This window comes from Flavobacterium sp. (assembly GCF_044339515.1).
Classification (GTDB): Bacteria; Bacteroidota; Bacteroidia; order Flavobacteriales; family Flavobacteriaceae; genus Flavobacterium.
Map to the genome: position 1 here is coordinate 1 of NZ_JBIIVK010000010.1, position 57671 is coordinate 57671.

A 57671-nucleotide genomic window follows, 5' to 3' on the forward strand; every position below is an offset into this window, starting at 1 on the left:
AAAATGAAGTCTACAAGCTTCTTCACTTCCAAAATTTGCCGTAAAACTGAATAAATTCATCGCTTTTTTTTATCAAATATAAGGCTTTTTATTTAATTATGGGTAATTGCGGACAATCAAAAAGTTTTTTTTTCATAATTAATAAATTAGTTGATTTGGGCAGATAAATTTTGATAGACTTCTACAGTTTACTCATTTATCGGACGGCTAAACTATAGACTATATGATTTTTTTGTACATTTCTTCTGTAACTAACCAAAAAACTCGATAAGTAGCACTTAAAATGCTGTTTGTGGAGTTTTTTGTCGATGAATAACCACTCTTTTTTCTTATATTTATACATCTTTCTGCGTTAATTTATTCTTAAATTCTTGTCGAATGCATAAAGTTGTTTTCATAAAAAAAATATTTTATCGATAAAATGCATAAAAATGACGATAAAAGGTGTTAAAATAAAATATAAGTAGGAAAATACATAATTAAAACTTTATTAATACCTATTGTTAATAAGTTAATTTGAATTCAAGTACTTCGATTAAATTAAAAATAGATTTATCACAGAAACGTAAATAATTGTTATTTTAATTCCAAATGTTATCAATTACATTGAATTGTAAAATTTTGTATTTAAATTACTTTAATAAAAAAATAATCTTAAATTGTATTGAAATTTTAACTCATTTTAAGAAGTTATCCTACTATGAAAAATTTAATATTAATCAGGCATGCAAAATCCAGTTGGGATGCACCTGTTCAAGATAAAGATAGAGTACTCGCCCAACGTGGTATTCGCGATGCTCATTTGGTTGCTAAAAATAGTACCGATTTGATCCCAAAGGTAAACCTGATTTGGAGTAGCACAGCTAAGAGAGCATCAGAGACAGCAATTATTTTTGCTCAGATTCAAATGTGGCCGTTGGAATGTATCGTTTTCAAGGATGAATTATATACGTTTGATGGTTATAAACTCGAAAAAATAATAAAATCATGCAATAATAGTTATGAAAATGTTATTCTTTTCGGTCATAATGAGGCAATCACAGAATTTGTTAATAAATTTGGAGATGTTTTTATTGATAATGTGCCCACTGCCGGATTTGTTTCTCTTTCGTTCGATGTAGACAGTTGGTCAACTATCCATAAAGGCAAAACCAATAAAGTACTTTTTCCAAGAGATTTAAAAGATGATTAAAGCGATAGAATACCGTTATGTTGACAGAGAGAAAAGTTGGTTATGTTTCAATGCCAGAGTGCTTCAAGAAGCCGCAGATCCAACAGTTCCATTATTAGATAGATTACGATTTTTAGGCATTTTTTCCAATAATTTAGATGAGTTTTTTCGGGTTCGCTTTGCGGCCATCAGAAGACTTTCTCTCTCCGGACAATCCGGAGAAAAAGTTTTGGGTGGAATTACGTCCCAACAGTTACTCAAAGACATCACCGACATTGTCATCAAACAGCAATCAGAAAGTTTGCGAATTCTCAATATCATTGAAAAAGAACTCGAAAAAGAAGGCGTTTTTATTATCAATGAAAAAGAAATTTCGAAAGAACAGGAAAATTATATCCATGATTTTTTTATTCAAAAAGTTAGTCCGGCTTTAGTCACCATCATCTTGAATGATTTGGCAGAATTCCCCCTTCTTAAAGATACATCCGGTTATTTAGCAGTAAAACTTGTCATGAAAAACGAATCGATTGAAAAATCATCTTTTTTAGGGTTCAAGAAAACTAAAAAAGACATTCGTTATGCGGTGATAGAAATCCCAAAAACAATCAATCGATTTGTTGTCTTGCCCTCTAACGGTGAAAAACAATTCATTATTCTTTTGGATGATGTGATTCGTTATAACCTGCAAAGTATTTTCAATATTTTTGAATATGAGAGTATTTCAGCTCACATGATTAAAATTACCCGCGATGCTCAGTTGGAAATTGACAGCGACATTAGTAAAAGTTTTGCCGAAAAAATTTCGGAAAGTGTTCGCGACAGAAGAATTGGAGAACCCGTTCGATTTGTCTATGATCAGTCGATTGATAAAGATACACTGAAGTTTTTTCTAGAAAAGATGAATATCGATTCAACCGATAGCATCATTCCGGGAGGACGTTACCACAATCGTCGCGACTATATGGATTTTCCAAATTTAGGGCGATACGATTTATTATACCAACCTAAAACGCCACTACCTGTTGATGGTTTAGGATTAGAGGGAAGCATCATTAAAAAGATTAGCGAAAAAGATTATTTGGTCAATGCACCCTATCAATCGTTTTCCTATTTAATCAAATTTCTTCGTGAAGCCGCTCTTGATCCAAAAGTCATCAGCATTAAAATCACACTTTATCGTTTGGCTAAGAATTCACAAATTATTAGTTCGTTGATAAATGCCGCAAAAAATGGTAAAAAAGTAACCGTTCAAATTGAACTACAAGCTCGTTTTGACGAAGCCAGTAATATTTCCTATGCCGAACAAATGCAAACTGAAGGAATTAATTTGATTTTTGGTGTAAAAGGATTAAAAGTACACAGCAAAATCTGTGTCATCGACCGATTTGAAGACAAAAAAATCAAACGTTACGGGTTCATTTCTACCGGAAATTTCAATGAATCTACAGCTAAAGTGTATACCGATGTGACATTGTTTACTAGTCATCAACAAATTTTAAAGGATGCCGACAAAGTATTCGATTTCTTTGAAGTCAATTACCGTGTGCATCGCTACAAGCATTTGGTTGTTTCGCCGCATTATACCCGAAATAAAATGTATAAACTCATTGATCGAGAAATTATGCATGCTCTTTCAGGAAAAGAAACGTATATTAAGTTAAAGATGAACAGTTTATCCGATACGCGAATGATTGATAAATTGTATGATGCGAGTCGTGCCGGTGTAAAAATTCAATTGATTATTCGCGGAATTTGTTGTTTGATTCCGGGTGTAAAGGGAATGAGCGAAAACATTGAAGCCATCAGTATTGTTGATAATTTCCTTGAGCATTCAAGGATTTTTATCTTTGGAAATCAAGGCAAACCGGAAGTATTTATTTCTTCTGCCGATTTTATGACCCGAAACATCGATGCCAGAGTAGAAGTAACTTGTCCGATTTACGACGAAAGCATCAAATTAGAACTCATTGAAAGTTTTGATGTAGGCTGGAAAGGAAATGTAAAAGCCCGCTACCATTCCGAAAAATTAGACAATAAATACCGTGTTCGAAAAGAAAGTGACCGTGTTTTCAGAGCACAAATTGAAACCTATAATTACTATCGAAACCAATTAGAAGTAATTACTGAAAAAATATAACCCCAAATTAAAAAGCATAAATGATTACAATAAAAAGATACGCTGCCATTGATATTGGCTCCAATGCCATGCGGTTGTTGGTGTCTAACATCGTTGAGCAAGAAGGAAAAGATACACAATTTAACAAAAGTTCGTTGGTTCGTGTGCCTATTCGTTTAGGGCAAGATGTTTTTACAGTTGGAGAAATATCCGATGAAAATATCGAACGAATGATTGATGCGATGAAAGCCTTTAAACTATTGATGAAAGTGCACAAAGTGGAACGGTACAAAGCCTGTGCAACTTCGGCCATGCGTGAAGCTGATAATAATAGTGATGTGGTTGAAATTATTCAGCGAGAAGCCGATATTCAAATTGATATTATTGATGGTAAAAAAGAAGCAGTCATAATTGCTTCTTCCGATTTAAAAGAATATATCGCTACCGACAAAACCTATTTATATGTAGATGTAGGTGGTGGAAGTACCGAATTCTCTTTATTTTCTAACGGAAAAATCATCGCTTCCAAATCATTCAAAAACGGAACTGTGCGAATGTTGAATAATATGGTCAATGAAGTTGTTTGGGTGGAAATCGAAAAATGGATAAAATTAAATACAGCACCCTTTGACGATGTTACGATGATTGGCTCAGGTGGAAACATCAACAAACTTTTTAAAATGACCGGAAAACAGCAAGATAAACCGCTTACTTATTTGGGTTTAAATGCTCAATACTCGATGTTGAACAAAATGACCTATGACGAACGTATTTCTGAATTAGCCTTAAACCCCGACCGTGCCGACGTAATCATCCCCGCCACAAAAATCTACTTAAACGCAATGAAGTGGAGTGGAGCCCGCCATCTATACGTTCCCAAAATCGGACTTTCTGATGGAATTGTAAAGGCGATGTATTATGGGAGGATTTAAAAATAAATAAATTTATTACTTTTGCTTTATGGAAACTAAAGGAATTTTTGAAATTAGAGTTTCAGGAACTAAAGGAAATGAATCTTTAAGTCCTGAAAATACTGATGTAAAAGAAATAAAAGCTATGTTAGATAACATAGAGGATATTCTTTATCCAAATCAAAAAGATCGACCAACTATTAGTTATGCAATTGAAGAGGGTTCTGTTAAACATGTTTTCAAAGTCGCAACACAAGCTTTAATTGGCTTGTCGGCTAATTTGGAAGTAGTAGAAACTAACCAAAGTATTGATTTTTTAGAGTTAAAGACAGCACAAGCTATAGAAAGGATTCAAAATATTGCTTACAGTAAACAATATTCTTTTGAAATAAAAACCATCCTTTCTAATAAAGAGCATCTGTTTGAGGTCAATCCCAAAACTAACTATAAAAGAACATTAGACTTGTGGGTAGATTCAGAATTGTATTTTTATGGAGAAATCACCAATGCTGGAGGTAAGCAAAAATCAAATGTCCACTTAAATACTGAGGAATTTGGAACTGTAATTATTGATACTCCGAAAGAGTTTTTTGAAAAAGAAGAAAAAAATTTAATTTACAGAAGATATGGTTTTAGAGTAACTGCCAAACAAAATATTGAAAGTGGTGAATTTGACAAAACCTCACTAAAATATTTAGAAATGTTCCCATATTCACCAAAGTTTGATGAAGATTATCTAAACAAATTAATTAAGAAATCTACATCTAAATGGAAAGGAATTGATGCTGATAATTGGTTACGAGATATGAGAGGAGGATATGATGCATAGTGGGGTATTATTAGATACAAGTTTTTTTATAAGATTACTTAATGGAGAGGATGTTCTTCATGAGAATGCTAAAGCTTATTTTAAGTATTTTGTTGAAAATGATATTGTTATGAAATTTTCCACTGTTTCAATTGCCGAATTTTGTGTAAAAGATGAATTAGAAAGTTTGCCATTAAGAAACATACAAATTATACCTTTCAATTTAGATCATGCCAAAACAGCTGGATTATTCACTAAAGCAATTTATGATCAAAAAGGTATAAATTCAACTGAAATAAGACCCAGAGCTATTATTCCAAATGATTCAAAGTTGTTTGCACAAGCTCATTTAGATAAATCAATTCAATTCTATGTTACTTCCGATATTGAATCAGGAAAAACAATAAATCTTTTGAGAAAAGAAATTGAAGTGAGTTTTACTTTTGTAGACATTTCAAAACCTTTCAATGAAGTATTTGGAATCTTGTTTTAATTCCCCACTAAACATCCAAATCAAACGTCTTCCGCAACAACTCCAAATTCGGATTAATTTCATTCAATCGATTAAATTTATCTTGCGGAGTAAACGCCCGTTTGTTCTCCATTTTTTCATTCACAACCAACTCAATTTCAATATCGTGGTTATGAAGCATTCCACGCAAATAGCCTAACAATTCATTCTTAGTTCGCTCAAATTCCAAACGTGTTCCTTCGTTGGGCAATTCGTGTGTGATTTTAGCTCCGTCTAGTTTTGGATCGTTAATCAGCATCAGCGAATGCATAATCATTTGCCCTTTTTCCTCTAACTTCATCGCAAATTTGTTCCATTGCAACAACATATCCGTTTCAGTAAAAGACTCGGTTGGGTATTGAATTGCTTCTTTCGTAACTAGTTTTTGAGCTTCCGCCAGTTCTTTTTTCTGTTTGATACTCGCCAATGAAAAAGCAGAAACCTTTGGTTCACCATTAGTAATAGTCGGAATAGCAATGTTGGGTTTGGTAGTTTCTTCCACAACAGTTTCGTTGAAAGAAGGAGTTTCCACTTTCAGAATTTCTTTCGGCACATTCGGAACCACTTCCACCGAAGCAGTTGCCACTTCAATAGCACCTAATTTTCCCAGAAAATGAAAAGGGGGAATTATATAGCCGTCAACTTTTTTTTTTCTCCATCAAAAGTGATAGAGCCCAATTGCATCAAACAAAGTTCGATAAGTAAACGTTGGTTCTGACTCACTTTGTATTTTAAATCAGTATCATTCGCAAGTTCAATTGCTTTCAATAAAAACTCCTGACTGCATTTTTGAGCCTGAATACCATACAACTTCTGAGCTTGTTCGCCAGCTTCCAACAACACTAACGTGGCAGGATTTTTACAAACCAATAAATCCCTAAAGTGAGAAGCTAAACCTTGAATAAAATGATGAGCATCAAAACCGCGAGCCAAAATATCATTAAATGCCATCAACAATTCCGGTAATTTATTTTCCAGAAGTAAATCGGTTACATTAATATAGGATTCATAATCCAACACATTCAAATTTTCTGTAACCGCCTGACGAGTCAGATTATTTCCGCAATACGAAACCACTCTGTCAAAAATCGATAACGCATCCCGCATCGCTCCATCTGCTTTTTGAGCAATAATGTGTAACGCATCGTCTTCAAATTGAATGCCTTGGTTTTCGGCTACATAGGCCAAATGTTCTTTAGCATCTTTTACCGTAATTCGTTTAAAATCAAAAATCTGACAACGTGACAAGATGGTCGGAATGATTTTATGTTTTTCGGTCGTAGCCAAAATAAAGATGGCGTGTTTTGGTGGTTCTTCCAACGTTTTCAAAAAAGCATTGAAAGCAGCAGACGAAAGCATGTGCACCTCGTCAATGATATACACTTTATATTGTCCGGTTTGTGGCGGTATGCGAACTTGGTCAATCAAATTCCGAATATCGTCCACCGAATTGTTTGAAGCCGCATCCAATTCAAATACATTAAACGCAAAATCTTCATTCGGATCATCATAACCGGGTTGGTTAATCTTACGAGCCAAAATTCTCGCACAAGTTGTTTTTCCCACTCCACGAGGTCCGGTAAAAAGCAAAGCTTGAGCTAAATGATTGTTTTCGATGGCATTAAGCAAAGTGTTGGTAATAGCCTGCTGACCCACCACGTCAATAAACGTCTGGGGTCTGTATTTTCGGGCTGATACTACAAATTGTTCCATCAAAAAAGTTTGGATGACAAATATAAAATTTAATTATCGATTGGCAAGGGAAGTAGGGAAATAAGTTAAAATGTGAATTAGTCAATGTGATTATTGATTAACGAATGAAGAATAGCGATTGTTGATTTTTGAACTTAGTTGAAATTTATCTCTGAAATCTGAGCACTGCGACTGCAAACTGAACACTACATTACGCTAACGTTAAATCTCTCAATGTTTTACCCAAAAGTTTTTTATGTAGAAATAAAGTGTACCTTTGCACCCTGAAAAAAACACAGATGGAATCAATTAGAAACATTGCAATTATTGCCCACGTTGACCACGGTAAAACCACTTTGGTTGACAAAATTATGTATCACTGTCAACTTTTTCGTGAAAACGAAAACACCGGTGATTTAATCTTAGACAACAATGACTTAGAACGTGAACGTGGAATTACCATTACCTCTAAAAATGTTTCTGTAGTATATAAAGGTACAAAAATTAACATTATTGACACACCTGGTCACGCTGATTTTGGTGGAGAAGTTGAACGCGTATTGAACATGGCTGATGGAGTATGTTTGTTAGTTGATGCTTTTGAAGGACCTATGCCGCAAACACGTTTCGTTTTGCAAAAAGCCATCGATTTAGGCCTGAAACCATGTGTTGTTATCAATAAAGTGGATAAAGAAAATTGTACTCCGGAAGAAGTACACGAAAAAGTATTCGACTTGATGTTTGAATTAGGAGCAGAAGAATGGCAATTGGATTTCCCAACGGTTTATGGTTCTGCCAAAAACAATTGGATGTCTGAAGACTGGAAAAACATAACGACCAACATCGAACCTTTGTTAGATATGGTAGTACAACACGTTCCAGCTCCAAGAATTTCTGAAGGAACACCACAAATGTTGATTACTTCCTTAGACTTTTCCTCCTTCACGGGTCGTATCGCGATTGGACGTTTAGAAAGAGGTGTTTTAAAAGAAGGAATGCCTATTTCTTTAGTTAAAAGAGATGGTAAAATCATTAAATCCAGAATCAAAGAGTTACATACCTTTGAAGGTCTTGGACGTAAAAAAGTAACCGAAGTAATTGCGGGCGACATCTGTGCGATTGTAGGAATCGAAGGTTTTGAAATTGGTGATACAGTGGCTGATTTTGAAAATCCGGAAGCCTTACAAACCATTGCTATTGATGAGCCTACAATGAGCATGTTGTTTACCATCAACGATTCGCCTTTCTTTGGAAAAGAAGGAAAATTTGTTACATCAAGACACGTAAAAGATCGTTTAGCAAAAGAATTAGAGAAAAACTTAGCTCTTCGTGTATCGGATACAGATTCGGCTGATAAATTTATGGTATTTGGCCGTGGCGTATTGCACTTATCGGTTTTAATTGAAACCATGCGTCGAGAAGGATATGAGCTGCAAATTGGTCAGCCACAAGTAATCATTAAAGAAATTGATGGTCAAAAATGTGAGCCAATTGAAGAATTAACCATTGACTTACCTGAGCATGTTTCAGGAAGAGCGGTTGAGTTTGTTTCAGTCAGAAAAGGAGAAATGTTAAGTATGGAAGGTAAAGGAGAACGAATGATAATCAAATTTAATATTCCGTCTCGCGGAATCATTGGATTGAGAAACCAATTGTTAACCGCCACTGCCGGAGAAGCGATTATGGCTCATCGTTTTATTGGTTATGAACCATTCAAAGGAGAAATTGCAGGTCGTATCAACGGTTCTTTAATTTCGATGGAAAATGGTAAAGCGATTCCTTATTCTATCAATAAACTACAAGACCGTGGTAAATTCTTTGTGGATCCAAATGAAGATATTTATGAAGGTCAAGTGGTGGGTGAAAACTCTAGAGGTGATGATATGACGATAAACATTACCAAAACAAAACAGTTAACCAACTTCCGTTCTGCGGGAGCTGATGATAAAACAAAAATTATTCCGGCGATTAAATTCTCTTTAGAAGAAGCGTTAGAATACATTCAAAAAGATGAGTACGTGGAGGTAACGCCAAAATCGATACGTTTGCGTAAGATTTACCTGAATGAAAACGACAGAAAACGTTATAAAATATAAAGTATTAAAATCCCGTTTAAGCGGGATTTTTTTATTTTTTTAGTCAAGGATTACGGCATTTTAAACAAATCGTTTTTAAGAGAATTGTTGTAATTCTTGGCTTCACTAAAATTTTTACTGCAACCCAACGTTATTTAAAAACTTTCGAAAGAAATGTTAAAGCAATACGATTGAAAAATGTATTTTTGTAGCAATGGAATTTTCTTCAAAATTGTTGGAAAAAGCAGTGAACGAAATGGCACAATTACCAGGAATTGGTAAGCGTACTGCTCTTCGTTTGGTTTTGCATTTGTTGAAACAACCCAAAGAGCAAACACAATTTTTGACCGAATCATTGCAAACCATGCGTTATGAGGTGAAGTATTGTAAAAGTTGCCATAATATTTCCGATGTAGAACTTTGCGAAATTTGTTCAAACGAAAAAAGAAATCATCAAATGATTTGTGTGGTGGAAGATATTCGTGATGTAATGGCCATTGAAAACACGGGTCAGTTTAAAGGAGTTTATCATGTATTGGGCGGAAAGATTTCTCCGATTGATGGAGTAGGACCAAGTCAATTAAACATCGCTACATTGGTTGAAAAAGTGAGTGCAGGAAAGGTGTCTGAAGTTATCTTTGCGTTAAGTTCTACGATGGAGGGTGACACGACCAATTTTTATATTTTCAGACAAATTCAACACTATGAAATTAAAACTTCGACTATTGCAAGAGGGATTTCGGTGGGTGACGAATTGGAGTATGCTGATGAAATTACATTAGGAAGAAGTATTTTAAATCGAATTCCATTTGAAAACACCATGAAAAGCAATTAATAATAAGTAAACTTGTTTTTATATTCTGATGGAAAAACTATATTTGTCAGCTAAAATTTTTAAAATGAACAAAAACCATATATTTCTTTTACTTTTTCTAGTTCTTTTGACGGTGTCTTGTGTACCCACTAAAGATTTAAAGTATCTTCAAAATCAAAATGATAGCAATGATACATTAGTCATGAGTGAGATTGTGAAGAAGCCCTATCGAATACAAAGTAATGATATTTTGGTTATTAATATTAAGACAATAGACCCAGATTTAACAGAAATGTTTAAGGTCTCTGATGGGAATAGAAATATAGTGAGTGAGCAAGTTATGTTTTTTGAAGGTTTTAATGTTGATGATCATGGTAACATAAGAATCCCCATATTAAATGAAGTGAAAGTGTTGGGGCTTACCACAGAAGAGGTTAGAAAAAACATCGAACGGCGTTTGTTAGATGAATATTTTAATGCTGAGGCAAGTTTATTTGTTACAGTAAAATTGGCGGGTATTCGCTATACCATTAATGGAGAAATTAAAAGCCCTGGAACGAATATAATTTATAATGAGCGTGCAACAATCATGGATGCTATTTCCAATTCGGGTGATATTACAATGACCGGTGACAGGAAAAATGTACTTATTATTCGGCAATATCCCCACGGGGTTGAAATGCATACAATTAATCTTCTAGATAAAAAAGCATTAGAATCACCTTATTATTATATTCAACCCAATGATTTTATTTTAATTAATCCATTAAAGCAAAAATCATGGGGAACCGGAACCACCGGAATTCAAACCTTAACTACAATTATTTCAGCATTGTCGTTAGTTACCTCTATTATTGTTCTATCACGTTTATAATATAAAAAAATGCTTGATTCTAAAGATTTTACACTTTTTGAAAACCAAATTAAGTTTGATTTAAAAGGCTTTATTATAAAATTAGCGGGCTATTGGAAATGGTTTGTTATTAGTTGGATAGTTGCTTTTTTGATTGCTTATAATGTTAATATTCGAAAAGAAAAAATCTATGAATTAGATACAACAATTGCTATTAAAGAGGAGAGTAACCCATTTTTTACTTCTAATACGAGTTTGGTTTTTAATTGGGGAGGAACTTCTGATCAAGTACAAAGTTTGGCTTCAACTTTAAAATCAAGATCCCATAATGAGGTGGTAGTAGATAAATTAGACTTTTATCTAGATTATTTAAAAAGAGGAAAGTACTACATGCGGGATGTTTATGGTTCAGTTCCTTTTAAAGTTGAAATTGACAAAAGTAAGCCACAATTATTAAGAACTTTAATAGGAATTAAGTTTGTTTCTGAAACAAAATATGAAGTTCGTATTATTTTTGAAAATGATCAAGCAGAAACATTCGTTTATAATACCAATACTTCTACAAAAAATGGAGTTACTAGCGGTACATTTACTAAAAGGTTTAATCTAAATCAAGCAACTAATTTGTCATTTTTGAATATAACTCTAAAAAGAGATGATTTTTTAGGGAACTATGTTGGACAAGAATATTTTATTAAATTCAATCGATTTGATGATATTGTTACGAGATACAGAGGTATAAAAACTACAATTGATAAAAATGCACAGTCGATTGTAAAATTAAGCTTGGAGGGAACAAATAAGAATCGTTTAGTAGATTATTTAAATGAAACTGTTAAAACAATCGTAAAAGCTCAATTGGATCGGAAAAATCAATTTGCTACCAATACCATTGCATTTATTGATAGTACTTTGTTGGCTATGGAGGATAAATTGAAAGACAATGAAGATGAATTAAAAAACTTTACTAAAAATAAAAACTATTATCAAATTAATACCGGAGGTAGTCAGATTTCAGCTAAGATTTTAGCTTTTGAAGTTGAAAAAGACGGTATAAACCGCAAAATTGCCTACTACAATTCCTTAAGAAATTATTTGGTAAATAGTGTTGATTTTTCCAAACTTCCAGCTCCTTCAGTGGCGGGTGTTGACGATCCTAATATTGCACAAAACGTTTCTAAAATTATTGACTTATCTACCGAGAGGGCACAAAAGCCTTATTTGGTTAAAAATAAGAAAATGTTCAAAGATTTTGATGTTCAAATGGACGCATTAAAAAGTGTTTTGTTAGAGAATATTAAATCTGCAAAAGCTTCTTTAGAGTATGATTTATCCGTTGTTAATTCCAAATTAAATCAAGCTGAATCAGAAATTAGCCAATTACCTGCTGATGAACAAGAGATTTTGAAAATTTCTAGAAAGTATGATTTAAATAATACAATTTTTACCAGCTTTTTGAGTAAGCGAAATGAGGCAAATATTGTTAAAGCTGCCAATTTAGCTGATATTCACTTCATCGACCCTGCGAAAGATATTGGAGGTGGACTAATTGGGCCAAATACAAAAGTAAATTATGTTTTAGCGTTCTTTCTTGGTTTGTTTATTCCTTTAATTGCCGTTTTTATTATTTTCTTTTTAGAAAATACAATTTTGAATGCTGAGGATATAAGTAAGTTGACCTCTATTCCTATCATTGGAATTATTGGAATGAAACAAACAAAATCTAATTTAGCTGTCTTCGAAAAACAAAAGTCATCTTTATCTGAGTCTTTTAGAGCAATTCGTTCTTCTCTTCAATTCATGTATAAAAAACAAAAGATTAATGGTTCAAAAACTTTAATGCTCACCTCATCTATAAGTGGAGAGGGTAAAACGTTTTGTTCGATTAATATTGCCACGGTTTTTGCTTTAAGTGAGAAAAAAACAGTGATTGTAGGTCTTGATTTACGCAAGCCTAAAATTTTTGACGATTTTAAAATTAAGAATGATATTGGTGTAGTTAATCACCTGATCGGTCAAAAAACATTAGAAGAAGTTATTCAACATACGCATATACCTTATTTAGACGTTATTACTTCCGGTCCGGTGCCACCTAACCCATCTGAATTATTAATAGGTGAATCTATGGATTTATTTATGAATAATCTTAGAGAGCGATATGACTATATTATTTTGGATACACCGCCGGTTGGTCTAGTTGCCGATGCTATTGAGTTAGCTCCTTATGCCGACGCAACTTTATATATTATTCGTCAAAACTATACTAAAAAGGAGATGATTAACTTGCTAAATAATAGAATGCAGCGAGAGGAATTAAAAAATGTAAGTATTGTTTTTAATGGTTTTGAAAACAGAGCAAAATACGGTACAGGTTATGGATACGGTTATGGATATGGATATGGATATAGTTATATTTATGGTAACTATACCAATGCTTATGGAGAGGAAGAGAAACCAAAAACCTTCCTAGATAAAATTAAGAGAGCAATCAAAAAAATATAATGGAAATTACAAATCAAAAGTTTACTATTATAGTTACCGGCGGTGCCGGTTTTATAGGTTCTAACCTTTGTAATTATTTTTTAGAAAAGGGCCACCAAGTTTGTTGTTTAGATAATTTTGCGACAGGACATCGTCATAATATTGAACCGTTTTTAAAAAACCCTCATTTTAAACTTATCGAAGGAGATATAAGGAATTTGGATACTTGCCGTTTGGCGGTTAATGGAGTAGATTATGTTTTACATCAAGCAGCGTTAGGGTCTGTGCCAAGGTCTATTAATGATCCTATTACTTCTAATGAGGTTAATGTTTCGGGTTTTTTGAATATGTTGGTTGCTGCGAGAGATGCCCAAGTGAAGCGATTTATCTATGCAGCCAGTTCATCTACTTATGGGGATTCTGAATCGCTGCCGAAGGTTGAGGAAATTATTGGAAAACCGCTTTCACCTTATGCAATTACTAAATATGTAAATGAATTGTATGCTGAAATATTCAGTAAAACATATGGATTGGAAACCATTGGTTTGCGTTATTTTAATGTATTTGGAAGAAGGCAAGATCCGGATGGAGCTTACGCTGCTGTGATTCCAAAATTTGTAAAATCTTTGATTAAGCATGAAAGTCCAGTTATTAATGGAGATGGTTTGTTTTCAAGGGATTTTACATATATTGATAATGTGATACAAATGAATGAATTAGCTATGTTGACTGAAAATCCGGAGGCAGTGAACACGGTGTATAATACTGCCTATGGCGATAGGGTTACTTTGAATCAAATGGTAGCGTTGTTGAAAGAGTATTTATCTGTATATGATTCTGAGATTAGTCATGTAGAAGTTATTTATGGTCCTCAGCGAGCGGGAGATATACCCCATTCTTTGGCCAGTGTTGAAAAAGCAAAACGATTACTCCACTATCAACCACAATTTTCTTTTAGTCAAGGACTAAAGGAAGCAGTAGATTGGTATTGGAACAACTTATAATGATAAAAATACAAGCATGAAAATTACAAAAATTTGTTGTATTGGAGCCGGTTATGTAGGAGGTCCTACTATGGCTGTAATTGCTCAAAAGTGCCCTCACATACAAGTAACAGTAGTTGATTTAAACGAGCAACGAATTAATTTATGGAATGATCCTAATGTAGAAAATATTCCTATTTATGAACCGGGTTTAAGTTCGGTTGTTGCTCAGGCTCGTGGTAGAAATCTATTTTTTTCTACTGACGTTGATCAAGCTATAGACGAAGCTGAAATGATTTTTATTTCGGTTAACACACCAACCAAAACTTATGGTTCCGGTAAAGGTTTGGCGGCTGATTTAAAATATATTGAGTTATGTGCTCGTCAAATTGCCCGTGTTTCAAAAACGGATAAAATTGTAGTTGAAAAATCTACTTTACCTGTTAGAACTGCTGAAGCGATTAAAAGCATTTTGCATAATACAGGTAATGGTGTTAAATATCAAATACTTTCTAATCCTGAATTTTTGGCAGAAGGTACAGCGGTCGAAGACTTATTTAGTCCTGATAGGGTTTTAATTGGAGGTGAAGTGACACCGGAAGGTGAAAAAGCCATTCAGTCTTTGGTGGAGGTGTATGCCAATTGGGTTCCTAAAGACCGAATCTTAACCACTAATGTTTGGTCTTCTGAATTATCAAAATTGGTTGCTAATGCCTTTTTAGCTCAACGGGTATCGTCTATCAATGCTATTTCTGAACTGTGTGAAAAAACGGGTGCTGATGTGAATGAAGTTTCAAAGGCTATTGGTATGGATAGTAGAATTGGTTCTAAGTTTCTGAAAGCCTCTGTTGGTTTTGGTGGTTCTTGTTTTCAAAAAGATATTTTAAATTTGGTTTACATTGCTAAATCGTACGGATTAAACGAAGTGGCTGATTATTGGGAGCAGGTTATCATTATGAACGATCACCAGAAAAACCGATTTTCAAAAAAAATTGTTACGACGCTCTACAATACTGTTGCCGGAAAAAAAATTACTTTTTTGGGCTGGGCTTTCAAAAAGGATACTAATGATACACGCGAGTCGGCCGCTATTTATGTGGCTGATAATTTATTGTTTGAACAAGCCAATATTGTTGTTTTTGACCCTAAAGTGAGTTATAAACAAGTTTTATCGGATTTAAATTATTTAAACTCCAGGACAGAAAATGAAAATGCGGATCAAATTTCTGCAATTTCAGATCCTTATGAAGCTTGTCAAGGTGCTCACGCTATTGCAGTGCTTACCGAATGGGATGAATTTAAAAACTATGATTGGCAGCGTATTTATGACAATATGAATAAGCCTGCTTTTGTTTTTGACGGTAGAAATTTATTAGACAGAGAAAAATTAACCCGTATAGGTTTTAAATACCAAGCGATTGGTTCTTAAATTAACAGAAAGATGAATATAAAAATAGCTGTAATCGGTTTAGGATATGTTGGATTGCCCTTGGCGAGGCTTTTTGCAACAAAATATCCAGTGGTAGGTTTTGATATTAACCAAAAACGAATTGATGAACTTAATCAGGGTTTGGATACGACGTTGGAGGTGGATGAAGCGTTATTGAAATCTGTTTTAATTGAGCAACCCTTGGTTCAGGATGGACTTTATTGTTCCTCCCGTTTGGAAGATATTGCTGAATGTACTTATTATATTGTAACGGTTCCTACACCGGTTGATAAAAACAATCGACCTGATTTAACTCCTTTATATAAATCGAGTGAGACGGTTGGAAAAGTTTTGAAAAAGGGTGACATAGTAGTTTATGAATCGACTGTTTATCCGGGAGTCACTGAAGAGGAATGTGTACCGGTTTTAGAAAAAATCAGTGGATTACAGTTTAATGTTGATTTTTATGCCGGTTATTCACCTGAGCGAATTAATCCGGGCGATAAAGAGCATACCGTAGAAAAAATCCTAAAAGTAACAGCAGGTTCTACTCCTGAAATAGGTAAAAAAGTTGACGATTTATATAAATCCGTTATCACCGCCGGAACTCATTTAGCTCCCACCATCAAAGTGGCGGAAGCAGCAAAAGTGATTGAAAATTCGCAACGAGATATTAATATTGCCTTTGTAAATGAATTGGCCAAAATATTTAATATTCTAAACATAGATACGCAAGCTGTATTGAAAGCTGCCGGCACTAAATGGAATTTTCTTCCTTTTAAACCCGGTTTAGTAGGTGGTCATTGCATCGGTGTTGATCCTTATTATTTGGCACAGAAAGCACAAGAGGCCGGTTATCATCCAGAAATAATTTTAGCCGGAAGACGTTTGAATGACAGTATGGGAGAGTATGTAGCCTCGCAGGTAGTCAAGCTAATGATAAAAAAAGGCATTACGATTAACAGTGCCCGAGTATTGATGTTAGGAATAACTTTTAAAGAAAACTGTCCGGATGTTCGCAATACTAAAATTGTTGATGTTATTCATGCGTTATCTGATTATGGAATAGATGTTTCTATTTACGATCCATGGGCTAGTGCAGCGGAAGTGAAACACGAATATGGTTTAACCCTTTCGAATCAATTAACAAACGAGCAATTTGACGGAATTGTTTTGGGGGTTGCACATAAGGAATTTTTAACACTTGATTTTGATTCTATCAAAAAAGAACATGCGGTAGTGTATGATGTGAAAGGTATTTTAACAACACAAGCAGACGGGAGACTATAGTCGGTTGTAGGTTGTAGGTTGTAGGTTGTAGGTTGTGGGTTGTAGGTTGTAGGTTGTAGGTTGTAGGTTGTAGGTTGTGGGTTGTGGGTGTAGGTTTAATGAATAAAAATAGTGTAGTTTTATGAGAAAAATTTTAATTACAGGTGGGGCAGGGTTTATTGGTTCACATGTTGTTAGACGATTTGTGAACAACTATCCTAACGTTCAAATTTTTAATTTGGATGCCTTGACCTATGCCGGTAATTTAGAAAATATTAAGGATATTGAGCAAGCACCTCATTATACCTTTATCAAAGGTGATATTACCGATGCCCCTTTTATTGATGCTCTTTTTCAACAGCATCAGTTTGACGGTGTCATTCATTTGGCTGCTGAATCGCACGTTGACCGTTCCATCACTGATCCGTTGGCATTTGTAAAGACTAACGTAATCGGGACGATGAATCTGTTGAATGCTTCACGAGCCATTTGGAAAGATAGTACTGAAGGTAAACGTTTTTATCATATTTCAACCGATGAAGTATATGGTACATTAGGAGCTACCGGTTTGTTTACCGAAGCATCTTCTTATGAACCTAATTCGCCTTATTCGGCTTCAAAAGCTGCCTCCGATCATTTTGTACGGGCCTATGGTGAGACTTATGGTTTACCTTATGTAATCACCAATTGTTCAAATAATTACGGACCTAATCATTTTCCTGAAAAGTTAATTCCGTTGTTCATCAATAATATTATTCACAACAAACCATTGCCTGTTTACGGTGATGGCAATTATACCCGTGATTGGTTATTTGTTATCGATCATGCGATTGCCATTGACTTGGTATTTCATCAAGGAAAAAATCACGAAACCTACAACATTGGCGGTTTTAACGAGTGGAAAAATATAGATTTAGTTCATCTTTTGTGTCAAAAGATGGATGTTAAATTAAATCGACCCGTCGGTACCTCTGCACAATTGATTACCTATGTAAAGGACCGCCCCGGTCACGATTTGCGTTATGCTATCGATGCTACCAAAATTAATAAAGACTTGGGTTGGAAACCCTCTGTGACCTTTGAGCAAGGTTTGGAAAAGACAATTGAATGGTTTTTAAGCAATGAAGAATGGCTTTCCAGTGTTACGTCCGGTGAATATCAGCGTTACTACGAAAAGCAATATTTATCCTAAAAGCAAATAGATATGAAAGTATTGGTTACGGGAGCGGCCGGTTTTATTGGGTATCATTTGTCTGAGAAATTACTTTCAGCCGGTTATACCGTGGTTGGATTAGATAATTTGAATGACTATTATGATGTTAATCTGAAATTTGGGCGTTTGGAACAACTCGGAATTACTGCTTCCTCTTTTACTTATAATACGTTGTATTCCGGTTCAAAACACCCTCAACATTTTAGTTTTATAAAACTCAATTTAGAAGATAAGGATGCTGTTGATGCATTATTTGCGAATGAGAAGTTTGATTTGGTTTGTAATTTAGCCGCTCAAGCCGGAGTTCGGTACAGTCTTGAACAGCCTTTTCAATATGTTGACAGTAATGTGAGTGGTTTTTTATCTATTTTGGAAGGTTGCCGGAATCATGGGGTTAAGAAATTAATGTATGCGAGTAGTTCCAGTGTTTACGGCTTGAATGAAAAGATTCCATTTTCCACTGATGATGTTGTAGATCATCCGATTAGTTTGTATGCTGCCACCAAAAAAGCGAATGAATTAATGGCTCATACCTACAGTCATCTTTTCGGTATTCAAACTATTGGGTTGCGTTTTTTTACCGTGTATGGTCCATGGGGAAGGCCTGATATGGCCATGTTTTTGTTTACCGATGCGATTTTAAACAATAAACCAATAAAAGTTTTTAATCACGGCAATTTGTCCAGAGATTTCACCTATGTGGATGATATTGTAGGCGGCATGTTAAAAATTGCTCAGGCATTTCGCGATGATACCATTACAACAACCTATAAATTGTATAATATTGGGAACAGTAAACCAGTTAAGTTAATGGATTTTATTGATGCCATTGAGACAATTACTAATAAAAAAGCAATCAAAGAACTGTTGCCAATGCAACCCGGTGATGTAGAAAAAACATGGGCTGATGTTGAAGATTTAAAGAACGATTTTAACTATAACCCCAACACTGATGTTAACGCAGGTGTTGCTGCTTTTGTTGAATGGTATAAGGATTATTATTCACTTTAATCAGATGATAAAACTATCTGTTGTCATACCGGTTTATAATGCCGAGAAACACCTTAAAGCGTGTATTGAATCGCTTTTAAGTCAAACTCTTGCCGGGTTGGAATTCATTTTTGTAAACGATGGTTCCCAAGACAACAGTCCGCAAATTATTGCCTCTTACCAAGCCACTGATTCACGGATTACACTAATTAATCAATCTAATCAAGGGGTTAGTGTTGCCAGAAATAACGGGATAACAGTAGCTCAAGGCGAATACATCGGTTTTGTAGATGCGGATGATACAATATCAGCTGATTTTTTTGAACATCACTACACGTTGGCAGTTCAACATCAAGTTGACATTGTGGTATCTAACTTTATGCAAGAGCAAGGAGGTTATATTATTCAGGTTAAATCAACATTTTCCTCAGAAAAAGTATTGGATAAGAGCTATATTGATTCTATTTTATTACCAACCTTTATAAAAAATAGTTCTTTAAACACTTGTTGGAATAAAATTTATCGAAAAGACTTTGTTCATCAATTTGATATTAAATTCCCTGTTGGTATTGCTTTAGGCGAAGATGGTATTTTTAATTTAAAAGCATTTAACAAAGCCAACACCGCTTTTTTCACCAATTATAGTGGTTATCTTTACAAAGAAATTGAAGGAAGTGCTACGCATGATTTATCAAAAAAAGACTATTTTAAAAGAGCTTTAGAGGTTTATCATTTTGATTACGAATCACTTTTAAAAAAAAATTATGGTTCAAAACAAATAGAAGAATGGCGATCTATCCGTTTAGTTGAGAGTGTCATGTCATATGTTAATCTTTATCTTGAGCCTAATCCATCGATTTCTTCTTGGTTTGGAATGCGGTATGTTAAAAAAATGATTTCGCATCCTATCATTGAAAATTCTATTCAAAAATATGAAAAACCACTATTTCAAAATAAATCAAAATACCAACAATTTCTATTAAACGCTATTAAAAGTAAAAGTATAACCGCACTATTTTTGGCAGTTCGCTATAGTGCTTTTAGAAATAAAAAATAAAATTAGATATGAAAATTCTATTATTTTTCCATGGAGGAAGTAAAAACAGAGGTTGTGAAGCTATTGTTCGTTCCGGTATTCCCATTATCAAAAAGTATATTCCCCATGCGGAGATTAGTTTACTTTCTCAAGATTTTGAATCAGACAAGAATATGCCCGGTATTACCAATTTGTTTGATGACAGTAGAGTAGAAATTAAAAAGTATAGTTTTGAATGGTTTGTTAGTTTGCTCAATCTGAAATTGTTTGGAAATGAGAATTATGCCATCCGTATTAACTATCAAAAGATTTTTAAACACATTCCTACCCATGATGTATTTTTATCTATTGGAGGTGACAACTATTGTTATGGTGAACAACCTTGGCTTTATGAAGTGGACAGGCAAATAAAAAAAGCCGGTAAAAAATTAATTCTTTGGGGAGCTTCTATTGGAAGTGAAGACTTGTCTCCTGCCAAAGTAACCGATTTAAAATCGTTTGATTTATTACTCGTTAGAGAGACATTGACTTTTCAAAACCTAACTGAAAAAGGAATACAAAATGTGAAATTATGTGCTGATGGTGCTTTTACGATGGAAAAAGAAGAACTTCCTTTGCCGGAGGGTTGGCAAGAAGGCAATACCATTGGGTTTAATTACAGTCCATTAGTATATAAAAGAAATAAAGCGTCTAAAGAAGCTTCTATCCAATTGATTCAGTATATTTTGGATACAACTACTATGACAGTAGCTTTAACCCCTCATGTTATGATTCAAGGGAATAATGATAATGAAATTTTAGAGGAATTTTATCATCACTTTAAATCTAGTAACCGGGTTATTTTGTTGCCGGATACTTTGAACGCTATTCAATACAAAGGCTATATAGCCCGAATGCGTTTTTTTATTGGAGCCCGAACCCATGCCACCATAGCTGCATATTCTAATAATGTTCCAACCATGGTCTTGGGTTATAGTGTTAAGTCAAAAGGAATTGCGAAAGATATTTTTGGTACCGAACGCTTGGTTTTAGGAATTAACGAAATTGCGGATACACAAAAATTGATACAAAAATTTGATGAATTAGTAAGTGATGAAGCAGCACTTCGTGAAATTTTATCTAAACAAATACCGCATATTCAATCCATGTCTTATAAAGCCGGTGAGTATTTAGCAAAAATAGTTTAAGATGAAGAAAAAGCTTCTGTTTGTCATACCGTCTTTGGATGCAGGAGGAGGGGAAAAAAGCCTCGTTAACTTGCTCAATACAGTTGACTATGACCACTATGAAGTTGATTTACTCGCTTTTCAGCCTAAGGGCTTATTCCTTTCCAGTATTCCAAAACAAGTTACTTTGCTTTCCATTCAAGGAAATTATTCCACATTTACGAGTGGTTTGCTTCGTTCGTGCCTAACGTTTTTAAAGACAGGAAATTTAAGTCTGATTTTTCATCGTCTTGTCTATACCCTAAAAAATAAATTTATAACCAACAAAGGATATGCCGAGCAATCTTCATGGAAAAACCTCCGTAAAGCCATTCCGGTTATTGCAAAAAACTATGATTCGGCCATTGGTTTCTTAGAAAAATCATCCAATTATTTTGTGGTTGATAAAGTACGAGCGACTCAAAAAATAGGATGGATTCATACGAATTATTCTAAGTCCGGAATGCAACCTTCTTTTGATTTAGCTTATTTTTCAAAACTGGATTTTGTTGTAACCGTTTCGCAAGAGTGTGCTGCCGATTTAAAAGTAAATTTTCCAGCTTTTCATTCTAAATTTAAGCTTATTCATAATATAGTTTCAGCCGGTTTGGTTCGTCAATTAGCAGAAGAAGAACCTGATGTTGCCTTGGACTGGACTAAGTTTACTATCATCACCGTAGCCCGGTTGAGTTATGAAAAAGGCTGTGATATGGCTGTAGAAGCTTGTCAACTTTTGGTTAATAAAGGCCTTGAACTTCAATGGGTTTTGATTGGAGATGGCAATGAACGCAAAAACTTGGAAGAACAAGTAGCCGCCAATGGTTTACAAAATCAATTTGTATTTTTAGGATTAAAAGCTAATCCTTATTCGTTTGTTAAGCGAGCTCATTTGTATGTGCAACCCTCACGTTATGAAGGTAAGTCGATAGCGATTGATGAAGCGAAGATTCTTCAAAAACCTATTGTAGTAACTGATTTTGATACCGCTAAAGACCAAATTATTCATCAAAAAAATGGTATTATTTCACCAATGGATCCTGCGAATTTGGCAGAAGAAATTTTTAAAATCTATCAAAATACAACCATTCAGAACGATTTAATGTTAAATTTGTCTAGTGAACCAATTGATTCTGAATTAGAAATAGAAAAATTATACGCACTTATTCATGCTTAGTAGTAAAAAGAAAATACTTTTTATCATTAATAATCTTCATTGCGGAGGAGCAGAAAATGCTCTTGTTTCCTTGTTGCAAGTGTTTGATTATGAGCGGTATGATGTAGATTTGCTTTTGATGAAAAACGAAGGTGTTTTTTTAAAAAAATTACCCAATCAAGTTCATTTGTTACCCGCTCCTAAGGAGATTCCTTACTTTGATATGTCGATTAAGGCAGCTGTTTTAAAAAGCTTAACCGGATTTCGATTGGATATTATTTTAGCTCGTTTGGTTTATTTTTTTTATGTGAAAAACGAATCAGTTCCTACGATTAAAGACCAAAAATTGTGGCGTGCTTTGCGGATATGTTTGCCTAAGCTTCCTCAAAAGTATGATGTAGCCATCAGTTACCTTGAGAATATTCCGAATTGTTATAATGTGGATAAAGTGAGTGCCACCAAAAAAATAGCTTTTATTCGGAATGATTATGCTAAGTTGGGCATGGATCCCGCCTTAGATCGACCCTATTTTAAACAATTAACGGCTTTGTTGACTGTTTCTCAATCTTGTGAAGCTATTCTACATAAACTTTTTTCCGATTTACCTATTCAAATTGGGACGATGCAAAGTGTTTTTTCTTTAGACACGATTAAAGTGATGGCAGAAGAACCAATTCAAGAGGATTTTTCAGGAATCACTATTGTATCTGTCGGGCGATTGTATCCACAAAAAGGTTTTGATTTAGCCATAGCCGCTTGTTCTATTTTGGTTCAAAAAGGATATGCTATTAAGTGGTATGTGTTGGGTGAAGGGAATTTGCGAAACGAATTGCAACAACAAATCAATCGTTTGCATATTACTGAAAATTTTTTTCTACTTGGTCAAAAGGAAAACCCCTATCCTTATTTGCAAAAAGCAACCCTTTATGCACAAACTTCTCGATTTGAAGGGAAATCTCGTGCGTCTGAAGAAGCAAAAATTTTGCAAAAAATTATTTTAGCCACCAATTTTCCAACCGTTTCTGACCAGCTTACGCATCTTGAAAATGGCTATATTGTTGATTTGAATGCTGAAGCCATTGCTGAAGGAATTATACAATTGATTGAAAATAACAAAATTGGAGAACAACTTAGGCAGAATTTAAGTACTTCCCAAATTAATAACGAACAAGAATTAAAAATTCTTTATGATTTAATTGAAAAATAAAAGATATGCTATTCAATTCCATTGATTTCGCCATTTTTTTGCCAATCGTTTTTGTACTGTATTGGTTTGTGACCAACCGCAACCTGAAATTGCAAAATCTCTTGATTGTTGTTGCCAGTTATGTTTTTTACGGCTGGTGGGACACTCAATTTCTTTCGTTAATTCTTTTTAGTACAGTGGTTGACTACCTTGTTGGGGTTGGATTATTAAAACAGGAGAATCAAACCAAACGAAAAATTTTACTTTGGATAAGTATTATTGTCAACCTCGGGTTTCTTGGTTTTTTTAAATATTATAATTTCTTTTTAGACAATTTTGTTACAGCCTTTACTTTTTTAGGGATGCCAATCAAAGCAGGTATGTTAGAAATCATTCTTCCGGTTGGAATTAGTTTCTATACTTTTCAAACCATGAGTTATTCCATTGATGTGTACCGTCGAAAATTAGTGCCTACTACAGATTTTGTTGCTTTTTCGGCCTTTGTGAGTTTCTTTCCTCAATTAGTAGCAGGACCCATTGAACGAGCTACCCATTTACTTCCTCAATTTTATAAAAAAAGAGAATTTAATTATACACTAGCTATTGATGGTTTACGCCAAATTTTATGGGGATTATTCAAGAAAATTGTCATAGCCGACAATTGTGCCGAGTATGCCAATATGATTTTTAATAACTCAGATTCACATTCCGGAAGCACTTTGGTGTTGGGAGCGTTGTTTTTTACGTTTCAAATCTATGGTGATTTTTCAGGATATTCAGATATTGCTATTGGTACTTCACGGTTGTTTGGTTTTGATTTGATGCGAAATTTTGCCTTTCCCTATTTTTCAAGAGACATTGCTGAATTTTGGCGGCGTTGGCACATTTCGCTCTCCACGTGGTTTAGAGATTATCTTTATATCCCGTTGGGCGGAAGTCAGGGGGGTATGAACATGAAAATCAGAAATACATTTATTATTTTCATTGTCAGCGGTTTTTGGCACGGAGCCAATTGGACTTTTATCGTTTGGGGATTTTTGAATGCATTGTATTTTTTACCTTTATTACTTGCCAATAAAAACAGGAATAACCTTGAAGTGGTTGCTATGGGTAAATTATTACCTTCGGCCAGGGATTTCTTTGCTATTTTAACCACCTTTAGCTTAACTGTTTTTGCTTGGATTTTCTTTCGAGCCGACAATATAACGCATGCCTTTAGTTATATTAAAGGAATATTTACGTCAAGTTTATTGAGTGTTCCAACGATTCTTCCCTTTTCCCTTTTTGGCTTATTGGCTTTTTTTATGACTGTAGAATGGGTGGGAAGAGGCGAAGCCTATGCCCTTGAAGCCCTTGGTTCAAGATGGAAAAGGCCTTTGCGATGGGGGTTTTATTATGTGATTATCTTTTTGATATTCTTTTTTATGGGAAAAGAACAAGAATTTATTTATTTTCAATTTTAAACAAATGAAAGTATTCTCATTAAAACTTATTATATTTTTTATACCCATTGTAGTTCTTGCAGTTGGGTTGGAAATTTATTTTAGAAATGTAGAAAACGCTTTTAAAATTAAAGCTGATTTTCAACAACAAAATATAGACAAAATTGAGACGCTAGTTTTAGTAACTTCTCATAGTCAAAATGGTATAAATCCAAAATATTTTGACAACTTAACATCAAACTTGTCATTTGGATCTCAGGATATTCAATTAGATTCAGCCCTTTTATTTCATTATGTGGACAAAATGAAAAATTTAAAAAACATTATAATAGAACTGGATTATCATCGGTTGGATATAGAAAATGATAAAACTTATTTTCGACTACCTTGGTATTATATATATCATCAAGTAGAAATTTATCCCATAAAACCTTTGAATAGGGTATCCTTGTATTCGTCAAATACTGATTTTTTTAACCTGAATTTAATGAATAGCTTAAAAGGTGCTACTAAAAAGCAAAAGATTAATAAATTTGGTTTTGTTGAAGAAAATTACACAAATGATTTTTTACCATTAAATTATGATTCTGTTCATATTTTTAAAACAGCAAGTGAAAGATTAAAAAATAGACATCAAGAGGATTCAGAACAATCAAGAATTAAAAATAAAAAAAGACTTGATGCTATGATTAACTATTCAATTAAAAAAGGTTTGTCTGTCTATATTGTTTCCACTCCTTTGTATGAAACCTATCGTAATCATAAATCAGTTTTAAAAGATAGTTATCGAAAAAAATACATTGACAGTTTGGTAACTTATTCAAAGATAAAGTATTTGGATCTTGAAGATTCGTCACTTTTTATTCTAAAAGATTTTAGTAATGATGATCATCTAAATGCAACCGGAGCAAAAAAATATACCTTGTTGTTAAACGAAGCTATTAATTCTAATTAAATGAAAATTTTTTTACTAAAATGTACAGCTTTCATTGTTCTTCTACTTTTAGTTATAGTAGTAATTCGTGCTTTTATTGTTCAGCAAAAGAAAAATCCGGAACGGTATAGACTTGATGCTTCTATTGAAAACATAGTATTAGGGCATTCGCAACCGGAGTGTGGTTTAAACGACAGTTTAATCGCTAATACCAAGAACTTAAGTCAAGGAGGAGAAGCCTATTTTTACACTTTTACCAAACTCAAAAAACTGATTGAAGTAAATCCAAATTTAAAAACGGTTTATTTGTCGTTTTCTAACAATCAATTGGAGAAAAAAATGGATGAATGGACGTTTGATGCCGTGTTTATAAACGATAAGTATCCTGCCTATTTCTTTGCTATGGATTTTGAAGAAAAAAAAATACTTTGGAAAGCAAATCCAAAAGCAGTTCTGCAATCGGAACAATTACTTTTGAAAAATAACATGGTCGATTTGGTTAAGTACAAAGGTAAAATTAGACCGGAGACCTATTGGGGTGACTACCTTTATTTGGAGCGTGAAAAAACAGATTCGTTGATTCGAGTGAATTATATTCAAACTATAGTGAAAGAAAGAGGGAATGGTATTTCTGAAATTAATCTTACCTATTTAAAAAAAATTGTGCAATGGTGTAAAGATCAAAATATTCAATTGATATTCTACCGAACGCCTGTGCATACTGTTTTAAGAGAAACGTATGATAAAAAAGCATTTGATTCTATTCGGAAAAAGCATTTTAGCACGATACCATATTTGGATTGTATTGATTTTCCGTTATCCAATCAAGAGTTTGGCGATTTTGATCATTTGAATTACAAAGGTGCGAGAAAATTTTCCATCTTCTTTAATCAATTAGTACAGCAAAAAGTTACTTCTGAATTTGAAATAAAAGAAAAAATACTATCTGAAAGTCAACCAGAGAAAATTGTTTCTGAGTAGTAGATTATCAAACCAAAAAAGAAAGCTATGATTATCATTCTCCTCCTTATTGCTCTTGTTGTTTTAGTATTGCTTATCGATTGGATTCCACAATTCAATACATGGCAGAGTCGTATCAAAATTGGTCGGGTTACTGATAAAAGGCAATGGCAATCAGTAGTTACTCAAAAATCACTGCAATGGTTAAAAAACACACCAACTATCAAATTGACTGATAACAATCGATTGATTATCATTGATATCTTACGTGGGAACTACAAACGGGATTCTATTCAGCATTGGCAAGAAGCGGCATTGGTTTTGGGGCTTACCGCAGAATTTTCGCAAACTAAAAAAGAAAATACCAAGATACAGATTGAAAACTATATAAAACGAAAAATTAAATCTGATGGTAACTGGGTAAATCCCATTACTGAAAGTGATGGCGTAATTTTAGGCTATGCTTTTATTCAAACTCCTTGGTTAAATCATGAAAAACTAAAACCGGCATATGACAGTTTGTGGAATTTGATTAAAGAATTGAAAGGTAATCATTCCTCAGTCACTTACAAAAGACATACTCAAAAATTCCGTTATGTGGATACGATTGGGTTTATTTGTCCTTTTTTAATTGAATACGGGCAAAAGTTTCAGGTGCCAGAAGCAGTTGAGTTAGCTATTGCTCAATTGGAAGAATTTAATGCTTACGGAATGTATCCTAATCAATTTATACCGTGTCATACGTATGCTACGCAAACTAAACTACCAGTAGGTTTGTTTGGATGGGGAAGAGGATTGGGTTGGTATGCCATTGGTTTGATTGATGCATGGCGAGCGTTAGACAATGAACACCCCAGAAAGAAAGAAATGACCCAATGGGTGGAACAATTTGCCCGTATGGCGTTGCGTTTTCAGCGAGAGAATGGTTCTTGGGGATGGTTAATTATGCAAGATAATTCCAATTCAGATTCTTCAACAACTGCTACATTGAGTTGGTTTTTAACGAATGCTTCTTCTATCACTTCTATAGAAAACGAATGTATACAAGCCACTGATAAAGCCCTTCAATACCTTATGAAAGTCACCCGCCGAGACGGTGCTATCGATTTTTCGCAAGGTGATACGAAAGCGATTGGGATACATTCGCAAGAATTTGACATTTTACCGTTTACTCAAGGGTTTGCTTTGCGGAGTGTTTCAACTTTACCATAGTATGACGTTTTTTTAACTTTAATCTTTTTTTTCTGACAAAATTTTTCTTAACTTAGTGCAGAAATTAATTTCTGCCACATGAAAAGAAAATTACTTTACCTTTTTTTATTTGTTTACAGCTTTAGCCAGGCTCAATGTTTTGGTTCTTTACGCTACCCCGGTTATACCGTTTTACCGGATGGCACTTTGTGGTATTGGGGATACGCAGGATTTTATACCGGTTTTGGTTTTCCAGTAGGTAGCCCTTTAGTTTTTATGCCTTTTAATCAAATTGGGACTGATTCCGATTGGTCACAAAAATACAGTGCAATCGGTCACCAGTTGTTTATTAAAACGAATGGTGAATTGTGGGCTTGGGGTTTTGGTACAAATGGTCAGATAGGTAATGGAACAATTGGCTCTCAAAACTTTTACACATCACCAATATTAGTAAGTACCGAACATTGGATAGAAGTGGCTGGGTATCAAGCTCATTCTTTAGGAATCAAAGCTGATGGAACACTCTGGGCATGGGGAAGAAACGATGTTCATCAATTGGGTTTAAACAGTACCGCCGGACATATTCTTGTTCCAACGCAGGTAGGTGTTGATAGTAATTGGTCAAAAATATTTTGTTCCAGTAGTGCTAGTTTAGCCATTAAAACCGATGGAACATTATGGGCATGGGGAAGGGCTGCTTGGTATTCTTTTGCTATTAATTCGAATGGAGCACTGCCTCAACAAGTAGGCACAGATACTGATTGGATAGATGTTTTTGCTGAAAACGGACCCTATTTTGCTATAAAAAGTAATGGTACCTTATGGACTTGGGGCCCAAATCCCAATTCTTTATATACAGGGTTTTATGGAAATGGTTTTCCGGATACAAATGATTATGAACACGGCCCTGTTCAAGTAGGGACAGATTCCGATTGGATAAAAGTTAGATCTACTGAAAGGGATATTATTGGTTTAAAATTGGATGGAACAGTTTGGCTTTGGGGACAAAATTTTTCAGGGCTTTTGGGTTTAGGTTTAAGTGGAAGTCAATTCACTCCTCAGCAATTGGGTAGTCAAACTAACTGGGTTGACATTGGAATGAGAGGATTATTCTATGCTTATAACAGTGATGGACAACTCTATAATTGGGGGACTACTATTGACTATGACACCTATCAAACAGTTTATATAACTTCTCCTACACCCTATGGGGAGCCGTGCCTTTTATCGATAAAAGAGGATAGTAAAAGTGACCTACTTATTTATCCGAATCCTGTTGTAGATCAACTCACGATTTCATTACAAAATACCACCACAGAAGTAAACAAACTATTTATTTACAACAGTTTAGGACAGTTAGTACTCGAAAATCAATTTACTCAAAATGAAATTTCCATTCCGGTCAGTCATTTGGCTAATGGGGTTTACTTTTTACGTGTTGATCATGGTGACGGTGTTGAGCAAGTAAAGTTTGTGAAGCGGTAATAATTATTTTTAGTAACCTTAATTCTTAATTTATGAAAAAAAGTAGCATTTTGATTTCAATTTGTGTTATGCTCTTCAGTATCAACACCATTAATTCACAGGAATTGGTTCCCGCACCTCCAGGTATGGAACAACAAGAATCTAGAACTACAGTTTGGAACGGTACGTGGAGTAAAGGATTTCCAAATAAGGAAAAAACCGCCATTATTAAAGCGGATTTAATTATCACAAATTATTTAGAAGCAAAAGAATTGATTATTGATAATGGGTTTTCAATAATTATTAAAAATGGAGCTTTAGTGAAAGTAAACAATTTACTTGATGAAGATATAAAGCAAAAAATCACATTAGAAGATGGCGGATCATTTTATTATAAAGAAAATGGTGTTCAAGATAATAATTCAATTTTGGGTGGGGAAAATATTACAAGAACTACTTTTCATGTAAAACAATATGCAAGTATGTTTATATCATCGCCAGTTTCGGGTCAAGATATAGGTTCTACTCATCCGTCTTCAGCTTACAATCAACATCAATATAATTCTTCTACTTCTTCGTGGCAGTTCATTCCACCAAGCCATATTATGGTTCCAGGAAGAGGTTATGTAGAAACAGTTGTTGGAAATGGTGTTTTTGGAAATCCAATTGAGGTTCTCTTTCCTCCTTTACCTGCTGGTCAATATAATCAAACCTTTACCGGTATAGCTAACTCTGGAACTATTCAAACTCCAATTATAGGAAATGCACCCAATTTAATAGGAAACCCTTATGATGATTTTTTAGATGCCGATGCTTTTTTAATGGATACAGCCAATGCAAATGTAATAGGAGGGCCAATCTTGTTATGGACAAGAAATACGGAAGCTTCCACTGGAGTACCTGGAACTCAGACATTTAATTTTACAGCAAATGATTATTCAACTTATAATTTGTTAGGGGGAGTTTCAGCAGGAAGAAATATTACATTAGATGCTAATCCATCTAATTTAAATCAGAATATTTATGCTATTCCCAATGGTAAAATCCGAATGGGTACTGCTTTTTTTATCAGAGGACTAAACAACGGAAACATAACCTTTACTGAGGACATGAGAACTTCTGATGATGGGGGTAGCGAACAACAATTTAGAAGTGCTGAAAATCAAAATACAATCTTGTCAGCTCCTGAAAGACACAGAATATGGATTAATTTAGTTGAGGGAGATGGAACAAATCCCAATGCTCCGTTCAGACAAACCTTAATTGGTTATGCTGGATGTACAACGACTACATCAGAATGTCCGACAAATGGATCAAATGATAGATTGTTTGATGCTCAACGTAATTCTAATACAAATCCTGCATTTGAAGTTCTTTCGTTGGCTCCCTCTTCAACTGAACAACTTATCATTCAAGGGAGAAATGTAGCAAATTTTAATATTAATGATCAATTTCAATTATATTTAAGAGAAAATACAAATAATCAAATAACAGATTTTACTTTTACTGCAGAGCAAGATGGAATGTTTGATACTCAACCTTATTTTATTTGGGATAATGGTACTATTTATCCATTACCTCATCAAGTCACAATAAATTTTGCCACAGATGCAACTCGGTTTAGAATTGTTTTTAAATCATTATTAACAAAAGTGGTAGATTCTCAATGTGGAAGTACACTTCAAAATATTACTAACAGTATATATGCTGATATAGTAGCTGGGGCTAATAGATATAGATGGGAAATTACTAAAGAAGGTGTTAGTCCAATGGTATTCGAAACTGTAGGTAGAACATTAAGCTTATTGAATTCAAGTTTTATAGGTTTCACAACATTTGATACTGAATACACGATTAGAGTCGCTGCAAGAGTAAATGGTGTTTGGCAACCTTATTGGATTAGCTGTGTTGTAAAAACTCCTCCTTACCCGACTACTCAAGTTCAAGGACAATTCTGTAACATACAAATTGGAGATTCGGACGATATTATACAAGCGATTAAGGTAACTAATTTATCTATTCCAGCAGGTCATAATAATCGTTACAAATTTAGGTTACGTAATCTTGATGGAACATTTCTAGATGATTATGAGAACCCACATGGTTTTTCAAGATGTCAATTAAGGTCATCAAGTTTCGTTGGTATACAAGCAAATACTACTTATTTGATAGATGTATGTTATGGTATAAATGGAGAATTTGGCCCGTATGGTCCTGAATGTGAAATTACCACTCCTGCCACAATTGAATTTCGTCAAAGTGAAACAAATTTTGAAATTAAAGTAAAAAGCATTCCAAACCCATATGCTGAAGATTTCACAATTGAACTAAAAACTGATTCAGAAGAAACCATATTAGTAAGTGTGTATGATATGTTTGGCAGAAATATTGATTACAAAGAAATTAATTTTAATGAACTAAATAAATTTAAATTTGGAAGTTCATATCCAGCCGGAATCTACAATGTTATTGTTACACAAGGTAGAATGAGAGAATCTCTAAAAGTGATAAAAAAATAATTTTGTTTTTTTTAGATTAAAAAAGGATACTGTAATAGTATCCTTTTTTTATGTATAAAACCAATAGCATATATTTGCAGCCTAATTAAAATTGATATAGTTTACTATAATGTAAATTGAACATAATAAATGAACAACAATTCCCGAATAAGTAATTCCGTAAAAAACATCTCTTTTGGTTTACTTACGCAAGTAACTCAGATGATATTGGGCTTTGTTAGTCGAACCATTTTCATACAGTACCTTGCAATTGAGTATTTAGGTGTAAATGGATTGTTTACCAGTATTTTAACCATGTTGTCGTTAGCAGAATTGGGGATTTCAAGTGCCATTCTGTATGCTCTCTACAAACCCCTGGCAGAAAAAAGCGAGGAAAAAATAGCAGCCTTAGTTCGATTCTTTAAAAAAGTTTATTTAGTTATTGCCGGTATAGTAGCTTTTTTGGGCCTATGTGTTTTACCTTTTCTTACCCAAATTGTAGATAATCCACCACCACAATTAGCCAGCGATTTACACGTCATTTACCTGTTGTTTTTGTTTAATACGGTAGCTTCCTATTTTTTTTACTATAAAATCAGTTTGTTTCAGGCCGACCAAAAGGGTTATGTGATTTCCAAACGAAACATTGTTGTTTTTATCATCCAAAACAGTTTACAGATTCTTTCGTTGGTTTTGTTTCAAAACTTTCTACTCTACCTTTCCATTCAGTTGGTATGTCAATTAGGGGGTAATTTATATCTGTCGCAATTGGTTAAAAAGCATTATCCTTTTTTAAGCCAGTATAAAAATTCGGAAGTTGAAAAAGAAGTGAAAGATCAAATTTGGTCCAATCTAAAATCCACTGCGTTGGTTAAAATAGGCGGACTCTTAGTGAACAATACCAGCAACATTGTGCTAAACTATTTTTCCGGTCTAAAATCGGTGGGTTTGTTATCCAATTATACTTTATTAATCGGTTTAGCTTCCGGTTTAATTATGCAGGTATTTGCCAGTTTAACGGGAAGTATTGCCAATGTGAATGTGAAAGAACCTTTAGAGAAAAAAAGAGAAATTTTCAATATTGTGAATTTTGCTAATTTTTGGGTTTATGGACTTGCTTCCATTTGTTTCATTGTGTTAGTGAATGATTTTATTACCGTTTGGATTGGTCATTCATTTACTTTGTCTTTTGATGTAGTTTTAATTTTAGCCCTAAATTTTTACATGGTTGGGATGCAAAATGCTGTATGGACTTTCAAAGGTACTTTCGGATTATTTAAATACGGTCGTTGGTTGGTTATTGGCACGGCCATCATTAACGTAGCGTTGTCTTTTTTGCTAGGTAGTTATTTTGGGCTATTCGGGATATTATTATCGATGGCCATTGCCCGTGCCGTGACCAATTCGTGGTATGATCCCTATATCGTGTTTACCCTAGCGTTGAAGCTCAATGCCAAAGACTATTTTATAAAATACTTCAAATATTTAGTAGTTCTGTTGTTTATTCTAGGAATGCTGTTTGGTATTTCACATTGGATTGCTTTTGAAGGGTTAGGTGGGCTTCTTTTTAAACTATTCCTGTGTTTGGTTATTACGAATCTGGTGATTTACTTGATTTATAAAAACACCGCTGAGATGAAGTATTTGGTGTATGTTGCACAAGGAATTCTTCAAAATGCGAAAGAAAAATTCAAAAAATAATTTTCATTACAAATCGATTATTTGATAGTCAGTTGATTGCATTCTGAGCAAAAATGAATGTAAAAAAAACATTAATTGTTAAAAAAAGTTTAAACTGTCCTGATATAAGTTTAAATTTGCACCTGATTAAAAGCACAAAATGAAAAAAAAGATACTACTTTGTTTTGGTACACGCCCCGAAGCTATAAAAATGTGCTCCTTAGTACATGAACTAAAACAAGAGCCAGCCTTTGATGTAAAAGTGTGTGTTACCGCACAACATAGAGAAATGCTCGATCAGGTGCTTCAATTTTTTGAAATTACGCCGGACTATGATTTGAATATCATGAAGCCCAATCAGTCGCTTAACGAATTAAGTAGCCGAATTTTTATCGCCATCGATCAAGTTTTGGTAGACTATGCTCCCGATATTGTTTTGGTTCATGGTGATACCACTACGTCCAGTATTACGGCATGGGCGGCTTTTCATCGGGGTATAAAAGTAGCTCACGTGGAAGCGGGATTACGCACCTTTGATAAGTTTTCACCCTTTCCAGAAGAAATAAACCGTCAGATTACCGGTAAAATTGCCGATTATCATTTTGCACCTACCGAGTTATCAAAAGAAAATTTATTGGCTGAAAAAGTAGCAGACCATACCATCTTAATTACCGGAAACACCGTTATCGATTCTCTTTTTTGGACTGTAAAAAAATTAGACACTAATTTTGTCAATCCCAAAATTGACGAATTAAAGGCAAATCTTGATTTTTCAAAGAAAGTAATTTTAGTTACTGCACACCGTCGTGAAAATTTTGGAGATGGTTTTGAATCGATTTGCAAAGCCTTGGCTCGCATTGCCCAACATGATGAAGTGGAAATTTTGTTTCCGGTTCATTTGAATCCAAATGTTCAGGAACCTGTTAATAGAATATTATCCAATTATAAAAATATTCATTTGGTTGAACCACTTGATTATCCTTCATTTGTGTGGGCTATGAAAAATGCGTATCTTATCATTTCTGATTCGGGCGGTGTGCAGGAAGAAGCTCCTTCGTTAGGCAAACCGGTTTTGGTTTTACGCAACACCACCGAGCGTCCTGAAGCCGTTGCAGCCAAAACAGTGAAATTAGTGGGTACCGATTTTGAAACGATTACCACCACTGCCTTGGATTTATTGGAAAATGAAGCACACTATCAAGCCATGGCAAAAGCTCATAATCCTTATGGCGACGGATTAGCCAATGAACGAATCTCTAATTTTTTAAAGGAAAGATTATGATACCCAAAATTATTCACTATTGTTGGTTTGGCGGAAATCCTTTACCGGAATTAGCTGTAAAATGTATTGCTTCTTGGAAGAAATACTTACCGGAATATGAAATCATCGAATGGAATGAATCGAATTTTAATTTAGATGAGTACATTTTTGCCAAGCAAGCATTGGAAAACAGAAAATTTGCTTTTGTATCAGATGTTTGTAGATTACACGCGTTAAAATATCACGGAGGTATTTATATGGACACGGATGTGGAAGTATTAAAGCCATTGGATGCTTTTTTACATCACGCTGCTTTTTCCGGATTTGAAAATGACGATTTTGTACCCACTGGTATTATGGCAAGTGAAAAGGAAGCTGTTTGGACAACCGAGATGTTAGCGTATTATCACAATAAACCTTTTGTAAAAGATAACGGAGAATTTGAAATGACTTCTAATACCTCAATCATTACAGATTTAATGCTTCAAAAGGGATTTGTGATGAACAACAAGTTTCAGGAAATAATGGATTATGTTGCTTTTTATCCGAATGATTATTTTTGTCCTAAGAGTTATAAAACGGGTCGTATCGAGTTAACTGAAAATTCTGCGTGCATTCATCATTTTGCTAAATCATGGATTGCTCCGCATAAACGATGGCGAAATATTGCCAAAATGAAAATGATGTCGATTGTGGGTGCGGAAAGAATGCAAAAAATAATTGATTTGTTTAGATAACCAATAGTTTTATTACTGAAAAAAATAATTGAATGAAGTTAGTATATATAACCGATCAAATTTATTTACACGGAGGTGCCGAAAAAATTTTAATCCAAAAATTGAATCATTGGGTTGAAGATTATAATTATGATGTCGTGGTTATTACAACTGCTCAAAAAAATAAACTACCCTTTTTTCCATTAAATTCTAAAGTTAAACTAATTGATTTAGGCATAGACTATAATGAAAGTATAAGTTATTTTACACATGAAAACCGTTCTAAATTTTTTAATCATTATAAAAAACTAAAAAAGATAATTGAGATTGAAAACCCAACGGCAGTTTTTGTTGTTTCATTAGGTTTAGCGAGGTATATTACGCCGTTTATTACAAAAAAAAGTATTTCTTTTTTTGAGTATCATACCTCTTATTACGGTACATTTTTGAGCTATCAGAAAAAGACAGCTTTAAAAAAGTTATTTTATAAAATTAAAAAAATAGGTATTAAATTTATTGAAGATAAATACAATTATGTTGTGTTACTCAATCAGGAAGAGTACGACTTTTTTAAAAGAAAAAACGGAATTATTATTCCCAATTTTTTCAATGAAAGTGACAAACCTTTGGTTGCTGAAAAGGAAAATAAAATAATAGCTTTAGGAAGGCTAACGTATCAAAAAGGATTTGATTTATTACTAGAGGCGTGGAAAATTGACAGTAAAAAAATAAGCGGATGGAGGATTGAAGTGTATGGAAATGGAGAAGACAAGGACCAATTACAGGATTTAATTGTTACAAATAATTTATCCGATTCTTTCTTTTTATTACCGGCTACTAATCAAGTAAATCAATTGATGGCAACGTCTTCAATTTATGTAATGAGTTCAAGATATGAAACCTTTCCAATGGTTTTGTTAGAAGCATTACAAAACGGATTACCTGTTGTTTCGTTTGAATGTCCTTCAGGTGCTCGAGCCATTTTGACAAATAACAGCGACAGCATTATTGTAAAAAATGATGATGTAAACCAATTAGCAGAGGGATTATTGACGTTGATGAATGACGAAAAGCGAAGAAATGAATTGAGCAAGAATGCTATCCAAAATGTTAAACGATTTAGTCCTAAAATCGTGATGGAAACATGGAATCGATTTATAACTAATCCTAAATAAATAATCTATTGGATTCAATAATACCCATACAAAGCTATGTAGCTGTTTACTATAACATTTTGTTATTGGTGGTTTTTATTGTTTATGTCACCTCTTTTCAAACACCAATATACGATTCAGATAATTTGAAAAGAAAAAATACTTTTGGGTTTTTTATTTTTGTCTTTGTGTTGTTCTACATGGGTTTACGTCCGTTGAATTTTCGATTTGGAGATATGGTTGTTTATGCTAAATCGTTCAATGATTATTCACTGGGAATTTACCCCAAAATCATCAAAGATTATGTGTTTAATGAATTTATGAGAATATGCTCTGTTTGGATGAGTTTGTCAACTTTCTTTTTAGTATGTGCATTTCTTTATATATTTCCTTTGTATATTGTTTCCAAGAGATTATTTAAAGAATATTGGTTTTATGCTTTTTTTATGCTGGTTATATCTTTTTCATTTTGGGCTTATGGGACAAATGGAATTAGAAACGGAATAGCCACTTCATTATTTTTATTAGGTATTTCAAGCAATAAAAAAGTTTTTACTGTCATCTTGATATTATTGGCTTTATCTTTTCACAAATCGATGATTATTCCATCAATAGCATATATAATTTCTTTGTTTTATTTAGATACAAGAAAATATATTTATTTTTGGTTGCTTTGTATTCCTATTTCTTTGGCTTTGGGAAGTTTTTTAGAAAACTTTTTTTTAATTCTTTTTGGTGAAGAAGACCAGAGGGTTAGTGTGTATCTGGGTGAGTTTAATGAAAAGAGTGAAGGAGCCATTTTAAAACTCGGATTCCGATGGGATTTTTTAATTTACAGTGCATCGGGCGTTTTTGCAGGATGGTATTTTATTGTGAAGAAAAAATTTGATGATAAATTCTATAAACAACTATTTGCCATTTATTTAATTGTTAATGGGTTTTGGATTTTAATTATCAGAGCCAATTTTAACAACCGATTTGCTTATTTATCTTGGTTCATGTTAGCAATTATAATCCTATATCCGTTACTCAAAAACCATTATTTTGCAAAGCAGCATCAGTTGATTGGAAAAATTATACTTATTTATTTTATGTTAACTTACTTCTTAGATTATATTTCAAACCCGCTGGCATGATAACATTTTTTATACTAACGTATTGCAGAAACGTTTGCTTATCTTAACTTTTTATTTTTAATTAATTTATAATACTACTACTATGACGTTCTCTATAATCATACCTATGTATAATGTTACGCAGTATATTGAGCGATGTTTAGAGTCTGTATTTATTCAAGATTATCCATCTGAAAAATATGAAGTAATTTTAATAAATGATGGTTCGTCAGATAACTCTGAAGAGATAGCACATAATTACTGTGTAGGTAGATCAAATGTCAAAATAATAAGCCAAGAAAATAAAGGATTAGGTGGTGCAAGAAATTCGGGAATTGATAATGCAAGTAATGACTATTTAATTTTTTTGGATTCTGACGATTTATTAGAACAAGACAGTTTAATGCAAGTTTCTACTAAATATGGACAAGTTTTATTTGATGTTATTGAATTAGCTGCCAATAATGTTTCACCAACATTTTCCTTACTAACTTCGTTTAAACCATCTGAACTAACTGATTTTAAATCCGGAATTGATTATTATTTAACTGAAAAAAATATTCCGTCTGTTTGTAACAAAATTTATAACCGAGATTTTTTAAATTCTTATAAGCTAAGGTTTAAAGAAAAAATGTACATAGAGGATTTTGAATTTAATACAAGAGCTTTCTTCTATGCAAAGAAGGTATTATGTACAGGAAATATTAGTTTAGAAAAGTTTGTTCAAACAGAAGGTTCTATTACTAGAAATAAAAATAAATCAGTTAAGCAAAAATTAGTTCATGATTTGTTTCATGTAGCCACATCAGTAAAATTATTCAGTGCAACTGTAAGTAGCAACAAACTAGACGTCGATTATTTTAATGATAGAATGTCAAGAATCAATGTGAACATTGTTTTTCAAGCCTATAAATACGGCTTTAGCAGGGAGGAAATAAATAATTTAATAAGTGAATTAAAAAGTCAAAATCTTTATTACCTTGACAAGAAAATCAAATTAAAAAATAAAGAAGTATTTAGAAAATTGGTTTATAATTTTAAATTTCTGTTTGATATTTTAATTTATTTTAAAAATGAAAGATAAACTATATAAAATATTGCCTAATTTTTTTCAAGGAATTCTAATTTCTATATTTAATTATATGGCATACAAAGAAAGGTATGGTTATACATATAGAACTTACAGAAAACAGTTTTTAGAAAATCATAATTTGAGCTTGGAAGAATTAAAGACAATTCAGAAAAAGAGGTTTGGAGATTTTTTGGAAAGTGCAATTGCTAAATCAAGTTTCTATTCAAAATACCCAAAAGTTACTTTAAATGAAATTTTAAGTTTACCAATTGTAAGTAAAGAAGATCTAAGAAAGGAGATAAAGAATGTATATACATTGTCTAAAAATGAAGGAATTATATCTAAAACAGGAGGTACTACAGGAAAGTCTTTAGTGGTACTTTTTTCAAAAGACAATATGCAAGAACGATTTGCTATGCTAGATGATTTTAGATCTAGATTTGGTTACAAACTCGGAAAAAAAACGGCATGGTTTTCAGGAAAAGATTTAATTACACAAAAAGATATACGTAAAAATCGATTTTGGAAGTATGATTTGTTTTATAAAGTGCGATATTACTCTACTTTTCATGTCAAAGAAAACTATCTAAAATATTATGTAGAAGATTTAATTAGTTTTAAACCTGAATATTTGGTTGGTTTTCCATCAACCATTTTGGAAATAGCAAAATGTGGATTAAAAAACAACTATGATTTTCCTGAGAATACAATCAAAGCAGTATTTCCAACGGCAGAGTCTATTTCAGAAGAAATGCGAGAGAATATTTGTCGATTTTTTAAAACCAAAATGTATGACCAATATGCTTCTTCCGAAGGAGCTCCATTTATCTTTGAATGCGAAAGAGGAAGTCTGCATTTGGAACTTCAGAGTGGTGTTTTTGAGGTTTTAGATGAAAATGATTTGCCTGTAAATTCCGGTCGCTTGGTGGTTACTTCTTTTACAACATCGGGTACGCCATTAATTCGATACGATATTGGAGATTCAATCATCTTGGAAGATGAAGGAAAAGAGTGTGGTTGTAACAATAAAAATCCTTTGGTTAAAGAGATTTTAGGTAGGATTGACGACTATGTTTATTCTCCTGAAAATGGAAAAATTAATCTTGGAAATATTTCTAACACTTTAAAGGATACTTATGGTATTATAAAGTTTCAAGTGCTACAAAATAATTTAAACGAAATAAAGATATTTGTTCAAAAGGATGATGAAATTTTCAATACTAAAATTGAAGAAATTTTCTTAAAAAACTGGGTGGCTAGGGTAGGTAGTAAGATGAAAATCAATATTGAATATGTTACTGATATTCCCTCAGAAAAAAGCGGGAAATATAGGATGGTTAAAAATAATGTAAAACATCTTATATGAAAAAACTCATCCGCATCACCACCATTCCTCTCTCTCTCGATAAGTTATTGCCGGGGCAGTTGCGTTTTATGAAGGATTATTTTGAGGTTATAGCCATTTCTTCTGAAAAAGAATACCTTGAAAAAATTGGAGAACGTGAAGGTGTAACCACACATTCTATCGAGATGACCCGAAAAATCACACCACACAAAGATGTTTGGGCAATGTTTAAATTATGGCTCTATTTCTTAAAAACCAAACCGCACATTGTTCATACGCACACACCTAAAGCCGGAATCGTTGGGATGTTAGCCGCTAAATTGGCAGGTGTTCCTCATCGGTTGCACACCGTAGCTGGATTACCACTGTTAGAAGCTGTTGGTAAAAAGAGAAAATTACTTGATTTCGTTGAAAAATTGACTTATCGATGTGCCACACTTGTTTTACCTAATTCTGAAGGGTTAAAAAAAATTATTTTGGATCTTCACTTTACGAGCCCTCAAAAGATAAAAGTGTTGGCAAATGGTAGTTCAAACGGTATTGATACGTCCTATTTTTCTAAAGCCCATTTTTCTTTTGCACAGAAAGTAGCTTTACGCGAGTCCTTGCAGCTGCTTGACACTGATTTTGTTTTTGTATTTGTGGGTCGTTTGGTTTCCGACAAAGGTATAAACGAAGCGGTAAGTGCTTTTACGAAATTACGTATTACCTATCCGCAGGCAAAATTTCTATTGGTTGGGCCTTTGGAGAGTGATTTGGATCCCTTGGATCATTCTACTTTGGAGGCGATTACGCATTGTTCAGGTATCCTTTCGGTGGGTTATCAATCGGATGTTCGGCCTTATTTGGCTATTTCCGATTGTTTGGTATTTCCGAGTTATCGGGAGGGTTTTCCGAATGTGGTGATGCAGGCGGGTGCGATGGAATTGCCTTCTATTGTTTCGGACATCAATGGTTGTAATGAAATTATAGTTCCGGGTGAGAATGGAATTATTGTTCCTGTTAAGTCGGAACAGGCACTTCTAGAGGCCATGGAGCTAATGCTTTCGGATGAGGCGTTGCGGGAGCGGTTAACGAATAAGGCTCGTTTGATGATTGAGGAGCGTTATGAGCAACGGGTTGTCTGGGAGGCACTTTTGAAAGAGTATCAGATGATGGGATGATTTTTTTACCGCAAATTCGCAAATTATTTGAATAGTATTGTGGCGAGTTTTTTTCTGCGAATTACACTAATTGTTTTGGAGTTATTTTTTTTACCTCTATTTCGCAGATTAAGCGGATACAGCTTATTTTGGGTTGTGTTTTAGGATTTGTTGGATGGTGACGGAATTGAAACTTCGTTTGAGTGGTCTGATTTTCTTTTTGTAGTTTTCTGAAAAGCCAATAAAAACAAATAGAAGGACTAATTGGTTACCTTTTAGTTTCTCAGGTTTCAGTGTAATGTCAATTGTTTTATCTTCTTTGTCGAAAACAACTTCTTCGCTGTAAGCGGTTTCAAAGGTATCGTTTATGTAATCCCAATTGGATTTCGCTACTGCCAAATGTACTTTTGAGGCTGTTTCGGGCCATTCAATATCTTCCAGTAATGAAAGGCTTGAGAGGTTAAACGTTTCTGATTTGGCATCCCATTTTCCGTTTATCTTCAATGTTTTTTCAAGTGGTTTGGTTCTGTTTCCTTCAAAACCTACTAATAGGCTGACCCCTTCTTTGGTGTTTAAACCATTTTCAACGGTTCTTTCTCCTCTTTCATTGAGGAGGTCTTCTTCTAAAATTTCAAAGAGCAATTTGTTTGCTCGTCCGGCAGTGCTTACGTCTTTTGCTCTCATCATGAAACGATTGGCGAGAAAGCGAAAGATTCTACTTTTTTTGGCGGCTTGGCCAAATTCTTTCCCGTGTTTTTTGATAGGGTTGAAAATAGGGTTGGATTTAAATTGTTCTTTGGTAATGCCCGGTTTTCCTTTTGTTTTTACACGGTTTACTTTGTCTTGGTCAACATAGAAGGTAAGGTCTCCTATGGTTCCTGTGATGGTGTAGGGTGCTGAAACGATTGCCACGCTTTTATGGTTTAGATTTTCAAATATCTTAAAATGATTTTGGATTTGCAAGGGGGGGAGATTGTCTGTTATCTGTTGTAGGTTGTAGGTTGTAGGTTGTCTGTAGTGTATGAGGTTTTGTGGGAAGTGCGGGTTTTGTTGTGAAGTTGTAAACTTTTGAGAGTATGGGTTGATTTTAGCCACGGATTTTGCGGATTAGACGGATTGGTTTGGGGTGGTCGTTGTGTTTTTCATTTTTATGGGGTGAAATCTAAAAAATGTTGTAGTTTTGCCGATGGAATGCAATGTGGATGTTGTTCAGTTGTTTTCAATTTCTTTGAAGTTTGGACGATTTACGTTACTTTTTTGTATCAGCTATGTATCAAACGATATTTAAACCTGTTTTCGATTTTCTTGCAGCTTTTTTTGGGTTGCTTTTGCTCTTTCCACTATTTATTATTATTACGATTGGTTTATTTATTGCAAACCAAGGCAAGCCTTTCTTTTTTCAACAACGGCCGGGTAAAAACGGCAAGATCTTCCGGATTGTAAAGTTCAAGACAATGAATGACAGAAAAGACGGCGAAGGTAATTTATTGCCTGATGCTGACCGGTTGACTACCGTAGGTCGATTTGTTCGCAAGACTTCATTGGATGAACTTCCGCAATTGCTTAATGTATTGAAGGGCGATATGAGTTTAATCGGTCCACGCCCTTTGTTGACCCATTATTTACATCTTTATAATGATTTTCAAAACCGCCGGCATGAAGTGAAGCCCGGTATAACAGGTTGGGCTCAAGTGAACGGACGCAATGCCATTTCGTGGGATAAGAAATTTGAATATGATGTTTGGTATGTGGATCATGTTTCGTTTGGGTTGGATATAAAAATATTGATTAAAACGGTACTGAAAGTAGTAAAGAGTGAGGGTATTAACGCCGCAGACGCGGCCACAATAGAGCCTTTTGATGGACAATAAAGTTACTTTGTATGGAGCCAGTGGGCATGGAAAAGTAATCATTGATATACTTGAATCCATGGGTGTTGAAATTGATTGCATTTTGGATGATAATCCGAATTTACACCGAATATTGAATTATTCGATTGCTAAACCAGCTGTAAAGGATGTTGAATATAACCGGCAAGTTATTTTTTCGATTGGAAATAATGCCGTTAGAAAAATGCTTTCCGAAAAAATGAATTGTACTTTTGCAAAAGCAATTCATCAATCGGCTATCATATCCGCCCATTCTGAGGTGAGAGAAGGAACGGTTGTAATGGCCGGGGTTATAATTAACCCTGACACCGTTGTGGGTAAGCATTGCATTATAAATACAGGAGCTGTAGTGGAACATGACTGTGTCATAGCTGATTTTGTCCATCTTTCTCCAAATGTTTCCTTGGCCGGAAATGTGCATGTGATGGAAGGAGCTCATATTGGTATTGGAGCGAGTGTGATTCAGGGTGTACGAATTGGAAAATGGGCCACAATAGGAGCAGGGGCAGTTATTTTGAAAGACGTGCCTGATTATGCTGTAGTGGTTGGGAATCCCGGAAAAATAATAAAATATAACACAAAAAATGAATAAATCAAAAATATGGCTTTCTTCTCCACATATGGGAGGAAATGAGCAACAATTTGTTAATGAAGCTTTTGAAGCCAATTGGGTTGCACCACTTGGTCCTAATGTCACCGGTTTTGAGACGGACTTAGAGCAATATTTGAAAGAGGATGTTTTTGTAGGAGCTTTAAGTTCAGGTACGGCTGCTCTTCATTTGGGACTCATTCTTCTTGGAGTAGAGCCGGGCGATGAGGTTATTTGTCAAAGTATGACTTTTTCAGCCTCTGCTAATCCTATTGCTTATCTTGGTGCAACACCTGTTTTTGTAGACAGTGAACCACAGACTTGGAATATTTGTCCGAATGCGTTGGAAGAGGCTATTAAAGACAGAATACATAAAGGCAAAAAGCCGAAAGCCATTGTTGCAGTTCATTTGTATGGTATGCCATTTCAAGTTGATGCAATTCTTGAGATTGCTCAGCGATATGCTATTCCGATTTTGGAGGATAGTGCCGAAGCTTTAGGAAGCACTTTTAAAGGAAAGAAATGTGGCACCTTTGGAGATTTGGGTGTTTTATCTTTCAATGGTAACAAAATTATTACCACTTCCGGTGGTGGTGCTTTGGTAGCCCGTACAAAAGCTCAAAAAGAGAAGGCCGTTTTTCTTGCAACCCAAGCCAGAGACAATGCTCCACATTATCAACATTCTGAAATAGGTTATAATTATCGATTGAGTAATATTTGTGCAGGAATTGGTAGAGGTCAAATGCAGGTGTTAGACGATCATGTTCTGTTAAGAAGAGAAATGCATTCGTTTTATAGGAATGAATTGGAAGGAGCTTCCGGCATTCGTGTTTTTAGTGAACCCCATTCTGATTTTTATTCCAATCATTGGCTTTCCGCTATTGTTATTGATGCTACAAAAAATAACGGAAAAACGAGAGAAGATTTACGATTAGCTTTTGAAGCAGAAAATATTGAAAGTCGTCCGTTGTGGAAACCGATGCATTTGCAACCTATTTTTGAAAAGTATCCCTATTATGGTGGGACCGTTTCAGAGGAATTGTTTGCCAATGGGTTATGTTTGCCTTCGGGGTCTAACTTAACGGATGATGACCGAAGCCGAATTTCTAATGTTTTAGCACAATTTGTACATTAAGATTTTTTTAAGATTTAATTTTTTTTATATCTTTACTAATCCATATTAAAAAAAATAATTTTGAACGATTCGGAAAAAAAGAATTTTCTTCACGAGTTTTCTCAATTTGCCTCGGGTTTAAGCCTTCGTTTTACCTTTAAAAACATGGGTTATTTACCGCGTTGGATTGTTTTGTTATTGGATACTTTCACGATAGCAGTTTCCAGTGTTTTAACCTATTTTTTATTTAAGGGAGTTAAGTTAGATTATATCCAATCTGAGGAGAAATTCATTTCAGTTTTAGGTTACATCTCCATCAACGTATTTTTCTTTTGGGTATTTAAAACCTATTCCGGGATAATTCGTCACTCATCGTATATTGATGCTTTGAAACTTTTCTTTGCTCAATCTGCCACCTTGGTGCTAATGGTATTTATTAATTTTGTTTTGATTTTATCAAATCAAGATAAGTTGTTCTTGACTACCGGTATATTTATAAATGCCGTTTTATCGTTTTCTTTTTTATTTTTTTATCGGGTTATTGTAAAGCAGTCGTTTGAAAAATTCTTTAGCGGTAAAGAAAAGAAAGATCTTACTCGAGCAATTATTTATGGTTCTGATGCCAACGCCATAGCGGTTGCCAACGCGTTGAAGTCGGAAGTGCCCGGTCGTTTTAAATTGATTGGTTTCATCGATAAGAACAATCAAAATACGACTAAAAGAATTTTGGATTTACCTATTTTGAATTTAAATCGGAAAGTCCCCGTCTTGATGCGTTTTGTTAAAGCAGAAGCCCTGATTATTGCGGATAAAAGTTTAAATAAAGAAGAGCGTTCGACCATTGTTGATGAATGCTTGGAGTTTAATCTAAAGGTTTACACTATTCCCCTAGTTACCGATTGGGACGACCAGAAAGAAATATCTAAAAACATTAAGAGTTTTGAGATACATGATTTATTGGAACGTAAACCTATTGTTTTGGATACTAGATCCATTTCTAACCAATTGCATGGAAAAACGGTATTGATAACGGGAGCAGCCGGATCGATTGGTAGCGAAATTGTTCGGCAGGTTTTAGAATTTAATCCGAAAAAGATCATCATACTTGATCAGGCTGAGACTCCTTTACACAGTTTATCTTTAGAGATTTTGAGCAAAGACAAGGATGTGGTTATTCGGAATGTTATTACCGATATTCGAAACCTTTCTTCTTTGGAAAAAGTTTTTAAAAATTTTCATCCGCAAGTAGTTTATCATGCAGCGGCATATAAGCATGTTCCTTTGATGGAAGAGAATCCGTCTCAAGCTATTTTTACAAATGTAATGGGTACCAAAAATTTGGCTGATTTATCGCAAAAATTTGGTGTTGAGCATTTTGTAATGATTTCAACTGACAAAGCGGTTAATCCATCGAGTGTGATGGGTGCGAGTAAACGTATAGCAGAAATGTATGTACAATCACTTCATTTTGAGAATATTGAAAAAAGATTGTCTCAATCTACCAAGTTTATTACGACTCGTTTTGGCAATGTTTTGGGCTCAAATGGTTCTGTTGTTCCATTGTTTACAAAACAGATTCAGGAGGGTGGACCGATTACGATAACTCATCCTGAGATTATACGTTATTTTATGACTATCCCTGAGGCTTGTCAGTTGGTTTTAGAAGCAGGAGCAATGGGTAATGGTGGAGAAATCTTTATTTTTGATATGGGTAAACCCGTTAAAATTATCGATTTGGCTAAAAAGATGATTCGATTGGCTGGTTATACTCCAGATAAAGAGATAAAGATTAAAATTGTAGGCTTACGACCGGGTGAAAAATTGTATGAGGAGCTTTTGAACAATTCAGCAAAGAATTTGCCAACCCATCATGAAAAAATTATGATTGCAGAAGAAGTCTGCAAAGAATATAAATTACTTTCAGATGAGGTTGAAGACTTATTTATTTTATCTCATTTGAAGACCAATGATAAAATTGTAGCTAAAATGAAGAAAATTGTACCTGAGTTTAAAAGTATGAATTCTGTTTTTCAAGAATTGGACAGTTAATTATTTGAAACGTTAGATTTTTGGCTATTTAAAACCTATCTTTGCAGAGATTTTTTTATATATTTTATGAAATTAAAATTTTTACTCTCTATTGGAGTTGTTCTTTTAATGACCTCTTGTGCGTCTAAAAAGAAAATGATTTATCTACAAGGGATTGAACAAACTTCAACTACTGAAGTTGTGAAGTATGAGCCCAAAATTCAATTGGATGATTTAATTTATATTAATATTTCTTCGGAGTCTATTGAAGCAGCGGCTCCTTTTAACTTGCGAGGAGAAGTTGGACAAGCCGCCGTAGGTAACGCGGTGCAATTCAGTAGTTATTTGGTTGACAATCAAGGAGAAATAAGTCTGCCTATACTTGGCAAGATAAAGGCAGCGGGTTTAACAAAGACTGAATTACACGATTTTTTAAAGATTAAATTAAATGAGTATTTAAAGGATCCGATTTTAGTGGTTCGTGTAATCAATTTTAAAGTAACGGTGATGGGTGAAGTGAAGAGTCCCGGTAATTTTACTTTAAACTCTGACCGCATCACTATCATGGAAGCATTGGCACAAGCGGGGGATTTAACCCCTGTGGCAAACAGACAAAATGTATTGGTTGTGCGTGAAGAGTCCGGTATAAAATCCCATTATCGTGTAGATCTTACCGATTCAGAGTTGTTGAAATCTCCCATTTATTATTTAAAGCAAAACGATTTAATTATAGTTGAACCACGCTTCACTAAACCAGAATCTTCTGTTGTAGGAGCTAATCTCCCATTGACTATATCGGTCATTAGTTTTTTAATAACAATAACAGTATTAGCCACGCGATAATATGCAAAATTCCCCACTACCTACAGGTGATTCAACTCAAAATAGTGTTGATATTAAGGAGCAAGTATTCATTTATTTGTCTTATTGGAAATGGTTTGTTTTGGGAGTTTTGTTGAGCTTCATTGGCGTATATTTCTATTTGCGTTATTCCGTGCCTAAATATGGTGTTAATGCCACTATATTGATTAAGGATGAGAAGAAAGGTGGTTCCAGTGAACTTTCTGCTTTTAGTGATTTGAATATATTTGCCGGAAAGAACAATGTGGATAACGAAATCGCGATTTTAAAATCCAAAACTCTATCACAAGGTGTAGTTTCGGAGTTAGAATTAGATTTGACCTATTATGTTGAGGGTCGTGTTATAAATCCTGAGTTATATAAGGATTTACCACTTAAAATTAATTTTAAAGAAAAGTCAAAACGCTATCATACCATTGATACTTCTTTTGTTGTTTCTCCCGTTTCGAATGAAAAGTTTAAAATTCTCAATTTTAATAAGACAAAAGGGCAAGAGTATACCTATGGACAGTTGATTAAATCGAATCTAGGTGTTTTTAGTGTAGAAAAGGTAGTTGATGTAGAAGATTTTGATAACGATATTTTTGTCATTAAATCAAAATTAGTCAATAAAGCTAATGATTACAGCAATAGGATTCAAATTGTAAATCAAGATAAAACGAATGTCATCCAATTGAGTATCGTTGATAATGTTGAACAAAAGGGTATTGATTACATCGACATGCTTATACAAAAGTATAATGAAGATGCTGTTGCTGACAGAAATCAAATCGCTAAATCAACTGAGAAGTTTATTAATGAACGATTAGAAATCATTACATCTGAGTTAGAAGGTGTTGAAAAAAACGCCGAGACATTTAAAAAAGAGAATCGTTTGACCAATTTGGACGAAGACGCCTCTTTAAACTTAAGCAGTGCAGCAGAATACGAGCGTTCGGTTTTGGAGACCGAAACCGATATAAGTATTGTGAGTGAATTGTTGAAATCAGTTTCCAGGTCTGATTCACAAGAATTGGTTCCTGCAATATATTTGCCAACTAACCCTGCTGCGGGTTTAATTGAACAACACAATAAATTGATTTTAGAAAGACAACGTTTACTCAAAAGCGGTACAACTTCAAACCCTCAGGTAAAAAATATTGACAAGCAGTTAGACGGTATAAAATCAAGTATCATTGATGGTTTAAAGAGTCAGCTCGCTTCTTTACGTATTACAAAAAATAATTTATCTCGTCAAGAGAGTCGTTACAACAGTAAAGTAAATAGGGTACCTACGGTTGACAGAATTTTTAAAGGTATCGCACGTCAACAGCAAATTAAAGAGTCGTTGTATTTGTATTTATTACAGAAGCGTGAGGAAACGGCCATATCCTTGGCTGTTACTTCTCCCAAAGCAAAAGTGATTGATTCCGCATATGCAACAGGTCAAGTAACGCTTAACAGAAATATATTTTATTTAGGGGCAATCGTGATTGGTTTATTGATTCCATTTGGAATTATTTATTTGATGTTTCTATTGGATACTAAAATCAAAACTCGACAAGATATTGAAGGAAAAGTTTCTATTCCCATTTTGGGTGATATTCCTAAATCAGATTCAAGTGATCAGATTATAAAAGCGAATAGTCGTTCAAGTTCAGCCGAGGCGATAAGAATAGTTCGAACCAACTTAGAATTTATTTTATCTCATGTTCCTGAGGATAAATGCAAAACTATTTTTGTAACATCATCGATTCCCAAGGAGGGTAAAACGTTCGTATCGATTAATTTAGCAACCACCATCGCTCTTTCCGGAAAAAGAGTTTTGTTAATTGGGTTAGATATTAGGAATCCTAAATTAGAGCAGTATGTTCAATTGCCTTCTAAAGGATTGACTAACTTTCTAACCAAAAACAATGCTGATATTAATGAGTTTATCGTAAAGTTGGATGGATATGAAAACTTTTACGCTTTGCCATCCGGAGTAATACCACCCAACCCAGTTGAGTTATTGATGAATAACAAACTTAGTGATTTGTTTGAAAAATTAAAACAAGACTATGACTATATTGTAGTTGATACTGCACCTGTCAGTATGGTCACAGATACTTTGCTTGTTGCTAAAAATGCTGATGCTTTTATTTATGTTATGCGTGCTAACTATCTTGATAAACGTATGTTGAAATTTGCTGATGGACTTTACAAAGAGAAGAAGTTGCCTAACATGGCTATTTTGCTGAACGATACCGATTGGAAAAAGACATATGGTTACGGTTATGGTTACGGCTATGGCTACGGCTATGGTTATGGCTACGGAGTTGAAACTGAGGTAAAGCCTTGGTATAAAAGAATATTTAGCTCAAAGAAATAGTTGATTATTTTGTATAGCTTGGATTAAATGGCTTTCTTCTTTGATAATTATTCGGTTTTCAAAACTTTCTACGTGGTTTAGGTGATGAACATCTGAACCTACAAAGTCTATCATGTTGTTTTCGAGAAGTTTTTGTGCAGTTTTCGCAACACTTTCACCATAATATCCTGTAACTGAAAGTAAATTTAATTGAAATAAGCACCCCGCTTTCTTTAGTTTATGGTAGGTATCCAAGTTATTATGATAAAATAAATAACGTTCCGGATGAGCTAAAATAGGTTTGTAACCGGCTACTTGTATTTCGAAGATGATATCAAATAATTGTAAGGGTGGATTTAGGTATGACATTTCCACCAAAATGTAGTAGTCTTTGAGGGTTAATAGTTTTTCTTTTTGTAAAAGTTCCAAAAAATAAGTATCCATCATGTATTCTGCAGCTGCTTTTACATTGCAATTGAATTCCTTTTCTTTTAAAACATCATTTAGGTATTTCTCACCATTTTTGATGGTTTCAGGTGAATTATTCCAAACATTATGGATGATATGTGGCGTGGTGATTGAATGAAGGAAACCTATCTTTTTTAACTGCGAAATGAGTTTTATTGAATCATCAACGGTTTTTGCTCCATCATCAATACCAGGTATCAAATGGGAGTGAATGTCTATAAAGTTATCCGGAATTAAATCTTTTAGAAATGATTTTTTTTTACTGAAGAAAATCAAAATATAATAGTGAATAGTTATAAAAAAACCCCTTTAGTAAGGGGCTTGTATTATTCAGTTTTTTGTGCTCTTTTGTTCAAAATGTAAAACGCGAACAAAATACTTACTAATGCTAACCATATTAGTTTTCCATCTATTGGAGCTGCCGGTGTATCATCACCTTCTAGTCCTCCACCTCCGTCATCGTCACCCGGTTGAGCGAATAGAACGAAGTCAGACAATAATAAAAATGTAAGGATGTAAATTTTGTAAATACTTTTCATAAACCACTTTAATAAGTTGCAAATATATAAATCATTTTTTAAAAAAGAACGAATTAATGTATTTATTGACAATAAATGTTGTAAAATAAATTCTACATTAACATTGACTATCATTCAAAACTACTCCATTTCGGAGGTGAAAAACATTTTTACATTTGGAAATTTACTTTGTGTCATTTGGATTGTAAATTCAGAGTCGGCTAAAAAAACCAATTGTCCGTATTTGTCATGGGCTAAAAATTTTTGTTTGATTCTTCTGAATTCTGCAAATTCTTCACTTTTTGGATCAACGGGTTTTATCCAACACGCTTTGTGAGCCGGAAAATTTTCATAGGAACATTTTGCTCCATACTCATGTTCCAAACGGTACTGAATTACTTCATATTGAAGAGCTCCCACTGTTCCGATGATTTTTCGGTTGTTCATTTCTAGGGTAAACAACTGTGCTACACCCTCGTCCATTAATTGGTCTATCCCTTTCTCCAATTGTTTGGCTTTCATGGGGTCGGCATTGTTGATATAGCGAAAATGTTCCGGCGAGAAACTCGGTACCCCTTTAAAATTCATTTCTTCTCCTTCTGTCAAAGTATCACCGATTTTGAAATTTCCGGTGTCATGTAAACCTACAATATCACCCGGATAGGAGATGTCAACAATTTCTTTTTTCTCAGCAAAAAAAGCATTAGGACTGGAAAATTTTAAACTTTTGTTCAAACGCACATGCGAATAAGGCTTGTTCCGTTCAAAAGTTCCCGAAACAATTTTAATGAATGCTAATCGATCACGGTGTTTGGGGTCCATGTTGGCATGGATTTTAAACACAAATCCTGACATTTTTTGTTCCGTTGGTTCAACTAAACGCGTATCTGAATGTTTTGGTCGGGGAGATGGAGCAATTTCGATGAAACAATCGAGCAATTCGCGAACGCCAAAATTATTTAAAGCCGAACCAAAGAATACGGGTTGTAAATCGCCTTCCAAATATTCTTCTCTTGAAAATGGTGGATATACTTCATCAATCAATTCTAATTCCTCTCTTAATTTGATGGCTGCTTTTTCGCCTACAATTTTATCTAATTCCGGATTATTAATGTCTGAAAATGCTATCGTATCCTCAATATTTTTCCGACTATCGCCACTAAAAAGGTTGATGTTTTTTTCCCAAAGGTTATAAATTCCTTGAAAATCGTAGCCCATACCAATTGGAAAACTCAACGGCGTAACACGCAGTTTGAGTTTTTTTTCTACTTCGTCCATCAAATCAAAGGCATCTTTTCCTTCTCGGTCCAGTTTATTGATAAAAACAATCATTGGAATGTTTCGCATGCGGCATACTTCCACCAACTTTTCCGTTTGTTCCTCCACACCTTTGGCAACATCTATCACCACAATCACACTGTCAACAGCGGTTAAGGTTCTAAACGTATCTTCGGCAAAATCTTTGTGACCCGGTGTATCTAAGATGTTGATTTTTTTATCTTTATAATTAAAAGCAAGTACCGATGTAGCCACGGAAATTCCACGCTGACGTTCAATTTCCATGAAATCGGAAGTTGCTCCTTTTTTAATTTTGTTGTTTTTAACAGCACCTGCTTCTTGAATTGCACCGCCAAAAAGCAACAGTTTTTCGGTCAACGTAGTTTTTCCGGCATCGGGGTGCGAAATAATTCCAAACGTTCTTCTGCGTTTGATTTCTTCTGTAAAACTCATATCTCTTTGTAAAGGTTTGCAAAAGTACTATTTCTTAGTCAAAAAAGTATAAACATTTTTCGTTAATAAATTTTTGTTAATAGTAGTGGCTATTCTTGTTTAATGTATTTGAATTGTTAATTTTGTGGGTTGCAATAGGTAAAGCTATCGCTTATTGATATAAATCTTTAATTAAATTTTTTGAAAATGAATAAAAAACATTTTTGTCTGGGAATTTCAATTCTTTTTTCTGTTTTTGCTTTCGCTCAATCGCCTAAAAAAGTACTTTTTACAGTTGATGAAAATCCATATTATACGGATGAATTTGTTCGTGTTTACAATAAAAATTTAGATTTGGTCAAAGACGAATCGCAAAAGGACCTCGATTATTATTTAGAACTTTTTGTAGGTTATAAATTGAAAATCAACAAGGCCAATAAATTGGGTTTGCAAAATAATTCGAAATACCAAAACGAATTAAAGTCGTATCGTACGCAACTTTCAAAAAATTACTTAACGGACTCTAAAGTTACCAAAGAATTGTTAGAGGAAGGTTATGCCCGATCTTTGAAGGAAATCAGAGCGTCACATATATTACTCACTTTAGATGAAAATGCTAAACCCGAGGATACGCTAGCAGTTTATAAACAGATTTTAGAATTAAAAAAACGAGCAGACAGTGGTGAAGAATTTGCTGCTTTAGCTCAGCAATATTCACAAGATCCAAGTGCTAAGGAGAATCAAGGAGATTTAGGTTATTTTTCAGCTTTCCGAATGGTCTACTCTTTTGAATCGGCTGCTTATCAAACCAAAGTAGGTGCCATTTCAAAGCCTGTTCGTACGCGATTTGGGTATCACTTAATTAAAGTAACCGATGTTCGTGATAACCGAGGTGATGTAACAGTTGCTCACATTATGTTGATGAATCCAACGGAAGAAAATCCGGAGGCTGCTGAAAAAAATAAAACTACAATTAATGAGATTTATGCCAAAATTCAGCAAGGCGAAGAATTTGAAGCGTTGGCTAAACAATTTTCACAAGATAAATCTTCTTCAGGAAAAGGAGGTGTTTTAAACCGATTTGGTTCCGGTCAATTGAGTTCGGAAGAATTTGAAACGGTTGCCTTTTCATTGCAAAAACCCAATGAAATTTCAAAACCATTCCAAACTCAATTTGGATGGCACATTATGAAATTAATTGAAAAGCATCCGGTCAAAACATTTGAAGAAGCCAAAGCAGATATGGAAAGTAAAATCAGCCGCGATGAACGTTCCAGAAAAATTACAGAATCTTTGAACGAAAAATTAAGAGCAAAATATCCGGTTAAACGCAATGAAGCGTTGTATGCTAAAATTAAAAAAGCGGTAACTGAAAAATATTATGAATCGGCCTGGGAATTACCAACAGATACAAAAACATTTGAAAGTGAATTTATTACCTTTTCAAAAGCAAAAATAAATGGGACACAATTTTTGAATTATTTGCTGTCTCAGCAGAAAAATTCTAATCAGCCTAAACCAATTGCTGCATTGGTAGATTTTCATTATTCAAATTTTTTGGATGCTCAATTGAATCAATTTTACAATGAAAATTTAGAAAATGAATTTCCTGAGTTTGCTGCTGTTATGGAAGAATACCGTGATGGTTTGTTGCTTTTTGATTTGATGGAAAAAGAAATCTGGGAAAAATCAAAAACCGATACCTTGGGATTAGAAGCTTTTCATAAAGCCAACTCCGGAAAATACCTTTGGAAAAAACGTTATGATGTTGTCGTTATTTCGTCAACAAAAGCTGATATTGCCAAGAAAGCACATAAATTAATGAAGCAAGGTAAAAAAGCAGATGAAATTAAAGCCGCTTTAAACACGGACGGTGTTATTAATATCATGGCAACAAGTGGGGTTTTTGAAGAAGGAAATGAGGCTTTGCCTAAAACGATAGCTTTTCAAAAAGGTCTTTCTGAGGTTACAAAAGAAGGGAACTATTATTATGTAGTTCAGACGAATGAAATTAAAGAAGCTGGTCCGAAATTATTAGAGGAGTGCAAAGGAAGAGTCATCAATGATTATCAACAATATTTGGAAGAGAATTGGGTAGCTAATTTAAAGCAAGAGTTTAAAGTAGCTATCAACAAAGAAGTTTTTGAAGAAGTAAAAAGTCAAATTAAAAAATAATGAATAAACCAACGGTCATTGTTTTGTTGTATTTTGTTTTTACTTCTTGTTCTTATTTTAAGCCGGAAGAAAAACCACAAGCTGTGGCCAGAGTGGGCGAAAGTTATTTGTTTAAAAGTGATTTAGTGGATTTGGTTTCGGAAGTAACCTCAAAAGAAGACAGTATCACGATTGTTCGCAATTTTATCGATCGTTGGGCGACACAAAAATTGCTGATTAAAGCAGCAGAAATAAACATAGATAAAGAACAACAAGAAGAATTTGATAAGCTGATTCAACAATATAAAGTAGATTTATACACCAAAGCCTATTTGGAGGAAATTGTAAAGCGAGAGGTTGACACCGTCGTTTCGGAAGCTGAAATAAAGGCATATTACAATGAAAATAAAGATAATTTTAAAACAAATGGTTCTTTGATTCGATTGCGATATATCAACTTACCCAAAGACCATCCAAAGTTTGAATTGATAAAAGGCAAGTTTTTTGATACTAAAAAAAGTGATAAAAAGTTTTGGGAAACCTATCAGCTGCAATTTAAAAGTTCGGCTCTAAATGATTCTGTTTGGGTAGAAATGAATCAGGTTTACAAAAAATTACCATTTATTACGCCTGATAACAGAGAGGAATTTATTATTGAAGGAAAATCAATTCAACAACCGGATTCGTTGAATGTTTATTTTGTAAAAATCAGAAACGTTATCGATAAGAATCAAGTTAGTCCGTTTGACTATGTAAAACCAACCATAAAGGAATTAATTATAAACAAAAGAAAACTAGATTTAATTAAAAAATTTGAGAAGGAAATCACCGATGATGCCATTAAAAACAACAAATATGAAATTTATAAATAAAACAGCAATAGCCTTAATTTTACTAGTCTCTTTTGCATTTTCAGGCAAAGCACAAGAAATTATTTCGGAAGATGCTCCGGTAAAAAAGGATACTGTTGAACCTTTTAAAAGAAAGAAAATTGACGGTATCGTTGCCACCGTTGGAGAATATATTATTTTAGATTCCGATATTGATATGGAATATATTGAACTTTCCAGTCAAGGTATTTCGACAGAAAACGTTTCACGTTGTGAATTGTTAGGGAAATTAATGGAAGACCGTTTGTATGCTCACCAAGCCTTGCAAGACAGTACCATTGTGGTAAAAGATTCTGAAATCAACAATATGATGGAAGAGCGTATTGCGTATATGGTTGGCCAGATTGGTTCTGTAGAAAAGATGCTAAAGTTTTATAACAAAAAAAGTGAAGAAGATTTTCGATCGTTCTTTTTTGATGTGTTAAAACAAAATAAACTTTCTACTGAAATGCGAAATAAAGTTGTTGAAGAAGTAGAGATTACTCCGGAAGAAGTACGTAATTTTTTCAAAAAAATACCAAGCGAAGACTTACCCACTTTTGGAGCAGAAATGGAAGTGTCTGAGATTGTTATTGAACCCAAAATTACTCAAGTTGAAAAACAAAAAGTAATTGATAAATTAAATGAAATTAGAAATGATGTGTTGAATAATGGAGCAAGTTTTACAACGAGAGCTGTACTTTATTCCGAAGATCCTGGTTCTAGATCAATTGGTGGTTATATTAAAATGAACCGAAAAAAGCAATTTGTAAAAGAGTTTAAGGAAGTCGCATTTAGTTTAAATGAAGGTGAAATTTCAAAACCTTTTGAAACAGAATATGGTTATCATATTATTTTAGTAGAAAAAATTAGAGGTCAGGAAATTGATTTAAGACATATTTTGCTTACACCTAAAGTATCCGACGATGCTTTAAGAGAAGCTAAAGAGAAGGCTCAATTGGTTCGTCAGCGAATTATGGATGGAGAATTATCTTTTGCAGATGCTGCCAGATCACTATCCGATGAAAAAGAAACCAGAGCAAATGGAGGTATTTTATTGAACCCAAAAACAATGGATTCAAAATTTGAATTGACTAAAATGGATCCAACTTTATATGGATACGTTTCAAATTTAAAAGATAATGAAGTTTCTGTGCCAATTTTAGATGAAGACTATAGAAAAATGAAAAAATACAAATTATTAATGGTAACCAACCGCATCGATTCGCATATTGCGGATTACGCTACGGATTACATTAAAATCAAAGATTT

General features: G+C 34.0%; 47 protein-coding genes (1 of these 47 running past the window's edge). 41 read left to right on the forward strand and 6 right to left on the reverse strand.

Going from position 1 to position 57671, the window contains the following annotated elements; genetic code table 11:
• Positions 1-700: 700 nt before the first annotated feature.
• The 5 genes from ACIQ0M_RS04100 (at position 701) to ACIQ0M_RS04120 (ending at position 5499) form a co-directional block, all read left to right on the forward strand.
• Complete coding sequence (locus ACIQ0M_RS04100; protein ID WP_396149997.1) at positions 701-1192, forward strand: SixA phosphatase family protein; 492 nt, start codon at positions 701-703, stop codon at positions 1190-1192.
• The gene (gene ppk1 / locus ACIQ0M_RS04105; RefSeq protein ID WP_396149999.1) at positions 1185-3308 is read left to right on the forward strand and encodes a polyphosphate kinase 1; all 2124 of its coding nucleotides are present in this window, start codon (positions 1185-1187) and stop codon (positions 3306-3308) included. The genes ACIQ0M_RS04100 and ppk1 overlap by 8 nt, the downstream gene beginning before the upstream one ends.
• A gap of 20 nt (positions 3309-3328) precedes the next feature.
• The gene (locus tag ACIQ0M_RS04110) at positions 3329-4219 is read left to right on the forward strand and encodes a Ppx/GppA phosphatase family protein (protein ID WP_396150001.1); all 891 of its coding nucleotides are present in this window, start codon (positions 3329-3331) and stop codon (positions 4217-4219) included.
• Positions 4220-4247: 28 nt separating this feature from the next.
• Positions 4248-5027 carry a hypothetical protein gene (locus ACIQ0M_RS04115; RefSeq protein WP_396150003.1) on the forward strand — a complete coding sequence of 260 codons (780 nt, stop codon included), beginning with the start codon at positions 4248-4250 and terminating at the stop codon, positions 5025-5027.
• A 109-nt stretch (positions 5028-5136) separates the two neighbouring features.
• Positions 5137-5499, forward strand: a complete 363-nt coding sequence (locus ACIQ0M_RS04120; RefSeq protein ID WP_396150005.1) for a hypothetical protein — start codon at positions 5137-5139, stop codon at positions 5497-5499.
• A gap of 7 nt (positions 5500-5506) precedes the next feature.
• On the opposite strand, the gene ACIQ0M_RS04125 is transcribed toward ACIQ0M_RS04120, so the two are convergent.
• Both ACIQ0M_RS04125 and dnaX read right to left on the reverse strand, forming a co-directional pair.
• Positions 5507-6103, reverse strand: coding sequence for a DNA polymerase III subunit gamma/tau (locus ACIQ0M_RS04125; RefSeq protein ID WP_396150007.1), 597 nt, complete (start codon positions 6101-6103; stop codon positions 5507-5509).
• Positions 6104-6144: 41 nt separating this feature from the next.
• The gene (gene dnaX / locus ACIQ0M_RS04130) at positions 6145-7230 is read right to left on the reverse strand and encodes a DNA polymerase III subunit gamma/tau (protein ID WP_396150009.1); all 1086 of its coding nucleotides are present in this window, start codon (positions 7228-7230) and stop codon (positions 6145-6147) included.
• A 278-nt stretch (positions 7231-7508) separates the two neighbouring features.
• On the opposite strand from dnaX, the gene typA reads away from it, so the two are divergent.
• The 27 genes from typA (at position 7509) to ACIQ0M_RS04265 (ending at position 41891) form a co-directional block, all read left to right on the forward strand.
• Positions 7509-9305, forward strand: a complete 1797-nt coding sequence (gene typA / locus ACIQ0M_RS04135) for a translational GTPase TypA (RefSeq protein WP_396150011.1) — start codon at positions 7509-7511, stop codon at positions 9303-9305.
• A gap of 193 nt (positions 9306-9498) precedes the next feature.
• Positions 9499-10119, forward strand: coding sequence for a recombination mediator RecR (gene recR / locus ACIQ0M_RS04140; protein WP_396150013.1), 621 nt, complete (start codon positions 9499-9501; stop codon positions 10117-10119).
• A 64-nt stretch (positions 10120-10183) separates the two neighbouring features.
• A complete protein-coding gene (locus ACIQ0M_RS04145; RefSeq protein ID WP_396150015.1) occupies positions 10184-10972 on the forward strand; it encodes a polysaccharide biosynthesis/export family protein in 789 nt (262 codons plus the stop codon).
• Between the two features lie 9 nt (positions 10973-10981).
• Complete coding sequence (locus tag ACIQ0M_RS04150; RefSeq protein ID WP_396150017.1) at positions 10982-13453, forward strand: polysaccharide biosynthesis tyrosine autokinase; 2472 nt, start codon at positions 10982-10984, stop codon at positions 13451-13453.
• The gene (locus ACIQ0M_RS04155) at positions 13453-14436 is read left to right on the forward strand and encodes an SDR family oxidoreductase (RefSeq protein ID WP_396150019.1); all 984 of its coding nucleotides are present in this window, start codon (positions 13453-13455) and stop codon (positions 14434-14436) included. Before ACIQ0M_RS04150 ends, ACIQ0M_RS04155 begins: the two co-directional genes overlap by 1 nt.
• A 16-nt stretch (positions 14437-14452) precedes the next feature.
• Positions 14453-15844, forward strand: a complete 1392-nt coding sequence (locus tag ACIQ0M_RS04160) for a UDP-glucose 6-dehydrogenase (protein ID WP_396150021.1) — start codon at positions 14453-14455, stop codon at positions 15842-15844.
• A 12-nt stretch (positions 15845-15856) separates the two neighbouring features.
• The gene (locus ACIQ0M_RS04165) at positions 15857-17134 is read left to right on the forward strand and encodes a nucleotide sugar dehydrogenase (RefSeq protein ID WP_396150023.1); all 1278 of its coding nucleotides are present in this window, start codon (positions 15857-15859) and stop codon (positions 17132-17134) included.
• Positions 17135-17255: 121 nt separating this feature from the next.
• Positions 17256-18305 (forward strand): dTDP-glucose 4,6-dehydratase, encoded by a 1050-nt coding sequence (gene rfbB, locus ACIQ0M_RS04170; protein ID WP_396150025.1) that lies wholly within the window; start codon positions 17256-17258, stop codon positions 18303-18305.
• 12 nt (positions 18306-18317) lie between these two features.
• Positions 18318-19337: an NAD-dependent epimerase gene (locus ACIQ0M_RS04175; protein WP_396150027.1), complete on the forward strand. Its 1020-nt coding sequence runs from the start codon at positions 18318-18320 to the stop codon at positions 19335-19337.
• 4 nt (positions 19338-19341) lie between these two features.
• On the forward strand, positions 19342-20373 hold the full coding sequence (locus ACIQ0M_RS04180) for a glycosyltransferase (RefSeq protein ID WP_396150029.1): 1032 nt from the start codon (positions 19342-19344) through the stop codon (positions 20371-20373).
• Positions 20374-20381: 8 nt separating this feature from the next.
• A complete protein-coding gene (locus ACIQ0M_RS04185; protein ID WP_396150031.1) occupies positions 20382-21539 on the forward strand; it encodes a polysaccharide pyruvyl transferase family protein in 1158 nt (385 codons plus the stop codon).
• 1 nt (position 21540) lies between these two features.
• A complete protein-coding gene (locus tag ACIQ0M_RS04190) occupies positions 21541-22731 on the forward strand; it encodes a glycosyltransferase (RefSeq protein ID WP_396150033.1) in 1191 nt (396 codons plus the stop codon).
• Positions 22724-23917 carry a glycosyltransferase gene (locus ACIQ0M_RS04195; protein ID WP_396150035.1) on the forward strand — a complete coding sequence of 398 codons (1194 nt, stop codon included), beginning with the start codon at positions 22724-22726 and terminating at the stop codon, positions 23915-23917. Before ACIQ0M_RS04190 ends, ACIQ0M_RS04195 begins: the two co-directional genes overlap by 8 nt.
• Positions 23918-23922: 5 nt before the next feature.
• Complete coding sequence (locus ACIQ0M_RS04200; RefSeq protein WP_396150037.1) at positions 23923-25359, forward strand: MBOAT family O-acyltransferase; 1437 nt, start codon at positions 23923-23925, stop codon at positions 25357-25359.
• A 4-nt stretch (positions 25360-25363) separates the two neighbouring features.
• Positions 25364-26293: a hypothetical protein gene (locus ACIQ0M_RS04205; protein ID WP_396150039.1), complete on the forward strand. Its 930-nt coding sequence runs from the start codon at positions 25364-25366 to the stop codon at positions 26291-26293.
• Positions 26294-27253, forward strand: a complete 960-nt coding sequence (locus ACIQ0M_RS04210; RefSeq protein ID WP_396150041.1) for a hypothetical protein — start codon at positions 26294-26296, stop codon at positions 27251-27253.
• Between the two features lie 27 nt (positions 27254-27280).
• Positions 27281-28444, forward strand: coding sequence for a glycoside hydrolase family 88 protein (locus tag ACIQ0M_RS04215; protein ID WP_396150043.1), 1164 nt, complete (start codon positions 27281-27283; stop codon positions 28442-28444).
• Positions 28445-28522: 78 nt separating this feature from the next.
• Positions 28523-29908, forward strand: a complete 1386-nt coding sequence (locus ACIQ0M_RS04220) for a T9SS type A sorting domain-containing protein (RefSeq protein ID WP_396150045.1) — start codon at positions 28523-28525, stop codon at positions 29906-29908.
• A 32-nt stretch (positions 29909-29940) separates the two neighbouring features.
• Positions 29941-32406: a T9SS type A sorting domain-containing protein gene (locus tag ACIQ0M_RS04225; protein WP_396150047.1), complete on the forward strand. Its 2466-nt coding sequence runs from the start codon at positions 29941-29943 to the stop codon at positions 32404-32406.
• A 129-nt stretch (positions 32407-32535) separates the two neighbouring features.
• Positions 32536-34086, forward strand: a complete 1551-nt coding sequence (locus ACIQ0M_RS04230; protein WP_396150049.1) for a lipopolysaccharide biosynthesis protein — start codon at positions 32536-32538, stop codon at positions 34084-34086.
• 139 nt (positions 34087-34225) lie between these two features.
• On the forward strand, positions 34226-35347 hold the full coding sequence (gene wecB, locus ACIQ0M_RS04235; protein WP_396150051.1) for a non-hydrolyzing UDP-N-acetylglucosamine 2-epimerase: 1122 nt from the start codon (positions 34226-34228) through the stop codon (positions 35345-35347).
• The gene (locus ACIQ0M_RS04240) at positions 35344-36063 is read left to right on the forward strand and encodes a glycosyltransferase family 32 protein (protein WP_396150053.1); all 720 of its coding nucleotides are present in this window, start codon (positions 35344-35346) and stop codon (positions 36061-36063) included. The genes wecB and ACIQ0M_RS04240 overlap by 4 nt, the downstream gene beginning before the upstream one ends.
• Before the next feature lie 32 nt (positions 36064-36095).
• Positions 36096-37217 carry a glycosyltransferase family 4 protein gene (locus tag ACIQ0M_RS04245; protein ID WP_396150055.1) on the forward strand — a complete coding sequence of 374 codons (1122 nt, stop codon included), beginning with the start codon at positions 36096-36098 and terminating at the stop codon, positions 37215-37217.
• A gap of 8 nt (positions 37218-37225) precedes the next feature.
• Positions 37226-38332, forward strand: coding sequence for an EpsG family protein (locus ACIQ0M_RS04250; protein ID WP_396150057.1), 1107 nt, complete (start codon positions 37226-37228; stop codon positions 38330-38332).
• An 82-nt stretch (positions 38333-38414) separates the two neighbouring features.
• Complete coding sequence (locus ACIQ0M_RS04255) at positions 38415-39395, forward strand: glycosyltransferase family 2 protein (RefSeq protein ID WP_396150059.1); 981 nt, start codon at positions 38415-38417, stop codon at positions 39393-39395.
• Positions 39385-40749, forward strand: coding sequence for a phenylacetate--CoA ligase family protein (locus ACIQ0M_RS04260; protein WP_396150061.1), 1365 nt, complete (start codon positions 39385-39387; stop codon positions 40747-40749). The genes ACIQ0M_RS04255 and ACIQ0M_RS04260 overlap by 11 nt, the downstream gene beginning before the upstream one ends.
• The gene (locus tag ACIQ0M_RS04265; protein ID WP_396150063.1) at positions 40746-41891 is read left to right on the forward strand and encodes a glycosyltransferase family 4 protein; all 1146 of its coding nucleotides are present in this window, start codon (positions 40746-40748) and stop codon (positions 41889-41891) included. Before ACIQ0M_RS04260 ends, ACIQ0M_RS04265 begins: the two co-directional genes overlap by 4 nt.
• 123 nt (positions 41892-42014) lie before the next feature.
• Here the strand turns inward: ACIQ0M_RS04265 and ACIQ0M_RS04270 are convergent, their stop codons facing one another.
• Positions 42015-42782, reverse strand: coding sequence for a hypothetical protein (locus ACIQ0M_RS04270; RefSeq protein WP_396150066.1), 768 nt, complete (start codon positions 42780-42782; stop codon positions 42015-42017).
• Positions 42783-43138: 356 nt separating this feature from the next.
• On the opposite strand from ACIQ0M_RS04270, the gene ACIQ0M_RS04275 reads away from it, so the two are divergent.
• The 6 genes from ACIQ0M_RS04275 (at position 43139) to ACIQ0M_RS04300 (ending at position 50701) form a co-directional block, all read left to right on the forward strand.
• On the forward strand, positions 43139-43741 hold the full coding sequence (locus ACIQ0M_RS04275) for a sugar transferase (RefSeq protein WP_396150133.1): 603 nt from the start codon (positions 43139-43141) through the stop codon (positions 43739-43741).
• Positions 43731-44351: an acetyltransferase gene (locus ACIQ0M_RS04280; protein ID WP_396150067.1), complete on the forward strand. Its 621-nt coding sequence runs from the start codon at positions 43731-43733 to the stop codon at positions 44349-44351. Before ACIQ0M_RS04275 ends, ACIQ0M_RS04280 begins: the two co-directional genes overlap by 11 nt.
• Positions 44344-45483 (forward strand): DegT/DnrJ/EryC1/StrS family aminotransferase, encoded by a 1140-nt coding sequence (locus ACIQ0M_RS04285; RefSeq protein ID WP_396150069.1) that lies wholly within the window; start codon positions 44344-44346, stop codon positions 45481-45483. Before ACIQ0M_RS04280 ends, ACIQ0M_RS04285 begins: the two co-directional genes overlap by 8 nt.
• Before the next feature lie 60 nt (positions 45484-45543).
• The gene (locus ACIQ0M_RS04290) at positions 45544-47511 is read left to right on the forward strand and encodes a polysaccharide biosynthesis protein (RefSeq protein ID WP_396150071.1); all 1968 of its coding nucleotides are present in this window, start codon (positions 45544-45546) and stop codon (positions 47509-47511) included.
• 66 nt (positions 47512-47577) lie between these two features.
• Positions 47578-48333, forward strand: coding sequence for a polysaccharide biosynthesis/export family protein (locus tag ACIQ0M_RS04295; RefSeq protein WP_396150073.1), 756 nt, complete (start codon positions 47578-47580; stop codon positions 48331-48333).
• 1 nt (position 48334) lies between these two features.
• On the forward strand, positions 48335-50701 hold the full coding sequence (locus tag ACIQ0M_RS04300; RefSeq protein WP_396150075.1) for a GumC family protein: 2367 nt from the start codon (positions 48335-48337) through the stop codon (positions 50699-50701).
• Here ACIQ0M_RS04300 and ACIQ0M_RS04305 read toward each other — a convergent pair.
• The 3 genes from ACIQ0M_RS04305 to ACIQ0M_RS04315 all read right to left on the reverse strand — a co-directional run bounded on the left by ACIQ0M_RS04305 (position 50690) and on the right by ACIQ0M_RS04315 (position 53397).
• On the reverse strand, positions 50690-51424 hold the full coding sequence (locus ACIQ0M_RS04305; protein WP_396150077.1) for a tyrosine-protein phosphatase: 735 nt from the start codon (positions 51422-51424) through the stop codon (positions 50690-50692). The two genes, ACIQ0M_RS04300 and ACIQ0M_RS04305, sit on opposite strands and share 12 nt — an antisense overlap.
• 50 nt (positions 51425-51474) lie before the next feature.
• Positions 51475-51687, reverse strand: a complete 213-nt coding sequence (locus ACIQ0M_RS04310; protein WP_396150080.1) for a signal peptidase — start codon at positions 51685-51687, stop codon at positions 51475-51477.
• A gap of 120 nt (positions 51688-51807) precedes the next feature.
• Positions 51808-53397 (reverse strand): peptide chain release factor 3, encoded by a 1590-nt coding sequence (locus tag ACIQ0M_RS04315; RefSeq protein WP_396150083.1) that lies wholly within the window; start codon positions 53395-53397, stop codon positions 51808-51810.
• Between the two features lie 186 nt (positions 53398-53583).
• Between ACIQ0M_RS04315 and ACIQ0M_RS04320 the strand changes: the two genes are divergently transcribed.
• The 3 genes in view from ACIQ0M_RS04320 to ACIQ0M_RS04330 are tightly spaced (each overlapping or abutting the next) and all read left to right on the forward strand, a layout consistent with a single transcriptional unit that may run on beyond the window.
• Positions 53584-55551 carry a peptidylprolyl isomerase gene (locus ACIQ0M_RS04320; protein ID WP_396150085.1) on the forward strand — a complete coding sequence of 656 codons (1968 nt, stop codon included), beginning with the start codon at positions 53584-53586 and terminating at the stop codon, positions 55549-55551.
• Positions 55551-56402, forward strand: a complete 852-nt coding sequence (locus ACIQ0M_RS04325) for a hypothetical protein (protein ID WP_396150087.1) — start codon at positions 55551-55553, stop codon at positions 56400-56402. Before ACIQ0M_RS04320 ends, ACIQ0M_RS04325 begins: the two co-directional genes overlap by 1 nt.
• Positions 56386-57671, forward strand: partial view of a peptidylprolyl isomerase gene (locus tag ACIQ0M_RS04330; protein WP_396150089.1) — the 5' portion only. It continues 127 nt past the right edge of the window; the window shows 1286 of its 1413 coding nt (coding positions 1-1286); the start codon lies at positions 56386-56388; its stop codon lies off the right edge, out of view. Before ACIQ0M_RS04325 ends, ACIQ0M_RS04330 begins: the two co-directional genes overlap by 17 nt.

Excerpts from the sequence above, each read along its gene's own strand:
- ACIQ0M_RS04255 (WP_396150059.1), top strand. The coding sequence starts at position 38,415 with ATGACGTTCTCTATAATCATACCTATGTATAATGTTACGCAGTATATT.
- ACIQ0M_RS04200 (WP_396150037.1), top strand. The coding sequence starts at position 23,923 with ATGCTATTCAATTCCATTGATTTCGCCATTTTTTTGCCAATCGTTTTT.
- ACIQ0M_RS04185 (WP_396150031.1), top strand. The coding sequence starts at position 20,382 with ATGAAAATTCTATTATTTTTCCATGGAGGAAGTAAAAACAGAGGTTGT.
- ACIQ0M_RS04300 (WP_396150075.1), top strand. The coding sequence starts at position 48,335 with ATGCAAAATTCCCCACTACCTACAGGTGATTCAACTCAAAATAGTGTT.
- ACIQ0M_RS04220 (WP_396150045.1), top strand. The coding sequence starts at position 28,523 with ATGAAAAGAAAATTACTTTACCTTTTTTTATTTGTTTACAGCTTTAGC.
- ACIQ0M_RS04165 (WP_396150023.1), top strand. The coding sequence starts at position 15,857 with ATGAATATAAAAATAGCTGTAATCGGTTTAGGATATGTTGGATTGCCC.
- ACIQ0M_RS04225 (WP_396150047.1), top strand. The coding sequence starts at position 29,941 with ATGAAAAAAAGTAGCATTTTGATTTCAATTTGTGTTATGCTCTTCAGT.
- ppk1 (WP_396149999.1), top strand. The coding sequence starts at position 1,185 with ATGATTAAAGCGATAGAATACCGTTATGTTGACAGAGAGAAAAGTTGG.
- ACIQ0M_RS04210 (WP_396150041.1), top strand. The coding sequence starts at position 26,294 with ATGAAAATTTTTTTACTAAAATGTACAGCTTTCATTGTTCTTCTACTT.
- ACIQ0M_RS04320 (WP_396150085.1), top strand. The coding sequence starts at position 53,584 with ATGAATAAAAAACATTTTTGTCTGGGAATTTCAATTCTTTTTTCTGTT.
- ACIQ0M_RS04190 (WP_396150033.1), top strand. The coding sequence starts at position 21,541 with ATGAAGAAAAAGCTTCTGTTTGTCATACCGTCTTTGGATGCAGGAGGA.
- recR (WP_396150013.1), top strand. The coding sequence starts at position 9,499 with ATGGAATTTTCTTCAAAATTGTTGGAAAAAGCAGTGAACGAAATGGCA.
- ACIQ0M_RS04115 (WP_396150003.1), top strand. The coding sequence starts at position 4,248 with ATGGAAACTAAAGGAATTTTTGAAATTAGAGTTTCAGGAACTAAAGGA.
- ACIQ0M_RS04150 (WP_396150017.1), top strand. The coding sequence starts at position 10,982 with ATGCTTGATTCTAAAGATTTTACACTTTTTGAAAACCAAATTAAGTTT.
- ACIQ0M_RS04145 (WP_396150015.1), top strand. The coding sequence starts at position 10,184 with ATGAACAAAAACCATATATTTCTTTTACTTTTTCTAGTTCTTTTGACG.
- ACIQ0M_RS04240 (WP_396150053.1), top strand. The coding sequence starts at position 35,344 with ATGATACCCAAAATTATTCACTATTGTTGGTTTGGCGGAAATCCTTTA.
- ACIQ0M_RS04180 (WP_396150029.1), top strand. The coding sequence starts at position 19,342 with ATGATAAAACTATCTGTTGTCATACCGGTTTATAATGCCGAGAAACAC.
- ACIQ0M_RS04160 (WP_396150021.1), top strand. The coding sequence starts at position 14,453 with ATGAAAATTACAAAAATTTGTTGTATTGGAGCCGGTTATGTAGGAGGT.
- ACIQ0M_RS04215 (WP_396150043.1), top strand. The coding sequence starts at position 27,281 with ATGATTATCATTCTCCTCCTTATTGCTCTTGTTGTTTTAGTATTGCTT.
- ACIQ0M_RS04230 (WP_396150049.1), top strand. The coding sequence starts at position 32,536 with ATGAACAACAATTCCCGAATAAGTAATTCCGTAAAAAACATCTCTTTT.
- ACIQ0M_RS04205 (WP_396150039.1), top strand. The coding sequence starts at position 25,364 with ATGAAAGTATTCTCATTAAAACTTATTATATTTTTTATACCCATTGTA.
- typA (WP_396150011.1), top strand. The coding sequence starts at position 7,509 with ATGGAATCAATTAGAAACATTGCAATTATTGCCCACGTTGACCACGGT.
- ACIQ0M_RS04100 (WP_396149997.1), top strand. The coding sequence starts at position 701 with ATGAAAAATTTAATATTAATCAGGCATGCAAAATCCAGTTGGGATGCA.
- wecB (WP_396150051.1), top strand. The coding sequence starts at position 34,226 with ATGAAAAAAAAGATACTACTTTGTTTTGGTACACGCCCCGAAGCTATA.
- ACIQ0M_RS04195 (WP_396150035.1), top strand. The coding sequence starts at position 22,724 with ATGCTTAGTAGTAAAAAGAAAATACTTTTTATCATTAATAATCTTCAT.
- ACIQ0M_RS04310 (WP_396150080.1), bottom strand. The coding sequence starts at position 51,687 with ATGAAAAGTATTTACAAAATTTACATCCTTACATTTTTATTATTGTCT.
- ACIQ0M_RS04275 (WP_396150133.1), top strand. The coding sequence starts at position 43,139 with ATGTATCAAACGATATTTAAACCTGTTTTCGATTTTCTTGCAGCTTTT.
- ACIQ0M_RS04295 (WP_396150073.1), top strand. The coding sequence starts at position 47,578 with ATGAAATTAAAATTTTTACTCTCTATTGGAGTTGTTCTTTTAATGACC.
- dnaX (WP_396150009.1), bottom strand. The coding sequence starts at position 7,230 with ATGGAACAATTTGTAGTATCAGCCCGAAAATACAGACCCCAGACGTTT.
- ACIQ0M_RS04315 (WP_396150083.1), bottom strand. The coding sequence starts at position 53,397 with ATGAGTTTTACAGAAGAAATCAAACGCAGAAGAACGTTTGGAATTATT.
- ACIQ0M_RS04280 (WP_396150067.1), top strand. The coding sequence starts at position 43,731 with ATGGACAATAAAGTTACTTTGTATGGAGCCAGTGGGCATGGAAAAGTA.
- ACIQ0M_RS04260 (WP_396150061.1), top strand. The coding sequence starts at position 39,385 with ATGAAAGATAAACTATATAAAATATTGCCTAATTTTTTTCAAGGAATT.
- ACIQ0M_RS04325 (WP_396150087.1), top strand. The coding sequence starts at position 55,551 with ATGAATAAACCAACGGTCATTGTTTTGTTGTATTTTGTTTTTACTTCT.
- ACIQ0M_RS04285 (WP_396150069.1), top strand. The coding sequence starts at position 44,344 with ATGAATAAATCAAAAATATGGCTTTCTTCTCCACATATGGGAGGAAAT.
- ACIQ0M_RS04155 (WP_396150019.1), top strand. The coding sequence starts at position 13,453 with ATGGAAATTACAAATCAAAAGTTTACTATTATAGTTACCGGCGGTGCC.
- rfbB (WP_396150025.1), top strand. The coding sequence starts at position 17,256 with ATGAGAAAAATTTTAATTACAGGTGGGGCAGGGTTTATTGGTTCACAT.
- ACIQ0M_RS04265 (WP_396150063.1), top strand. The coding sequence starts at position 40,746 with ATGAAAAAACTCATCCGCATCACCACCATTCCTCTCTCTCTCGATAAG.
- ACIQ0M_RS04175 (WP_396150027.1), top strand. The coding sequence starts at position 18,318 with ATGAAAGTATTGGTTACGGGAGCGGCCGGTTTTATTGGGTATCATTTG.
- ACIQ0M_RS04110 (WP_396150001.1), top strand. The coding sequence starts at position 3,329 with ATGATTACAATAAAAAGATACGCTGCCATTGATATTGGCTCCAATGCC.
- ACIQ0M_RS04245 (WP_396150055.1), top strand. The coding sequence starts at position 36,096 with ATGAAGTTAGTATATATAACCGATCAAATTTATTTACACGGAGGTGCC.
- ACIQ0M_RS04120 (WP_396150005.1), top strand. The coding sequence starts at position 5,137 with ATGAAATTTTCCACTGTTTCAATTGCCGAATTTTGTGTAAAAGATGAA.